The 57,671-nt window shown below is 67.4% G+C and carries 48 protein-coding genes (2 of these 48 only partly in view); 24 read left to right on the top strand and 24 right to left on the bottom strand.

All coding sequences use genetic code 11. The features are described 5' to 3' along the window. Nucleotides 1-1,162: the 3' portion of a penicillin-binding protein 2 gene (locus AC59JP_RS21080; RefSeq protein ID WP_497327783.1), read on the top strand. 524 nt of this gene lie to the left of the window's left edge; 1,162 of the gene's 1,686 nt are visible here — the last part of the coding sequence; its start codon lies beyond the left edge, outside the window; it ends in the stop codon at nucleotides 1,160-1,162. A 13-nt stretch (nucleotides 1,163-1,175) separates the two neighbouring features. Next, entirely contained in the window at nucleotides 1,176-1,913 is a 738-nt protein-coding gene (locus AC59JP_RS21075) for a sulfite exporter TauE/SafE family protein (RefSeq protein ID WP_497327782.1), read from the top strand. On the opposite strand, the gene AC59JP_RS21070 is transcribed toward AC59JP_RS21075, so the two are convergent. Genes AC59JP_RS21070 through AC59JP_RS21060 form a run of 3 tightly spaced genes read right to left on the bottom strand, consistent with a single transcriptional unit; the run spans nucleotide 1,837 to nucleotide 8,178 of the window. Next, the gene (locus AC59JP_RS21070; protein ID WP_497327781.1) at nucleotides 1,837-3,312 is read right to left on the bottom strand and encodes an FAD-binding oxidoreductase; all 1,476 of its coding nucleotides are present in this window, start codon (nucleotides 3,310-3,312) and stop codon (nucleotides 1,837-1,839) included. The genes AC59JP_RS21075 and AC59JP_RS21070 overlap by 77 nt on opposite strands. A 27-nt stretch (nucleotides 3,313-3,339) precedes the next feature. After that, nucleotides 3,340-6,708 (bottom strand): ATP-binding protein, encoded by a 3,369-nt coding sequence (locus tag AC59JP_RS21065; protein WP_497327780.1) that lies wholly within the window; start codon nucleotides 6,706-6,708, stop codon nucleotides 3,340-3,342. Nucleotides 6,709-6,738: 30 nt separating this feature from the next. After that, nucleotides 6,739-8,178, bottom strand: coding sequence for an MFS transporter (locus AC59JP_RS21060; RefSeq protein ID WP_497327779.1), 1,440 nt, complete (start codon nucleotides 8,176-8,178; stop codon nucleotides 6,739-6,741). 149 nt (nucleotides 8,179-8,327) lie between these two features. Here AC59JP_RS21060 and AC59JP_RS21055 point away from each other — a divergent pair, with 149 nt between their 5' ends. Beyond that, nucleotides 8,328-8,483, top strand: a complete 156-nt coding sequence (locus AC59JP_RS21055) for a hypothetical protein (protein WP_497327778.1) — start codon at nucleotides 8,328-8,330, stop codon at nucleotides 8,481-8,483. Here AC59JP_RS21055 and AC59JP_RS21050 read toward each other — a convergent pair. The 4 genes from AC59JP_RS21050 to AC59JP_RS21035 all read right to left on the bottom strand — a co-directional run bounded on the left by AC59JP_RS21050 (nucleotide 8,462) and on the right by AC59JP_RS21035 (nucleotide 12,163). Next, nucleotides 8,462-8,845 (bottom strand): DUF3054 domain-containing protein, encoded by a 384-nt coding sequence (locus AC59JP_RS21050; protein ID WP_497327777.1) that lies wholly within the window; start codon nucleotides 8,843-8,845, stop codon nucleotides 8,462-8,464. The genes AC59JP_RS21055 and AC59JP_RS21050 overlap by 22 nt on opposite strands. A gap of 111 nt (nucleotides 8,846-8,956) precedes the next feature. Beyond that, the gene (locus AC59JP_RS21045; protein WP_497327776.1) at nucleotides 8,957-9,508 is read right to left on the bottom strand and encodes a YceI family protein; all 552 of its coding nucleotides are present in this window, start codon (nucleotides 9,506-9,508) and stop codon (nucleotides 8,957-8,959) included. Nucleotides 9,509-9,578: 70 nt separating this feature from the next. Further along, the gene (locus tag AC59JP_RS21040; RefSeq protein ID WP_497327929.1) at nucleotides 9,579-10,622 is read right to left on the bottom strand and encodes a lysylphosphatidylglycerol synthase transmembrane domain-containing protein; all 1,044 of its coding nucleotides are present in this window, start codon (nucleotides 10,620-10,622) and stop codon (nucleotides 9,579-9,581) included. A gap of 83 nt (nucleotides 10,623-10,705) precedes the next feature. Further along, nucleotides 10,706-12,163, bottom strand: a complete 1,458-nt coding sequence (locus tag AC59JP_RS21035; protein ID WP_497327928.1) for an adenylate/guanylate cyclase domain-containing protein — start codon at nucleotides 12,161-12,163, stop codon at nucleotides 10,706-10,708. A gap of 223 nt (nucleotides 12,164-12,386) precedes the next feature. On the opposite strand from AC59JP_RS21035, the gene AC59JP_RS21030 reads away from it, so the two are divergent. From AC59JP_RS21030 to AC59JP_RS21010, 5 genes are all read left to right on the top strand, one after another. Further along, on the top strand, nucleotides 12,387-13,550 hold the full coding sequence (locus AC59JP_RS21030) for an AI-2E family transporter (RefSeq protein WP_497327927.1): 1,164 nt from the start codon (nucleotides 12,387-12,389) through the stop codon (nucleotides 13,548-13,550). Next, nucleotides 13,534-14,667: a MacS family sensor histidine kinase gene (gene macS / locus AC59JP_RS21025; RefSeq protein ID WP_497327775.1), complete on the top strand. Its 1,134-nt coding sequence runs from the start codon at nucleotides 13,534-13,536 to the stop codon at nucleotides 14,665-14,667. The genes AC59JP_RS21030 and macS overlap by 17 nt, the downstream gene beginning before the upstream one ends. Then, nucleotides 14,634-15,305: a response regulator gene (locus tag AC59JP_RS21020; RefSeq protein ID WP_497327774.1), complete on the top strand. Its 672-nt coding sequence runs from the start codon at nucleotides 14,634-14,636 to the stop codon at nucleotides 15,303-15,305. Before macS ends, AC59JP_RS21020 begins: the two co-directional genes overlap by 34 nt. Before the next feature lie 38 nt (nucleotides 15,306-15,343). Beyond that, nucleotides 15,344-15,937 (top strand): DUF1707 SHOCT-like domain-containing protein, encoded by a 594-nt coding sequence (locus AC59JP_RS21015; RefSeq protein ID WP_497327773.1) that lies wholly within the window; start codon nucleotides 15,344-15,346, stop codon nucleotides 15,935-15,937. Between the two features lie 183 nt (nucleotides 15,938-16,120). Then, the gene (locus tag AC59JP_RS21010; RefSeq protein ID WP_497327772.1) at nucleotides 16,121-17,956 is read left to right on the top strand and encodes a DUF2339 domain-containing protein; all 1,836 of its coding nucleotides are present in this window, start codon (nucleotides 16,121-16,123) and stop codon (nucleotides 17,954-17,956) included. On the opposite strand, the gene AC59JP_RS21005 is transcribed toward AC59JP_RS21010, so the two are convergent. Genes AC59JP_RS21005 through trmB form a run of 3 tightly spaced genes read right to left on the bottom strand, consistent with a single transcriptional unit; the run spans nucleotide 17,922 to nucleotide 22,699 of the window. Next, entirely contained in the window at nucleotides 17,922-21,281 is a 3,360-nt protein-coding gene (locus AC59JP_RS21005) for an MMPL family transporter (protein ID WP_497327771.1), read from the bottom strand. The genes AC59JP_RS21010 and AC59JP_RS21005 overlap by 35 nt on opposite strands. Further along, nucleotides 21,282-21,962: an NYN domain-containing protein gene (locus AC59JP_RS21000; protein WP_497327770.1), complete on the bottom strand. Its 681-nt coding sequence runs from the start codon at nucleotides 21,960-21,962 to the stop codon at nucleotides 21,282-21,284. Further along, nucleotides 21,959-22,699, bottom strand: a complete 741-nt coding sequence (gene trmB, locus AC59JP_RS20995; RefSeq protein ID WP_497327769.1) for a tRNA (guanosine(46)-N7)-methyltransferase TrmB — start codon at nucleotides 22,697-22,699, stop codon at nucleotides 21,959-21,961. Before trmB ends, AC59JP_RS21000 begins: the two co-directional genes overlap by 4 nt. Nucleotides 22,700-22,822: 123 nt before the next feature. Here trmB and AC59JP_RS20990 point away from each other — a divergent pair, with 123 nt between their 5' ends. From AC59JP_RS20990 to AC59JP_RS20975, 4 genes are all read left to right on the top strand, one after another. Continuing rightward, nucleotides 22,823-23,404: a hypothetical protein gene (locus AC59JP_RS20990; RefSeq protein WP_497327768.1), complete on the top strand. Its 582-nt coding sequence runs from the start codon at nucleotides 22,823-22,825 to the stop codon at nucleotides 23,402-23,404. Then, complete coding sequence (locus AC59JP_RS20985; protein ID WP_497327767.1) at nucleotides 23,401-24,903, top strand: hypothetical protein; 1,503 nt, start codon at nucleotides 23,401-23,403, stop codon at nucleotides 24,901-24,903. Before AC59JP_RS20990 ends, AC59JP_RS20985 begins: the two co-directional genes overlap by 4 nt. 24 nt (nucleotides 24,904-24,927) lie before the next feature. Next, on the top strand, nucleotides 24,928-25,227 hold the full coding sequence (locus AC59JP_RS20980) for a DUF6802 family protein (protein WP_497327766.1): 300 nt from the start codon (nucleotides 24,928-24,930) through the stop codon (nucleotides 25,225-25,227). Between the two features lie 213 nt (nucleotides 25,228-25,440). Continuing rightward, a complete protein-coding gene (locus AC59JP_RS20975) occupies nucleotides 25,441-27,267 on the top strand; it encodes a phosphoenolpyruvate carboxykinase (GTP) (RefSeq protein WP_497327765.1) in 1,827 nt (608 codons plus the stop codon). Nucleotides 27,268-27,367: 100 nt separating this feature from the next. On the opposite strand, the gene AC59JP_RS20970 is transcribed toward AC59JP_RS20975, so the two are convergent. Genes AC59JP_RS20970 through AC59JP_RS20955 form a run of 4 tightly spaced genes read right to left on the bottom strand, consistent with a single transcriptional unit; the run spans nucleotide 27,368 to nucleotide 30,811 of the window. Beyond that, nucleotides 27,368-28,276: a cation diffusion facilitator family transporter gene (locus tag AC59JP_RS20970; protein ID WP_497327764.1), complete on the bottom strand. Its 909-nt coding sequence runs from the start codon at nucleotides 28,274-28,276 to the stop codon at nucleotides 27,368-27,370. Then, nucleotides 28,276-29,172, bottom strand: a complete 897-nt coding sequence (locus AC59JP_RS20965; protein WP_497327763.1) for an ROK family protein — start codon at nucleotides 29,170-29,172, stop codon at nucleotides 28,276-28,278. The genes AC59JP_RS20970 and AC59JP_RS20965 overlap by 1 nt, the downstream gene beginning before the upstream one ends. 4 nt (nucleotides 29,173-29,176) lie before the next feature. Continuing rightward, entirely contained in the window at nucleotides 29,177-29,935 is a 759-nt protein-coding gene (locus tag AC59JP_RS20960; RefSeq protein ID WP_497327762.1) for a class I SAM-dependent methyltransferase, read from the bottom strand. Between the two features lie 57 nt (nucleotides 29,936-29,992). Continuing rightward, entirely contained in the window at nucleotides 29,993-30,811 is an 819-nt protein-coding gene (locus AC59JP_RS20955; protein ID WP_497327761.1) for a class I SAM-dependent methyltransferase, read from the bottom strand. A 129-nt stretch (nucleotides 30,812-30,940) separates the two neighbouring features. Between AC59JP_RS20955 and AC59JP_RS20950 the strand changes: the two genes are divergently transcribed. Further along, the gene (locus tag AC59JP_RS20950) at nucleotides 30,941-32,161 is read left to right on the top strand and encodes a glycosyltransferase family 4 protein (RefSeq protein ID WP_497327760.1); all 1,221 of its coding nucleotides are present in this window, start codon (nucleotides 30,941-30,943) and stop codon (nucleotides 32,159-32,161) included. On the opposite strand, the gene AC59JP_RS20945 is transcribed toward AC59JP_RS20950, so the two are convergent. Beyond that, nucleotides 32,087-33,832, bottom strand: a complete 1,746-nt coding sequence (locus AC59JP_RS20945) for an MmpA family trehalose lipid delivery protein (protein WP_497327759.1) — start codon at nucleotides 33,830-33,832, stop codon at nucleotides 32,087-32,089. The two genes, AC59JP_RS20950 and AC59JP_RS20945, sit on opposite strands and share 75 nt — an antisense overlap. Nucleotides 33,833-33,989: 157 nt before the next feature. Here AC59JP_RS20945 and AC59JP_RS20940 point away from each other — a divergent pair, with 157 nt between their 5' ends. After that, on the top strand, nucleotides 33,990-35,123 hold the full coding sequence (locus AC59JP_RS20940; RefSeq protein ID WP_497327926.1) for an MATE family efflux transporter: 1,134 nt from the start codon (nucleotides 33,990-33,992) through the stop codon (nucleotides 35,121-35,123). 105 nt (nucleotides 35,124-35,228) lie between these two features. After that, nucleotides 35,229-36,482, top strand: coding sequence for a dihydrolipoamide acetyltransferase family protein (locus AC59JP_RS20935; protein ID WP_497327758.1), 1,254 nt, complete (start codon nucleotides 35,229-35,231; stop codon nucleotides 36,480-36,482). A gap of 31 nt (nucleotides 36,483-36,513) precedes the next feature. Here AC59JP_RS20935 and AC59JP_RS20930 read toward each other — a convergent pair whose 3' ends face one another. Together AC59JP_RS20930 and pgfA are read right to left on the bottom strand one after the other, a co-directional pair. Further along, nucleotides 36,514-37,497 (bottom strand): alcohol dehydrogenase catalytic domain-containing protein, encoded by a 984-nt coding sequence (locus tag AC59JP_RS20930; protein WP_497327757.1) that lies wholly within the window; start codon nucleotides 37,495-37,497, stop codon nucleotides 36,514-36,516. 20 nt (nucleotides 37,498-37,517) lie between these two features. Further along, nucleotides 37,518-38,651 carry a cell envelope lipid trafficking protein PgfA gene (gene pgfA / locus AC59JP_RS20925; protein WP_497327756.1) on the bottom strand — a complete coding sequence of 378 codons (1,134 nt, stop codon included), beginning with the start codon at nucleotides 38,649-38,651 and terminating at the stop codon, nucleotides 37,518-37,520. Between the two features lie 195 nt (nucleotides 38,652-38,846). Between pgfA and AC59JP_RS20920 the strand changes: the two genes are divergently transcribed. After that, nucleotides 38,847-40,025 carry an acyltransferase family protein gene (locus AC59JP_RS20920; protein ID WP_497327755.1) on the top strand — a complete coding sequence of 393 codons (1,179 nt, stop codon included), beginning with the start codon at nucleotides 38,847-38,849 and terminating at the stop codon, nucleotides 40,023-40,025. Here AC59JP_RS20920 and AC59JP_RS20915 read toward each other — a convergent pair. The 3 genes from AC59JP_RS20915 to AC59JP_RS20905 all read right to left on the bottom strand — a co-directional run bounded on the left by AC59JP_RS20915 (nucleotide 39,911) and on the right by AC59JP_RS20905 (nucleotide 44,943). Beyond that, nucleotides 39,911-44,230 (bottom strand): alpha-(1->3)-arabinofuranosyltransferase domain-containing protein, encoded by a 4,320-nt coding sequence (locus tag AC59JP_RS20915; protein WP_497327925.1) that lies wholly within the window; start codon nucleotides 44,228-44,230, stop codon nucleotides 39,911-39,913. The two genes, AC59JP_RS20920 and AC59JP_RS20915, sit on opposite strands and share 115 nt — an antisense overlap. Beyond that, a complete protein-coding gene (locus AC59JP_RS20910) occupies nucleotides 44,227-44,397 on the bottom strand; it encodes a DUF2613 domain-containing protein (protein ID WP_188543053.1) in 171 nt (56 codons plus the stop codon). The genes AC59JP_RS20915 and AC59JP_RS20910 overlap by 4 nt, the downstream gene beginning before the upstream one ends. 78 nt (nucleotides 44,398-44,475) lie before the next feature. Beyond that, nucleotides 44,476-44,943, bottom strand: coding sequence for a universal stress protein (locus AC59JP_RS20905; RefSeq protein ID WP_497327754.1), 468 nt, complete (start codon nucleotides 44,941-44,943; stop codon nucleotides 44,476-44,478). 70 nt (nucleotides 44,944-45,013) lie between these two features. On the opposite strand from AC59JP_RS20905, the gene AC59JP_RS20900 reads away from it, so the two are divergent. Continuing rightward, nucleotides 45,014-46,204, top strand: coding sequence for a glycoside hydrolase family 3 N-terminal domain-containing protein (locus AC59JP_RS20900; RefSeq protein WP_497327753.1), 1,191 nt, complete (start codon nucleotides 45,014-45,016; stop codon nucleotides 46,202-46,204). 57 nt (nucleotides 46,205-46,261) lie between these two features. Then, a complete protein-coding gene (locus AC59JP_RS20895) occupies nucleotides 46,262-46,846 on the top strand; it encodes a TetR/AcrR family transcriptional regulator (RefSeq protein ID WP_497327752.1) in 585 nt (194 codons plus the stop codon). A gap of 59 nt (nucleotides 46,847-46,905) precedes the next feature. On the opposite strand, the gene AC59JP_RS20890 is transcribed toward AC59JP_RS20895, so the two are convergent. Together AC59JP_RS20890 and AC59JP_RS20885 are read right to left on the bottom strand one after the other, a co-directional pair. Beyond that, a complete protein-coding gene (locus AC59JP_RS20890) occupies nucleotides 46,906-47,790 on the bottom strand; it encodes a MaoC/PaaZ C-terminal domain-containing protein (RefSeq protein WP_497327751.1) in 885 nt (294 codons plus the stop codon). Continuing rightward, nucleotides 47,787-49,130 carry a 3-oxoacyl-ACP reductase gene (locus AC59JP_RS20885; RefSeq protein WP_497327750.1) on the bottom strand — a complete coding sequence of 448 codons (1,344 nt, stop codon included), beginning with the start codon at nucleotides 49,128-49,130 and terminating at the stop codon, nucleotides 47,787-47,789. Before AC59JP_RS20885 ends, AC59JP_RS20890 begins: the two co-directional genes overlap by 4 nt. A gap of 123 nt (nucleotides 49,131-49,253) precedes the next feature. Here AC59JP_RS20885 and AC59JP_RS20880 point away from each other — a divergent pair, with 123 nt between their 5' ends. Both AC59JP_RS20880 and AC59JP_RS20875 read left to right on the top strand, forming a co-directional pair. Next, nucleotides 49,254-50,549: an acetyl-CoA C-acetyltransferase gene (locus AC59JP_RS20880; RefSeq protein ID WP_497327749.1), complete on the top strand. Its 1,296-nt coding sequence runs from the start codon at nucleotides 49,254-49,256 to the stop codon at nucleotides 50,547-50,549. A 233-nt stretch (nucleotides 50,550-50,782) separates the two neighbouring features. Further along, nucleotides 50,783-52,129: a reverse transcriptase family protein gene (locus tag AC59JP_RS20875; RefSeq protein ID WP_497327748.1), complete on the top strand. Its 1,347-nt coding sequence runs from the start codon at nucleotides 50,783-50,785 to the stop codon at nucleotides 52,127-52,129. A gap of 2 nt (nucleotides 52,130-52,131) precedes the next feature. Here the strand turns inward: AC59JP_RS20875 and AC59JP_RS20870 are convergent, their stop codons facing one another. Beyond that, nucleotides 52,132-52,812: a DedA family protein gene (locus AC59JP_RS20870; RefSeq protein ID WP_497327747.1), complete on the bottom strand. Its 681-nt coding sequence runs from the start codon at nucleotides 52,810-52,812 to the stop codon at nucleotides 52,132-52,134. 387 nt (nucleotides 52,813-53,199) lie between these two features. Between AC59JP_RS20870 and AC59JP_RS20865 the strand changes: the two genes are divergently transcribed. Both AC59JP_RS20865 and AC59JP_RS20860 read left to right on the top strand, forming a co-directional pair. After that, the gene (locus AC59JP_RS20865) at nucleotides 53,200-54,951 is read left to right on the top strand and encodes a VanW family protein (RefSeq protein ID WP_497327746.1); all 1,752 of its coding nucleotides are present in this window, start codon (nucleotides 53,200-53,202) and stop codon (nucleotides 54,949-54,951) included. Between the two features lie 5 nt (nucleotides 54,952-54,956). After that, nucleotides 54,957-55,451, top strand: a complete 495-nt coding sequence (locus AC59JP_RS20860) for a flavin reductase family protein (protein WP_497327924.1) — start codon at nucleotides 54,957-54,959, stop codon at nucleotides 55,449-55,451. Nucleotides 55,452-55,462: 11 nt separating this feature from the next. Here the strand turns inward: AC59JP_RS20860 and AC59JP_RS20855 are convergent, their stop codons facing one another. Continuing rightward, a complete protein-coding gene (locus AC59JP_RS20855; RefSeq protein WP_497327744.1) occupies nucleotides 55,463-56,455 on the bottom strand; it encodes a sugar-binding transcriptional regulator in 993 nt (330 codons plus the stop codon). A gap of 146 nt (nucleotides 56,456-56,601) precedes the next feature. On the opposite strand from AC59JP_RS20855, the gene AC59JP_RS20850 reads away from it, so the two are divergent. After that, nucleotides 56,602-57,483 carry an MIP/aquaporin family protein gene (locus tag AC59JP_RS20850; RefSeq protein WP_497327743.1) on the top strand — a complete coding sequence of 294 codons (882 nt, stop codon included), beginning with the start codon at nucleotides 56,602-56,604 and terminating at the stop codon, nucleotides 57,481-57,483. Beyond that, nucleotides 57,480-57,671, top strand: the beginning of a protein-coding gene (glpK, locus tag AC59JP_RS20845) for a glycerol kinase GlpK (RefSeq protein ID WP_497327742.1). It continues 1,320 nt past the right edge of the window; the window shows 192 of its 1,512 coding nt (coding positions 1-192); the start codon lies at nucleotides 57,480-57,482; the stop codon falls past the right edge of the window. The genes AC59JP_RS20850 and glpK overlap by 4 nt, the downstream gene beginning before the upstream one ends.

Raw genomic sequence — 57,671 nt, 5'->3', positions numbered from 1 at the left:
CCCCGCACCCAAGGTGCTCGACGCCTCGGGCGAGCCGATGATGACCGAACAGGCCATCGCACGAGTGGATCTCGATCCCGCGAAGATGCCCGACCCGGCGTCGACGACGCAGCAATTGGCCGACGTGATCGACGTGGTGGCCCCGCTCATCACATCCGAGACCATGCTGGCCGATCTCGCTGCGGCACAGGGTAAATCGATCACGGCGGTGACCCTGCGCGCCGACGACTACGCCGTACTCGAAGACGACCTGCGGGCCATCCCCGGTGTCGCGCTCTACACCGAACCTCGCTTGATCGCCGGCGACCGCCGACTGAACTCCCCGCTGCTCGACTCGCTGCGCTCCGTGTGGCAGCAGAGCCGGGACGACACCGCGGGCTGGGCCGTCGACGTCGCGAGTCCGGACGGAACCTCCTCTCGCAAAGCCGGTTTCCAGGGACCCGGAGCGCCGGACATCGCGTCGACCGTCGACTCCGGAGTGCAACTGGCGGCGGAGACAGCGGTGGTGAGCGTCGGCACTCCGGCGTCGATCGTCGTCATGAAGCCGTCGACGGGCGCCGTCGTCGCAGTCGCGCAGAACAGTTACGCCAACGAGCTCGGTACGCCGGCGCTGAACCACCTGTATCCGGCCGGCACGGTGTCGGAGTTGGTCGACGCCGCGGCGACGATGCAGGGCAGCGACTTCTCCACTGCGGCTCGGCAATTCGGCCTCGGCACGTCCTACTCACTGCCCGGCGCCGACGTGGTGACCGCGAGCCTGCCCGACGGCCGCACACGCAGCGATCAATTCCGTTCCGCCAGTTCGTCGAAGCAGGACGCCATGGCGGTGACGCCGTTCGGTCTCGCGGAGATGGCTGCGGCCATCTCGCGCGGCAGCGCACCGGCGCCGATGATCGTGGGCGGTCGCCCGGCATCGGTCTCCAGCGACGGCGGACCCGTCGACCCTGCAGTGCTCGCCCGGGTGCGATCGTCGATGACGCCGCTGGCCGGACACCCCGACGTGCGCGGACTCGACGGCGGCAACGCCGACGACGACCGCTGGTACGTCGCCACCAAGGGAGACCTCGCGATCTCGGTCCTGGTGGAGAACGCGGGCGACGCCGACCAAGCGGTGCGCATGACCGACCTGCTGCTGCAGGAGATGGCCTCACCGAGCGAGTGAGTACTGTTCTCGGGTGACCGTTTTCGACTTCGCCCTGCTCGTCGCAGCAGGATTCGGAGCCGGGGTGGTCGGTTTCGTGACCGGATTGGCGTCGATCGTGTCCTACCCCGCCCTCCTGGCGGTCGGACTGTCGCCTGTCTCGGCCAACGTCACCAACACGGTCGCCCTGGTTGCCGTCGGTGCGGGATCGGTGACCAATTCCCACGCCGAGCTGGCGAAGGGCGGCCGGTCCCTGATTGCGCAGAGCGCGTTCGCGGCGCTCGGCGGAACCGTCGGAGCGGTGGTGCTGCTCGTCGCGCCGGAGGACTCGTTCGAGGCCATCGTCCCCGTTCTCGTGGTTCTGGCCGCGGTGGCGATGCTGATGCAGCCTCGGTTGCGGGCGCTCGCTGCGCAGCGCAAGTTTCCGAGGCTGTATCCGTTCGGCATTTTCGTCACGTCGATCTACGGCGGCTACTTCGGTGCGGGCGCCGGCGTCATCATCATGGCCTTGATCATGATCTGCACGTCCGAATCCATCTGGCGCGCATCGATTCTGAAGAGCTACCTGCTGGGGCTTGCCAACCTCGTCGCGGCCGTGCTGTTCGCTGTCCTCGGGCCGGTGCACTGGCTCGCCGCGCTGGCGATGGCGCTCGGGTGCTTCGCAGGCGGGTGGCTCGGCCCGCCGATCGTGAAGGTCATTCCGCCGAACCTTCTCCGTATCGCGGTTGCGCTGTGTGCCTTCGGATTGGCGATCTGGCTGTGGGTGTCGTGACCGGCGTCGTCACCGGTGTGATGTCCCGCCTGGCGACCGGCCCGACGCGCAACACACCCGCTGGATCGTGCTCCTCGGCGAGAGCGCTCAGCCAGTGCAGAGTGTCCTCGTCGTAGTTCTGCGCGATGCGAACCGGATCGGCGCCGGCCCCGAAGTTGGGGAGCGAACGTCCAGTGGACCACGGGGCCATCGCCTCCGCGAGGCGGGCGGCATGGTCCAGGGGCTGTGTGCCTCCCTGCCCCGGCACGCCGACCATGAACATCGTGTACGCCGCATCGCGTAAGGAAAACGCGCTGCGGTGACGTTGCTCTCGCGAGAGTGCGCCTCCGAGCAAGCGGAGTTCCACGAGGGTCTGGGGCGAACCGGATTCAGGCCCCGCTACTGCCAACAACTCGTCGAGGGCGGCGTGGGTCAAATCCTTCATCGAGCAGCCGAACTCATGGCTCGGCATGGGATCGACCGGATCGGCGTGCACCGCACCAATCGCCGCGTAGGGCAGCACCCCAACGGTGTCGACGACGGGTGTAGCGACCGCCCTTATCGGTTCCAGGAGTGTCTGCGCGTCGCTCGGGCTCGCCACACTCGCGAACCGGATGGACACCGTGAAGCGCCCGGCCAAGGGCGGGGGGACCTGCGGAAGCGGCGGCAGCTGCAGCAAGGCCATCGAGGTGGAACTGTGCTCGGGCAGATCGGCGCACATGTCCAGCCAGGCGTGGGCGACGGCGGCTGCATCGGAGCCGTCGAAATACAGTGCACCGCCGTAGAAGTGCGAGAGCTGCATCAGGTCGATCTCGACGGCGGTGACGATTCCCAGAGTGGATTTTCCGCCGCGCAGTCCCCAGAAGAGTTCTGCGTGCTGGTCGGGTGTGACACGCAGGATGTCGCCCTCTCCGGTGACCAGTTCGAAGGCTCGGACGTGATCCGAGGACATGCCGACGGTGCGCACCAGGGGTCCGATACCGGCACCCGTGAGGAACCCGGCCACCCCGACAGTCGTGGACGATCCGCACAGCGGAGCCAGGCCGTGCGGCGCGGCCGCGTCCACGACGTCCTGCCAGATCACGCCCGCTCCGAGCCGGGCCGTTCGGGTCTCCGGGTCGACGACGCAGTTGTTCAGTCGTCCGGTGTGGACGAACAGTACGTCGCCCTCGATCGGGACCGCGCCGTGTCCGGTGCGGCCGACGGCCACTCGGAGGCCGCTGCGGGCCGCGTATCGAACGGTGGTGACCACATCTCGTGCGTCGTTCACCGCGATCACGGCGAGCGGCTGCACAGGAACCGAGACGTTCCAGGGCATCGCGAGTTCGTAGCCCGGCTCACCGGGTAACGCGAGCGAGCCGGTCAGTTCGCTGCGGAGCGAGTCCGGATCGGCGTGGATCGTGTGGGAGTGAGCAGTCATGTCGGGGTCCGTTTCTCGTCGAGTTCGTCAACGAGAACGACAATCGCCCACCGCACTTGGAACATTCTTGAACTCGTCGGAGTCGCCCGCTTGGCCCAGCTGGTCACGCAGCATCCGGCACCGACGCAAGGTCGGACGGCCCGAGGTCCGGGTGGCGAGCGCCTCGGCTCGGTCGAGCAGCTCGATGGCGCGGTCTCTGCGGCCCAGCAAGGCGTGTAATCGGGCCGATGCTTCTGCGACCGACCCGATGGATCCGACATGACCGACCGTGGCGATACGGTCGGTGAAGGGCTCCAGAAGGTTCACGAATTGTTCGGCGAACTCGACCAGGGCGAGATCGGCGACGACGCGGGCCAGGAGGGTCGTGTGGCCCAGTGTCGTCCATGTCGCCGGCCGCGGCTCCGCCAGCCAACGCGTGATCGATTGTGCAGCTTCGGCTTTCCGGCCGTTGGCTGCGTCGATGGCGATGCTCCACGACTGCGGTTCGACGATCCCCGGTTCGAAATCCGCCAGATTGCCGCACTCCCACTCCAGGCAGTTGGTCGCCAGCCCGGCGCTGCCCGCGGTGTACAACTCGGTCTGCAGGTGGATCTGTCGGGCGGTGTCGTACTGGCGACGACACTCGTCGAAGTCTCCGTGCCACGCCGCCAATGTGGCTTCCATCCAGCGCAATTGGACGCGGAGAACCGGCAGTCGCAGTAGTTCGCATCCGGTGATTCCGCGTCGAAGGTGCTCGGTGGCCTTATCCACGTCGCCCAGGTTCATCTCGGTCATGCTCGCCACCGCGTGTGCGATGACGTTGTCGAAAGGGGAGTGGCGGTGGGGGAGTGCGAACAACTCGCGGATCAGCTCCTGCGACTCCTCACTGCGATGCGCCACTCCGGAGAACAGCAAGATCCTCGCCACGAGCGCGTCGGCCACGACCTCGGAATCGCCTGTCGCCGATGCTATGTCGACTGCGCGGCGGCTCAGCTCGTCGGGAACGGACGGGTCGGAGTGATAGCAGAATCCCACCGCCGTCGCCCCCAACAGGCGTGCGTGAGCGGCGGCGTCGGTCGCGACGAACTGTTCCATACCCGCGAGTCGGCCGAGAAGCGGGGCGGGGTCGCTTCCGTAGGACACCCACGGCCAAGCGCCGGCGGCGCGAAGGAGGGCGGCCGCCAACCGTCCGACCGTCGAGGTCCGGCCCTCGCGGACGGCGTCGAGCAGACACTCGTCGACGACGTCGAGGACGGTCTGACCGCGGCCGGCCCGGGCGAGGGCTTCGACGCGTGCGACCAGGAGGTCGTCGCGCACGTCCGGCGCCTGTTCCGAAGCGGGAAGAAGATCGAACGCTTGGACCGCACCCTCCCACCATCGTGCGGCTGTTTCCGAACTCCACCGCTCGGTTGCTTCTCGCGCAGCATCGGTGCACGCCGCGAGTGCGCTTCGAGGATCGACGATCGGGAGCGCAGCCATCAGATGCTGGGCGCGTTTGCTCGCTCGGTCGGGATCGTGCGAATCGATCAGCGCCTGCGCCACCGACGCGTGGATGCGTTGCCTGCGCAGCGCCGGAGTTGCCTCGAGCACAGCATCTCTCATCAAGCCGTGGGCGAAGGCGCAGCCGCCGCCCGCCGGGTCGGCCACGATGATGTGTTCGTCGGCGGCGTCGTCGAGGTAGTCGACCAGAGTGTCCACGGTCAGCCCCGTCGCCGACGCGAGCAGGCCGACGTCGAGAGCGTCCCCGATCACCGCGGCAACCCGAAGTATCTGCAGCACAGCCGGTTCCACGGCCTGGAGGCGGCGATCGAGGACCGACCGCACGGCGGAGGGAATTTCCCCGCCCTGTCGATCCTCGCGGGGGAGACGCGCGTATTCGGAGACGAAGAGTGGGTTTCCGCCGGTGCGTTCGGCGAGCAGGCGAGTTTCGTCGCCGCCGAGGTCCTCGCCGGCAACGACCCGCGCCAAGGTGTCGACCTCCGATGGGCCGAGAGGGGAGACCGTGAGGTGCCGATTACCGGCGGTGCGCAGCACGGTTTCCACCAGTTTCCGCACGTCCGGTCCGGTCTCGTTCTCACGTAACGTCAGGATGAACCACACGGGGTGTCGATGCAGCGCCGCGACGACATGCATCAGGCACCGCAGAGAGGTCGCGTCGGCCCATTGAACATCGTCGACGACGAAGGTCGTCACACCCGATCCCGCCAGCGACCCGGCGCTCGTCACCGAGTCCTCGATGGCGGCGGTCACCCGCTCGTAGACGACGAACCTCGCCTCGTCCGGTTCCACCCGAGCAGGCGGGACGAGGATGCCGTCGGCGTCGACACCCAACTGGCGTAACAGTTGTCGAATCGGCCACCACGCTGGGGCGCCGTCGTCCTCGAGGCATCGCGCCCAGATCGGGCGGCCACCGGCAGCCAGGGTGTGGCGGTCGCATTCCTCGGCGAGGCGCGTTTTTCCGATTCCGGCGGGACCGGTCAGGACGAGCCAGCGACTCGCGCCCCCTCGAACCTGCTCGAACATTCCGGCAATCAGTTCCGACTCCGCAGTCCGTCCGATCAGCGTCGACTCCGGCTCCATCGCGGGGACGTCAGGCTTCCCCGGAGACGCCGGAATGGTCAGTTGCTCGGCCCCCGTCCATCCCGGTTGCCGAGGCCACGCGGCCAGACCCGGATCGTGACGCAGAATTGCGGTGTGCAGGGTTGCCAGTTCGGTCCCGACATCGAGCCCGAGTTCTTCGTCCAACCGCGACGCGTGATCGCGGAACACCTGTAGTGCCTCGGTGGAGCGACCGGCGCGGTGCAGCGCCAGCATGCGAAGCCAGCAGGTGCGGTCCCGCAGCGGGTACTCGTGGCACAACGCTGCTGCCTCGACCAGAGCAGGTGCGAGTCGGCCCGTCGCCAAGAGAGCCGTGATGCGGGTTTCGCGGCATTCAGTGCGCACTTCCTCGAATGCCGACGCCTCCACCGCGACCCAGTGCTCGTCGCGGAGGTCCTCGAGAAACGGCCCGCGCACCCTGGCCAGCGCACGATCGGCGACGGTCAGCGCGTGCTCCCATTGCCGTTCCTGAACCCGACGCCGCGCCGATTCCGCATCTTCGAAGAATGCGGCGCGGTCGATCTCGTGCTCGTCGATGTCGAGTACGTAGCCCGGTGGCCGCCGGACTATGACCGGCGCTGCGGCGGGATCGTCGCGAAGTGCCCGCCGGAGATTCGAGATGTAGGCCTGCAGACTCGCCATTGCGCTCGACGGCGCGTTTCCCTGCCACAGAACATCGACGAGCCGATCGGTCGACACCACGCGTCCGCTGTCGGCCAGCAATGCAGCGAGCACGGTCCGTTGCTTACGTGGGCCGAGATCGATCGGGCGGCCGTCGGGGCGTGTCACCTCCAGAGGCCCGAGCAATCGGTAGATCATGCGCGAGGCCTCCCTACTTTTGCTACGGCGTCAGTGTAAATTCTGGTGCTCGGTCTCGGCAGCAGGAACGATCACGCCGCTACTTCTCTTCTGCTGCAAAGTGGTTGCACACACGATCGCTCCGGCCGCTGCGATCAGGGCGGCCACGAACAGGGAAACCTGCACGCCGTCCACCAATTGGGTCGCGGAACCACCGGGCAACATCGACTCCGCGGGGAGGAACGCGCCGAGACCGGCTACACCGACGGCGATTCCGCTCTGCCGGAAGGCGTCGTTGATGCCGGCGGCCAAGCCGGAATGGTGGGCGGTGCCCTCACCCAGAACAAGCCCGCTCATGACGGGATTGAACACCCCGGCACCGATGCAGGCGACCACGAATCCCGGAATCAACGTATAGGGCGACCCGTCTACGTCGACGACCGTCATCATGAGAAGTCCCACTGAGACGAGTATCAGCGAGACCGTCAACGACAACGCCACCGGAATTCGACCGTCCAGTCTTGCGGTGAGTCCCGCCACGACGAACATGGCCACCGTCGCCGGGAGGTATACCAACCCGGCGTCGATCGGGGACAGACCATGCACATTCTGCAGGTAGACGGTGGTGTAAACGAACACGGCGAACAGGGATGCGGAGATTGCGAACGCGGCGACCTGGGCTCCGGCGAACGGGCGGTTCGCGAGCAGATGCGGCGGAAGCATCGCGTCCGGCGTGTTGCGCTCGTGCATGCAGAATGCGACGAGAGTGACCGCCGCGACGCCCAGGGCGAGGAGGGTTGTCGGCTCCGTCCACCCGGCCTCGTTGCCGTGCAGCAGTCCGTAGACCAGGCCCGCCAATCCCGCCGACACGAGCACCTGACCGGGCACATCTGCTCCGCGGGGGCGGGGATCGCGTGATTCGGGAACCCACACGAGGGTGGCGACGAAAGTCAGGAGTCCGATCGGAATGTTGATCAGAAACACTGCGCGCCAATCGAACACCTCGGTGAGCACTCCGCCGACGAGTGGTCCGACTGCGAAGGCGCCGCCGATCGTGGCCCCGTACGCGGCCAGCGCCGTCGCTCGAGCAGGGCCCATCTCGAACACGTCGGCGAGAAGCGCCAGCGAGCACGCGAACAGCAGTGCGCCGCCGACTCCTTGTGCGGCGCGGGCGATGTCGAGGATCACGATGGTCGGTGCGAGCGCACACGACAAGGACGTGACCGTGAATGTCGCTATGCCGATGAGGAACACCCGTTTGCGGCCGCGGCGATCGGCCCACGAGCCGGCGCTGAGTACCACGGTGGCAAGGGCGAGGGTGTACGCGTCGACGACCCACTTCAGAGCACTGACGCCCGAGTTCAGATCGGCCGCGATGGAGGGCAGGGCGGTGTTGACCACCGCGATGTCGAGCATGAGCATGGCCGTCGTCACGCAGACGACAGCGAGAGTTGCGCGCCGTACGGCTGCGCTTTTCGGCGTGATGAGCATGGAGGGTCCTGGTGGTTCGAAGGAACGATGCTCGATCACGATGGGAGTTGGGTCTTGGTCGACTCTTGGATGTCGTCAGGACTCGACGAAAGATCGGAGTCCGCTTTGTCTGGTTGCGGGCAGCCGATGGAGAGTGCACAGTCGTGTCGGTGCCCCTCAGCCTGGTTCTGCAGTCGATCTGCATTCTCGTGCTGATCGGGCTCGCCACCATGCTGATGCTGGTGGGTGCCTACGGATCGGGCGCGGTCTGCGGACTGGCCGGACTCGGGTGGTTCTGGAAGGTCTACCGCGCGGTCGAGGACTGACGCTTCGCCACGAACCGCGCGACCGCTCGCCAGCCGAGCAGGAACAGCGCGGTGAAGACGGACGCAACGATGATGAAGCTGACCTCGGTGCCCTGACCGGACACGACGCGCAGCACCATGCCGACCACCACGGTGGACACCCACACGAGCACGCCCGTCGGAACCAGGGCGAACCCGTCGAACTTGTTGCGGTACAGGGCGATTGTGGCCAGCCATCCGGCGGCCAGTCCGGCGAGGAAGGGCCATGCCGTGCTCGCGATGCCGCCGACGGTCAATCCCTCGGCGTGGCTGCTGCGCCCGATCACGCAGAAGGCGAGGACGACGACGACGTCGACGGCCAGGGCGCGGGCAGTTCTGGTCACCGGGCCAGGATAGCCGGGCGCTAACGAGCGGTGATCACGGCCAAACTGTTCGGAAAATAGCATTTCACCAACAATTCGACCGTGATCACCGCAGAACAACGACGGTGCAGATCAGGCCTGCAGGCCCGCCTCGATCTCGAGGAGCAGGTTGATCTTGTCGCCGACGACCGCGCCGCCGCCTTCGAGGGGCATGTCGATGGAGATGCCGAAGTCCTTGCGGTTGATGGTCGTGGTGGCTTCGAAGCCGGCGACCGGTCCGTTGCCCATTCCGGCGTTGACGCCGAGGAACTCGAGCTTCAGCTCGACCTCGTTGGTGACGCCGTGGAGGGTGAAGTCGCCGGTCAGGACGTAGTCGCTGCCGCTCTCGCGCACGGAGGTGGAGGTGAAGGTGGCCTTCGGGAACTTCTCGATCTCGAAGAAGTCGGCCGACTTGAGGTGGCCGTCACGCTGCGCGTTGTCGGTGGTGATGGAGGCGACGTCGATCTCGGCGGTGACGGAGGGGGTGCCGTCCTCGGCGACGGTGATCGCGCCGGAGAAGTCCTGGAAACGGCCGCGGACCTTGCTGACCATCAGGTGGCGGACGGTGAAGCCGACGGTGGAGTGGACGGGGTCGATCGTCCAGGTTCCGGCTTTCAGGGACGGGAGTGCAACGGCGGTGGTCATGGGGGCTCCTTGGTTCGGGCTCGACTTGAAACTTCAATGTCACCCTACATAACCGGACCCCGGTCCGCATCTATTCCCGGCGCGCCTGTCCGAGTCGAAGTTCCTGCTGTTCCATGGCGAGATCGAAGTGCAGATCTTCGTGCTGATGCTTCCGGAAGAGGACGGCGAACACGATCCACCCGACTATCGCCACCAGGATGAAACTCACCACCCGGTAGACGAGCGCAGCCGCGACGGCCTGGGATGCGCTGATGCTGGCGGCCGTCGTCAGGGCGGCGATCAGCGTCGCGTCGACGAACACCAGTCCGCCCGGCGCCCCGGGGATGGAGCCGACGGCCTTGCCCGCACTGAAGGCGATCAGCAGGCCCGACCAGCGCGGATCGGCGCCGACGGCGTAGCAGGCCAGACCCAGGCAGGCGACGTCGGCCAGGCGGTGCACGGCGGAGAATCCGACGGCCACCAGGGCGTTCCGTTTGCTCAACGAGACCGACTGGATCTGGTCGACGATCTCGTCCACCTTGTCCATTCCTGCGTCGGCAGGCTTGTGGCGCAGGGCGTTCACCTTGCGCACGCCCCACCGGGCGGCGCCGGTGATCGACTGCGGGTGCGCGCGAACGTATCGAGCCAGCGCGATCAGCGCGATCACCGCAGCGATCGGGAGGACCAATGTGTACGCGTTGGTCGTTCCGCCGACCAGCAGCGCGCCGCCGACGCCCAGCGCCGCGAGACCGCAGGCGGCGATGACACCCGAGAAGGCCAACTGCCAGGACGCGACGACGGGGGTGGCGCCCCAGCGCCTCGTCTGGCGATAGGTGAAGGCCGTGGAAAAGACCTGTCCTGCAGGCAGAGTCACCGACATCGCGGTGCTCCCGTACACGACCGACAGCGATTTGCTCTGGCTCACACGGACTCCGCCGGCCAGCAGCAGTCGCTGCTGCACCCGAGCGAAAGCGGAGAGAGAAATCGCCTGCGCCACAACGCAAGCGAGAAGGAAGCCCCACTCGATGTCGGACAGGGCTTTCCAGGACTCGTGCAGACGCGGCCAGAGGTAGACGCCCTCACCGACCAGCAGCGCCACGAGCGCGATCGCGCCGACCCATTTCAGCCACCGCATGCGGTTGGACGGCCCAGCAGTGTCCGCGGGAGGGACTGCTTCCGGCTCGGACACCTGATCAGAGTAACCGGCGCATTCGTCGATCAGGACGGGTAATCGACCGGCCACGCCAGCTGAGTGGACCGCCGGCGCCCCCGGAGCTGCACCTGCTCGCCCAACTCCCAGCAGCCCTGCTCGTGTTCCTCGGCGAAATACAGCGCCGAGGTCGACGCCAACACCCGGCTCGGGCGGAACTTGGCCAGTTCGGTCAGGCGCGACGCTTCGTTGACCGGATCGCCGATCACCGTGTACTCGAATCGTTCGGACGCGCCGATGTTTCCGGCCACCGCCAATCCGGCCGACACCCCGATACCGATGTCCAGTCCGTCGATGTCGGCGAGCGCGAACCGCAGTTCCCGCGCCGCCGACAGGGCCGCGGTGGGAGCGTCCGGCCGGTCGAGCGGCGCACCGAAGATGGCAAGCGCGGCGTCGCCGACGAATTTGTTGACGAATCCGTGATGGCGGTCGACCACGTCGACCACCACGCGGAAGAACTCGTTCAGCAGGTCCACGACCTCCGACGGCGGTCGTTCGGACGCGGCCGCTGTCGATCCGACCATGTCGACGAACAGGACTGCGACGAATCTGGTCTCGCCGCCCAGTTCGGTTCCGAACTGCAATGCCCGCCGCGCCACGTCCTCGCCGACGTGCTGGCCGAACAGCTCCCGCAGCACCCGACGTTCGGACGCGTCTTCCATCATTCGGTTGAACCCGACCTGCAACCGGCCGATCTCGCTGCCGTCGAAGACCTCGACCTGAATTTCGGTCTCACCCCGGGCTACCCGCTCGATGGCTCTGCGGAGCTGCTTGATGGGGTCGGAGATCTGGCTCGCCGTGAGCATGGACAGCGCGAACGCCTGCACGATGGCCATGACGCACAGCAGGATGATCGCGATGGCCAGAGAGTTGGGGGAGAACACCAGGTCGGTGGTCAGCTGTGTCGCGCACAGCAGCACGATGCCGATCACGGGGATGAGCGTGCCGAGTCCCCACGTCATTGCCATGCGGGTACCGACGCCGGGGGTGAAGGTGCGGTCGAATCGCCCCTCGCTGAGTGCCTGCGCCGCCACCGGGCGCAGGATCCGCTCGCCCAGCATGTAGGTGAACCCGAAGGTGATGGCGGCGGCCATGGCCACGGTGACGATCACGGCCACCGCCAGTGAGGGCATCTCCTGGACCGTCAACAGCACGAAGATGATGCCGCCGACGAACCACAGCACCAGATTGACGATCGCCTGGCGCAACGGCGCATGCAGCGCGGCCATCTGTTCGGCTCGCGTGGGCGCGCCGCCGCGCAGTTGCCACGTGATGACGTTCTTGAGCATGTACGCCGCCGTGCCGACGCTCACCGCACCCGCGAACGCGAGATAGATGCCGAAGATGACGATGTTGCGAGTTCGGTCCTCCACCACGGAGGCCTGCTCGGGAATGGGAAGTCCGTACCGGACGAACGCGAAAACCAGAACTGCGCCGAAGAAGTTGGCCAACAACGTGGACCCCAGGTACAGCGGCCACCGACTTCGCAGGGTCATCGACACCGCACGCAGGAGGACGAGCACGTCGATGAACTTACCGGTGAATCCGCGGCCCGGGCGCAAGCTGTGTGCAACTCGATCACACACAATCGAAAACGGTTAGGCTCCGTCGGTGACAGGCAACGGTTCGGCGGACGACGCAAGCGCCGCAAGGGTCTACGCCGAGAGCGGTCGGCATCCCGCCGATTCGGTGCATCCGATCGTCCGTATCGGTGCCGAGTGGACGTGGCGACTGCTCGTCCTGGCGGCTGGTGTGGCTGTTCTCGCCTTCATGGTCGCCAAGCTCGACACCGTCCTCATTCCCATCGGACTGGCGCTGCTCGGCTCGGGTCTGCTCTCGCCCCTCGTCGACTGGATGCACCGGCGGGGAATCCCGCGGGTCATCGCCGTCGTGGTGGCTCTCCTGGGCAGCATCGGCGTCGTCGCGGGCATTCTCACGTTCGTGGTGCAGCAGTTCGTCGAGGGCGTGCCACAGCTCGGAGACCAGTTCACGACGAGTATTCAGTCGGTACAGAACTGGTTGACCGACGGCCCGTTCCACTTCAGCGAAGACCAGATCAGATCTGCGGGCGACTCCGTCGTTCGGGCAATCCAGTCCAACCAGGAAGCGTTGACGAGCGGCGCTCTCACGACCGCCGCCGTGATCGGGGAAATCTTCACGGGCCTGGCGCTCATGCTCTTCACCCTGATCTTCTTCCTGTACGGCGGAAACCAGATCTGGCAGTTCGTCACTCGGCTCGCCCCGACACCGGCGCGTCGCCGGATCCGTATCGCGGGAATCCAGGCCTTCACCTCGCTCGTCGGCTACATTCGCGCCACCGTGGCCGTCGCCGCGGTCGACGCGATCGGCATCGGTGCCGGTCTCGCCATCCTCGGTGTGCCACTGGCCCTTCCGCTCGCATCGTTGGTCTTCATCGGTGCGTTCATCCCCATCGTCGGTGCGTTGCTCACCGGCTTCGTCGCGGTCTTCATCGCCCTTGTCACGAAGGGCCTGATCACCGCCGTCATCGCGCTCGCGGTCGTCGTCGGGGTGATGCAGGTCGAAGGGCACGTGTTGCAGCCGCTCTTCCTCGGACGTGCGGTGCGACTGCACCCCCTGGCCGTGGTCGTCGCCATCGCCACCGGAATCGTGTTGGCGGGCATCATCGGTGGCCTGCTGGCGGTCCCGATCGTGGCGATGGTGAACACCGCGGTCCGGTCGTTGATGGCCGACGATCCGGAAGCCGCGTACGAGGGCATCGACGCGTCGGAACCGATGTTCCCGGCCGACCCCGACAGCCCACACCCGTCGACGGGCATGCTCGAGGCGGGAACGATCACCCCGGCGACGTCCAAAGATGACCCCGTCGACTGACGACCCCGACGCCCCACTGTGGCGGGCCGCGAGCGCTTTTCGGCTCGTGACCGTGATGTACGCCGTGGGATTTCAGCTCGTCGTGGCCGAGAGCTACCGGTCCACCCGGCTGAGCTGGGTGCTGGTCTCGTTGGTCGTCGTGTGGTCCGGTCTCGCGGGCACTCTGTTGCTCAGGCGGTCGAACCGGGTGCCGGTCGTCGTGGCCGATCAAGTGGTGGTGTTGGCCGCCATGGCATCGACCCGGCTGGTCGCCGGCCCGGAGTGGTACTCCGTGCACCAGGTGCTGCCCACCACTCTCTGGGTCACGAACGCCGTCGTGTCCGCGGCGATCCTGTGGGGTCCGGCGGCCGGAATCGGATCCGGCGCACTCATGTCCGTCGGCGTCGCGGTCACCAAAGGTGAACTCAGCGTCGACCTTTGGCGCGACGCGACCGCACCGATCCTGCTCACGGTGGGACTCGCCCTCGGCGTCGCCTCGCGAGCGGCCAAGCGGGGACGCGAACAACTCGAGCGCGCCATCGGACTCGCCGCCGCCACGGCCGAGCGGGAACGACTGGCCCGTGAAGTGCACGACGGGGTTCTGCAGGTGCTGGCGATGGTGAAGCGTCGCGGCTCCGAAATAGGCGGCGACGCACTCGAACTCGCCACGATGGCCGGTCAACAGGAGATCGCGCTCCGCACCCTCATCTCCGAATCCCGCACGCCCGCACGCGAGGACGGACCGCTCGTCGACCTGCGACCCGCCCTGCAGTCCATGGAGTCGGTGACCGTCTCGGTGTCCACGCCCGGAGAACCGGTCCTCGTCGCGCGCGGCGTCGCCGACGAAGTGCAGGCCGCAACCCGCAGTGCCCTCGACAACGTCGACCGACACGCCGGTCCGGGGGCACGCGCCTTCGTGCTGGTCGAGGAGCTGCCGGAGACGATCGTCGTCAGTGTCCGAGACGACGGCGTCGGCATCGCAGCCGGACGGATCGCCGATGCGGAGAGCGAGGGAAGAATGGGTGTGTCCAAGTCGATCATCGGGCGGATCCGGTCGGTGGGAGGCACGGCCGCCGTCGAATCCTGGCCCGGTGACGGCACCGAATGGGAGTTTCGAATTCCGAGGGGGCAGGGATGACGATTCGCGTCATGGTCGTCGACGACCACCCGATGTGGCGTGACGGCGTCGCACGAGACCTCACTGCCCGCGGCTTCGAGGTGGTGGCCACGGCGGACGCGGTGGCGTCGGCCACCCGCCGAGCCGCGGCGACGCGTCCGTCCGTCGTGCTGATGGACATGGAGTTGCCCGACGGCAACGGCGCCCAGGCCACCGCTGCCGTTCTGGAGGTCTCACCGCAGTCGCGGGTGCTGATTCTGTCGGCGTCCGCCGAGCGCGACGACGTGCTCGACGCCGTGAAGGCCGGGGCGACGGGCTATCTCGTGAAAAGTGCGTCCGCGGAGGAACTGGTGGCCGCGGTCGAGGCGACCGACGCCGGGCAAGCGGTGTTCACACCCGGTCTCGCCGGGCTCGTACTCGGGGAATACCGGCGCATCGCCGCCGGGCCGGACGCGGGACCCGCCTCGCCCACTCTCACCGAACGCGAGACCGACGTGCTGCGTCTGGTCGCGAAGGGGTTGAGCGCCAAGCAGATTGCCACACGCCTGACGCTCAGCCACCGCACCGTCGAGAACCATGTGCAGGCGACGCTTCGCAAGCTTCAACTGGCGAACCGCGTCGAGCTCACGAGGTACGCGATAGAACGTGGCATCGAGTAGACCCGTCGGTATTCTGGCAGCGTCGGTATTCTGGAAGCATGGATGCGAAGGATCTGCGCGTCAGCGACGCCGAGCGTGAACACGTCGGCGGTCTCCTCCAGCGAGCCGTCGGGCAGGGCATGCTCTCGCTCGGCGAGTTCACCGAGCGGATGGACACCGCGATGGCCGCCAAGACTCGCGGTGAGCTGAATTCCGTCCTGGTCGATCTCCCCGGTATGCAGATCGCAGACAGTGAACTGCCGCAGCAGGTTTCGCCCACTCCGAGTGCGCCCGTCTCGATCACCGGCACCATGTCGACCACCCACCGCAAAGGTGAATGGCACGTGCCGTCTCATCTGCAGGTGAAGACCAAGATGTCGACCACGACCCTGGACTTCACGGCCGCGCACCTCGACGCGCAGGTCGTGGAAATCGACGTCGACGACTTCTGCAGCACTCTCACGTTGGTGGTGCCGGACGACGCCACCGTCGACATGAACAGCCTCGAAACCGTCGGCGGCACCGCGAGCAACTCGGTGAAGACCGGGCCGCCGCGGGGACGAGTGCACGTCGTGGTGCGCGGGAAGTCGAGGTTCGGGACCGTGAAGGCAAAGCATCCCATCGGGTCGGTGTTCAAAAAGATGGGGTTCTGAGGCTGCAATTGGCGGTGCCCGGCGTTGGGGCACCTCGGATCGTCTCCGGCGCCCGCAATCGGCGCTGCCCGACGCAAATCGGGGTGCCTGAGCTGCGGTAGAGCCCCCGCACGACGAAAACCCCCGGCCCACTCGAGTAGCACTACTCATCCGCCGGCCTTCGGATGAGCCGACGATCGATGCATGACATCACCGCAGATCGACCCCCGCCTCGTCCACGTCCTCTCCAGCGAAGTCGTCGCCCTGCAGCAGCACCTGCACAAGGTGGGCTCCGACCTCGAAACGCTGCGCAATCAGCTGACGTTCGCACCCCCGCGACCCGTGCAACAGCAGATGCCCATGCAGCCCATGCCGATGCAGCCCATGCCGATGCAGCAGATGCCCGCGCAGCCCATGCCCGTCCAGCAGCGACCGCCCTACCGGCCTCCCGCCCCGCCGCCCCCACGCGAGCCGTGGTGGCAGCGCGACGGCATGGTCAGCCGTATCCTCGCGATCGCCGGCACCGCCGTCACCCTCGTGGGCGTCGTGATGCTTCTGGTGCTCGCCATCAACGCCGGCTGGTTCGGGGCGGTGCCTCGCGTGGTCGGCGGTGCGGTCCTGTGTGGTGCGTTGATCGTTGCCGGCCACCGGATGATCTCGCGGCCCGGCGGCAGAGTCGGTGCGATCGCCTTGGCCGCAACAGGTTTCGCCGGTCTGTATCTCGACGTCGCTGCGGTGACCGTGATCTACCAGTGGACGGCACCCATCGTCGGCGCGATCGTCGGGCTCGGCGTCGCGGCGGTCGGCGTCGGCGTCGCGATCGCGTGGAATTCCGAACGTCTCGCTGTGATCGTCACGATCGGCGCGGCCGTTCTGGCTCCCGTCGTCACCGGTGAGCTGTCGCTCACGCTGCTCGTCTTCCTCTTCGTTCTGCAGGTGGCGGCAGCGCCCGTCGACATCGATCGCGACTGGCCGTTGCTCCGCGCTGCGCGCACCGTGCCGGTCGTGGGCGCACTCTTCCTCGCGACGTTCGCTGCGTCGTTCACCAGCGCCGGAACCGCCAAGCGCTTTCAACTGCTCGCTCTCGCCGTGGCCGTTCTCGCCGTCGCGGTGACCTCGTCGGTCGTCGTTCTGCGTCGCCACGCCGACGTCGTGGCGCTTGCCGTCCTGGCCACCGTGTGGCTGCCGGTTCTTGTTATCGCCACGCTGTTCGGACCGCGCATCGCTGCAACGATCGACGTCGCCGTGATCGTCGCTGCCGCCGCCGTCGCCTACGGATCTCGCCGCATCGATGCGCCCGTTCGCACGATCCTCGCCATGATCGCGGGACTCGCTGCGCTGCAGGCATGTTCGCAGATCACGGTCGACAGTGCTCGTACCGTCGCGTTGCTCGCGATCGCGGTCGCTCTGATGGTGGCCGCGCACCGCTCGGCATCGGAGGCGGCGTGGTGGACCGGTGCCGCATTCGGTGTGATCGGTGCCGTCGACCTGTCCTCGTCGACACCGGTGGCAGCGTTGATCGACAGCTCGTTCGCCGACGAGCTGAGCTGGGGCTCGGTGCTCGCCTCGCTGATGCTGGTGGCCTTCTCCCTGGCCGCGACGCTCTCCTCGACCGCACCGGAGTCTCTTCGCCCGTTGCGTGAACACATCGTGATCGCAGGTTCGTTGGTCGGCCTCTACGCGGTGAGCGCGGCCGTGGTCTCGTCCGGCGTCCTTCTCGGCGGAGATACGACCGGTTTCGTTGCCGGACACTGCGTTTCGACGGTGATCTGGATGGCGGGGGCCGCTGGTCTCCTGCTCCGCGGGTTGTCGAGCCGCGACCATGCGCACGCTCTGCTGACCAGCGGCCTACTTCTCGCCGGCGCGGCGACCGCCAAACTGTTCCTCTTCGATCTGGTCGCTCTCGACGGAATTGCCCGCGCGGCAGCGTTCATCGTCGTGGGAGTCATGTTGCTCGCCACGGGAACCCGTTATGCGCGTGCGTTCGCCGAGCGGCAGACGCCCGTCAGGACCGACGCTGACGCGCCAGCAACTCGCTGACGCTGATGGCCTGGCCGGAGCGTCCGCCGTGGCGTCCACTGCCGGTGTCGTCGTCGGAACCCTGCTCGGGTTCCGCACGGCGGCGCCGGCCGCCGGTTTCCCGCGGTGGCGGCGTCTGGGTGAGCGACGGTGCCGAGGTGGGCGGTGGTGTCGGGGTGGGCGGGGGTGTCGGGGTGGGCGGGGGTGTCGGCTCGGGTGCCGGCTCCGGCTCGGGAGCCGGCTGCGGTTCCACGACGGGCCGCGCCTCGGACACGGGACGGCGCTCGGGGCGTGGCTCGGGACGCCGCTCGGGCCGTAGCTCGGGAAGGGGCTCCGGAACCGGATCGGTGAGCGGGTCCGGACGGGCAGGCGTCGTACGTGCCGGTGTGGGTCGCGCTCGAGGCACCGAAGGCGCTTCCGGAACCGAAGGCGCAGGTGTTGGAGGCGCAGGTGGCGGCGCGGGAGCCGAAGGCGCAGAGGGAGTTTCGGACCGATACGTCGGCTGCGCACGACGTCGAGGTGCCGGAGGCTCGGCTGCCGGCTGAGCAGGAGGTGCGTCTACAGGAGCATCTGCCGAACCATTACGGACCTCGTCCGGCGTCCGCGTCGGCGGTCGACGCAGCTCTGCGAACCACTGGTCCATCGAGTTGTTGTCGCGCTCCATCGCAGGCTCGGGCCGTCGCACCGGTCGCGAGGCGGGAACCGGTCGCACGGGAGCACCGTTGCCGGTCCCGTTGCCCGTTCCATTGCCATTGCCGTTGCTGCTGCCATTGCCGTTGCCGTTGCTGGTGCCGTTTTCGACGTCGTTACGACCGACCTCCGGCCGTCGGGGCTCCGCCTCCGGCTTCTTCGCCGTGGGGGAGCGGAGCTCGGCGAGCCAGCTCTCGATCGGCCGCGGTTCCGGTGCGCCCGGGTGATCCGACTGCGGACGGTCGGACTCGGCGCGCACCGCGGGGCGTCGACGGTTCGGCTCGGACGAAACGGGGGTGGGCGCGGGAACCTCGTCACCGGGGGCAACCGCGGGTCGACCGGTCGCGGACCGTCGCGGCTCCTCGACGCGGCTGACCCGCTTGGGTGCACCGGCGCTGGGCCGAACGGCAGCCACGTGGGGTGCGATACGCGGAATCGGGGTCGTGAGCGGTTCGCTCCCGCTTCCCGCGAACATGGGAACGCCGCTTACGGCCAGCTCGGGCACGTCGTCGGGCATCAGTTCGGCCTCGAGGACCGGCTCGCCGAGGCCCATCTTCTCCTGGATGCGCTTCATCCATGCCGGCGCCCACCAGCAGTCGTCGCCGAGCATCTTCATGATCGACGGGACGAGGAACATGCGAATCAGCGTGGCGTCGATGACGAGCGCGGCGATCATGCCGTAGGCGATGTACTTCATCATCACGAGATCGGAGAACGCGAACGCGCCGGTCACGACGATCAGGATGAGCGCCGCCGCAGTGATGATGCGGCCGGTGTGGGAGGTGCCGACGCGGATGGCCTCGGACGTGCTGGCGCCGCGTGCCCGCGCTTCGACCATGCGGGAGAGCAGGAACACCTCGTAGTCCGTGGACAGTCCGAAGATGATGGCGATGATCAACACGAGGATCGGCGCCATGATCGGGCCGGGGCTGAAGTCGAGGAGTCCCGCGCCGTTGCCGTCGATGAAGATCCACGTGAGGATGCCCAACGTCGCGCCCAGGCCCAACGTCGTCATCAAGATGGCCTTGATCGGTAGCACCAGGGAACCGAACGTCAGGAACATCAAGAGCGTGACGATCAGGACCACCAGCACGGCCATCAGCGGTAGCCGATCGACCAGCGCCGCGATGCTGTCCTGTTCCAGCGTCGGGGTACCGCCGACGGACATGGTGACGCCGTCGGGGACGTCGAGCGAGCGGATATACTCGATGGCCGGCTTGGAGTCGTTGCGGTCGACCAGGCCGGCGGACAGGACCGCCACCCCGTTCTGGTTCTGTGTGAGCGCGAACTTGTCGACGAGACCGGGTGCGTTGGACGCCTCGCGGAGCAACGTGCCGATCTGCGGTCCCTGTGCGTTCTGCAGGACGATCTTGAGCGGCTCGGTGCGGTACGACGGGAAGTTCGCGTCGAACTCGTTCTGCGCGACGCGGGTCGGGTTGTCCGGCGGGAGGTACGACTCGTTGATGCCGCCGAACTTGATGTTGCCCACCGGCAGGGTGAGGAGCAGCAGGCCCAGCACGATGGGCACGGCAACCTTGAGCGGGTTGCGCATGACCCAGCGAGTGAGTCGACCCCACGGACCGTTCTCGATCTCCTCGGACGACTTGGTCTTGCGCATGAACTTGAATCCGAGCGCGTCGACGCGGGGGCCGAGGATCGCGAGAATCGCCGGGAGAACCGTGATCGAGGTCAGGGCGGCGAGGGCGACGGTGGCGATGGCGCCGAACGCCACCGACTTGAGGAAGCCCTGCGGAAACAGCAGCAGACCGCCGAGGCTCGCGACGATCATCGTGGCCGAGAAGACGACCGTGCGGCCCGCGGTCATCACCGAGCGGCGAACGGCCTGTTTCGTGGAGTAGCCGTCGCCCAGTTCCTCGCGGAAGCGACTGACGATGAAGAGGCCGTAGTCGATCGCCAGACCGAGGCCGACGAGAGAGACCACGGGCGCGACAAAGGTGTTGACCTCGAAGAAGTTGGTGATGAAGCGAACGACGCCGTTCGCCGCGACGACGGTCAGACCGCCGATGATCAGGGGGAGCGCCGCGGCGACGATGCCGCCGAAGATGAAGAAGAGCAGTACGCCGACCACGGGGATTGCGAGGAGTTCCATGCGGTGGACGTCGCTGGCGAGCGTGTCGTTCAGAGCGCCCGCGATGGGTTGGAGACCGGCCAGCTGCACGTCGACGCCATCGATGGCGAACGCGTTCTTGACGTCGCGGAAGTTCGATGCGAGCTCGGTGTCGTTGTTTCCGACGATCGCGAAGGTGGCGATGGCCTTGGTCTTGTCCGGCGTCGCCAGTGCGGGAAGTTTTCCGGTGAAGTAGCTCGCGTTGATCTTGGCGATCTGGTCCGGATGGTCCGCGACCAGCTTGTTCTGCGCGGCTGCGACCGTGTCGTAGAACGGTTGGCTGTCGACGGTCTGACCGGCAGGGGCGGTATAGAGCGCGACGACGTCACCGTTGGCATCGCGGCCGAAGGTGCCGTCGGCGAGCTTGGCCGCACGAACGGATTCGGACCCCGGATCGTCGAAGCCGCTCTGACTGAGGTGGTCGTTCAGGCTCAACCCGTAGCCGGCGAGGCCCAGCAGGAGAGCAACCATCACACCGATCACCGTGAACCGGAGTCGATAGACGAGGTCTCCCCAGCGTGCGAACACTTACGACACTCCCTGACGCCCGACGAGCAGTGCGGACAGTGGACGGAACGGTTGCAGCCAGGCGCCCTCGTCCGGGAGGGTGTCGAGGCTCACGCGCGGCAGCGGCTCACGGAAGACGCCGGTGATGTCCTCGAGATCGACGAACTCGAGGGTGTCCGACGACACCGCCCAGCTCGCGTGCTCCCGGAATCCGAGAACCTGCACCGGCACACCCGTCGCCGCGATGGCTTCCAGCGGTTCCCGGAACGCCTGTCCGTCGGCGGACGCCACCATGACACCGGCCAGACCGGTGAGCCGGCGCGCCTCGATGTGGGCGAGCATGTCGGAGTCGACGTCGCTGTCCTCGTCGATCTTGGGCTTGGCGAAGACCGCGAAGCCCACGTTCCGCAACGCCTCGACCCACGGCCGGACGACGTCGGCGCTGCCCTGGGCGATGTTGGTGAACACCGTCGCCTCGGGCTCGAGGATTCCGGTGTGCGCCTCGGAGAGTTGCGCTGTCCGCGCAAGCAGCCACCGGCCCAGCGCGTCGAAGCGTGGGCGGTAGGCAGCCGTCGGGCGACCGCCGAGGATCGCGCCGAGGCCCATGTCGAGGTTCGGTGCGTCCCAGACGAGAAGGACTCGTTTGGCCTGCCCGGAGCCGTCGATCTCGCCCGCTCCGACAATGTCCTGCGTGACGGTCATGACTCGATCTTCCCCCACACCCAGTCTCTGACGGTGCTCCCCACCTGCTGAGCTTTCTGCTCGAACTTGGTGACGGGACGTTCGAGGCCGATGGGAGAGCGATGCGCGTCGATCAAGGTCAGTGCGGGCTCGGCGTTTCCGGTCTCGTCGATCCACTCGGCGTAATCGGCGTGATCGGTGGCGACGTGCAGCACGCCACCGGTCTTCAACCGGCTCGCGATCAGCGAGAAGGTGGTGGCGCTGAGCAGTCGGCGCTTGTGGTGACGGGCCTTGGGCCAGGGATCGGGGAAGAAGACGCGCACACCGGTCAGCGACTGCGGCTCGACCATGTTCTCGAGCACGTCCACCGCGTCGCCGCGAAGAACCCGCACGTTGGGGATCGATTCGCGTTCGATCTGTTGCAGCAGCTGGGCCAGACCGGGGCGGTAGACCTCGATGGCCACGAGGTTCGTGTCGGGTTCGGCGAGGGCCATGGCAGCGGTCGCGGTTCCGGTTCCGGAACCGATCTCGAGAACCACGGGAGCGCTGCGGCCGAACCACGCGTCCGGGTTCAGCGGTTCGTCGGCCACGTCGCGTCCCACGGTGGGCCACATGCGGTCCCACGAGGCCTGCTGCGGCTCGGTGAGTGCGCCGCGCCGCGACCGGAAACTCGTCACGCGGGGATGCAGGCGTGACGGAGCCGCGGGACTGCCGGAGATCGCAGAGGCGGGCTCGTTCATCGGTCCATTGTCGCGCATGAGCGCGCCGACGCACACACGAGCCTGAAGTAGTGGTCGAGACTTTGGGGCACGACGGAACACTACTGCACCTGTTTGTGCGGACTATGTGAGAATTTTCGCCGATCGAACGGGGGGTTCGAAATGCGCGAGGCACTGGCCCGGGTGGAGTCCGCGGCCGTCGGGAGGCCCGGTGGGGAACGGGTCCAGCGGTCGATCGCCCGGTGGTCGTCTCCGCCCCGCATCGCCGTCGCGGGGCGACCGGGTGTCGGCAAGTCCGCCGTCGTCGACGCGCTCGGTCCGATCCGTGAGCTCACGCCCATCGAGGTGCACGGCGTGGACTCGCCCGACGTGCCGGATGCGAGGCTCGACGCCGACCTTCTCTTCTACGTGATCGTGAAACTTCCCCACCCGGCCGATCTCGAAGCCCTGGCCGGACGACGGAGCGCCGATACTGTCGTCGTCCTCGCGAAGGCCGACACACTCGCCGACCGAGACGAAGCCGCGGCGCGGGCGAGAGCGGCAACATCGCTGCCGGTGGTCGCGATCGACACGCGCAACGAGGTGGACGCGTCGAGCCTGCGCGCGGTCGGTGATGCCGCCGTCGAGCGTCTTGCCGACGAACGGTCACGGCTTTTGATCGCCGAACTCGAAGCCGCCGCGGCCGCCGAACCGTCCGTGCGCGAAGCGGTCGAAACGTTTCTCCGAGACCGGCCCCGACCGTGACCGCCGTCGTCGGAACCGAGTTCTCCCGCGTCCTGACCCGGTGGAACCCGTCGGGAATCACGCGGTTGCGCGCGGCGCTCGACCACCCGGACCCGCACCCGCGAGTGCGGATCGTCGCCGATCACGGAGTCGACGTCGACGGCGTCCTGACTCGCCTCGGTGACTTCGCCCCCGACTGTGAGGCCCCCGACTGTGAGGCCCCCGACGGTCACTCGGACGCCTCGCCCGCCGGCATCGCCCTCGTGCTTCTCGACGCGTCGGCCCCCATCGGGCGTGCCATGTTGACTCGGCTGCGCCGGCTGCCGGACTCGACGCGGGTGGTGACCGTGCTCGACGGCATCGACCGTCACCATGACTGGGACGTCGTCGCCGCTCGCAACCGGGCGCTGCTCGAACAGCACGTGCCGCGGCTGGCGTCGGTCCCGATGAGGCCCGTCGCGTCGCTCCGGGTCGACCAGCGCTCCGAGATCGTGACCGACCTTGCGTCCGCGACCGCCGGCACGGCAGCCGAGTGGACCTCGCGCAACCTGCTGTGCCTGGTGGACGAGGTGGTCGGCGACGCCCGCCGCTCGCTTGCTGCGCATGCCCGCGCTGCGGAGGGAGAGGCGGATCTTGCCGCAGGGCGAGCGGAGAGAGCCGACCTGATCGCGGAACGTGCACGAGCGGCCGGAGATCGAAACAGCGACGTGCGCAGTCGAATCCAGCGTGTACGGCTGGACGTGCTGCACGACGTCGGCGCGGAGATCAGGGCGCTGTCCACGGCTGCGACCCATGCGATCGACCGCGCCGGGCCCGCGGCCATGCGGACATTCCCGACCGATTTCGCTCGCGAGATCGACTCCGCCGCGGCGCGATTGGATCGGTCGGTGCGAGACAGGCTGGACTCCGTCCGCCACGAGATCGAGGGGCCCGACGCTCCGCCCGCCGTCACCGGGGTCATGGTCGCGCCCACCGACGTCGAGAGCGTCTCCGTCACACGCGCCGGCGGCGCCGACCTGTGGTTGGCCGGTCTTCTCGGCCTGTCCGCGGGCGCAGGACTCGCGCGCGTGCTCGGTGCCGTGTTGTCTCCTGCTGTGCTGTCGTCTGCCGGGTTGTCGCCGACGCCGGCGCTGTCGTGGATTCTGACGGTGGTTCTCGCGCTCACCGTCGCAGGTGCGATCGTCGCCGTGCGGCGCCGAGCGTCCGACCGCGCAGCCTTGCGGCGGTGGGCCACCGAGATCGTCGCGGACGTGCGACCGCGATGGGAGCAGTCCGTTGTGTCGGCACTTCTCGATGCCGAAGCCGCCATCACCGCGTCGACCGCAGCGCAGTCGCGCGAGCGCGTGGCGGAGGTGGATCGCCGGCTGGCCGCCCTCGACGACCGCCTGCGCACCGGCGCCGCCGCGATCGCCGGTCGCAATGCGGCCTACGAGCGTGATCTCGCCGCGCTGGAGCGGGGTGCGGACGCAGTTCGGCGATCGGTGGAACCGCGGGAAGCGCAGCTGCGTCCAATTATGTGAATGCAGTCTCGACGGAGGTAAGCAATGGTGGCCGATTTCTCGGATCCGATGGGTCCCCCGACTCACGTCGACGTGGTCGATCCACACACGGATGCGAACGGCGACGGGGTCCTGGACACGGTGGTCGTGCACGCCGGATCACCGCTGAGCGCGGTGTTGCACGACTTTCTGGACGACCACTCGGTTGCCGTCGTTTCCGACTTCGACGGGGACGGCCGCGCAGATCACCTCACGACGTTCGAGGACGACGGTGGATACGCGTCGTGGCAGCTCACATCGGGTGACGACCCGGCGTGGACATTGACCGACAGAGGGTCGTTGTGACCGTGTGAAGTCTCATAATGTCCTGACAAAGTGCCTGGTAGAGAGGTTTCGCTGAATCGGTTTTGTGACAGATCGGACAGGCCCCGATTGTTTCATAATGTATTCACAGAGTTAATCTGAAATCCCCAAGGGCACGCTGCTCGTGTCCGCCACAGTCGTACGTATGTCCGGTTTGTGGGCGCCGCCCCGTAACTGCAGCATCAGGAGACTTTCATGACCGCGACCATCACAGGTCTCAACGGCACCGACGGCACGCCCCCCACCACACATGCGGGCCTTCTGAGCTGGATCCAGGACGTTGCCGAACTCACCCAGCCCGATCGCATCGTCTTCGCGGACGGATCGGACGAGGAGTGGGACCGCCTCACGAACCAGTTGGTCGACGCGGGCACCTTCACCCGGCTGAACGCCGACAAGAAGCCGAACTCGTTCCTCGGCAACTCCGACCCGTCGGACGTCGCCCGCGTCGAGTCGCGCACGTACATCTGCTCGAAGGAGCAGATCGACGCGGGCCCCACGAACAACTGGATGGACCCGACCGAGATGCGGACCCTGATGTCCGATCTCTACCGCGGCTCGATGCGTGGCCGCACCATGTACGTCGTCCCGTTCTGTATGGGACCGCTCGACGCCGAAGACCCGAAGCTCGGCGTGGAACTGACCGACTCGGAGTACGTCGTCGTCTCGATGCGCGTGATGACCCGCATGGGCTCCGCCGTCCTCGACAAGATGGGCACCGACGGCTTCTTCGTCAAGGCTTTGCATTCGCTCGGAGCACCGCTGGCCGAGGGCGAAGCCGACGTGCCGTGGCCGTGCAACGACACCAAGTACATCACCCACTTCCCCGAGGACCGCGAAATCTGGAGCTACGGTTCCGGATACGGCGGCAACGCCCTGCTGGGCAAGAAGTGCTACTCGCTGCGTATCGCCTCCGCGATGGCGCACGACGAGGGCTGGCTCGCCGAGCACATGCTGATCCTCAAGCTCATCTCTCCCGAGGACAAGGCGTACTACATCGCGGCGGCGTTCCCGTCCGCGTGTGGCAAGACCAACCTCGCCATGATTCAGCCGACCATCCCGGGCTGGCGCGCCGAGACCCTCGGTGACGACATCGCCTGGATGCGCTTCGGTGACGACGGCCGTCTCTACGCGGTCAACCCGGAGTACGGTTTCTTCGGCGTTGCACCCGGCACCAACTGGGACTCGAACCCCAACGCGATGAAGACGATCGATCAGGGCAACTCGGTGTTCACCAACGTCGCGCTGACCGACGACGGCGACGTGTGGTGGGAGGGACTCGAAGGAGACCCGAAGCACCTGATCGACTGGACCGGCGCGGACTGGACTCCGGACTCGGATACCCCTGCGGCACACCCGAACTCGCGATACTGCGTGCCCATGTCCCAGTGCCCGATCATGGCGCCGGAGTGGGAGGACCCGAAGGGTGTCCCGATCTCCGCGATCCTGTTCGGTGGACGACGCAAGACGACCGTCCCGCTGGTGACCGAGGCGCGCGACTGGCAGCACGGCGTGTTCATGGGCGCCACCGTCGGTTCCGAGCAGACGGCCGCCGCCGAAGGTCAGGTGGGCACCATCCGCCGCGACCCGATGGCCATGCTCCCGTTCCTCGGCTACAACGTCGGTGACTACCTGCAGCACTGGATCGAGTTGGGCAAGAGCGCCGACGAGTCCAAGCTTCCGAAGGTGTTCTACGTCAACTGGTTCCGTCGCGGCGAGGACAAGCGCTTCCTGTGGCCCGGATTCGGCGAGAACTCCCGCGTGCTGAAGTGGATCGTCGAGCGCATCGAGAACAAGGCGGCCGGCGTCGAGACCCCGGTCGGTGTCGTTCCCACCGCCGACGCGCTCGACCTCGACGGCTTGGACGTGGCCCTGGCCGATGTTCAGGAAGCGCTGACCGTCGACGTCGACGAGTGGAAGGCCGAGATCCCGAGCATCGAAGAGTGGTTCGACTTCGTCGGCGAGAAGCTCCCGACCGGCATCAAGGACGAGTTCGAGGCGCTCAAGCAGCGCCTGGGCTGAGCCTTACCTTCTGTTCCGACACAGCTGTTTTCCGACACAGGGGCACCTTCACGTCGATGGACCGACCTGAGGGTGCCCCTGAGTCATGTGTGAGGAGTGCTCAGCTCAGCGTCAACATCGCCTGGACGATGTACGGGCTCTCCTCGAGCCGCCGCTCGAGGGAATGCAGAGTCTCCGCGACGCGTGATTCCGCATAGTCGCCCTCCAGATCGACGCGGGCGACCAGGTAGACGAGGCGCGGCCCGACGTACTCCATGCGGAGAAACGACACGCTGCTGACCTCCGCGAACTCGGTGATCGTCGATTCGGCCCCCTTCCGCAGCTGCGGCGACGCCGCCTCTCCCAGCAGGAATCGCCGGTTGCGGTCGATCAGGATCACCGCGACCACCGCGAGCAGGACGCCGACGAGGATGGAACCGATGGCGTCGGGGACGGGTGATCCCGTGATCTGGTGAAGCAGGATGCCGACGAACGCGATGACCAGACCGGCCAACGCCGCGGCATCCTCGGCGAACACGGCCCGCACCGTGGGGTCGGACGTTGCCAGCGCTTGCTCCATCACGTCGCGGTGCGCGCGCTGCGCCTCGTTCTTCAGCTGCTTGTACGCCTGCCGGAACGAAATGCCTTCCAGTACGAACGCGACTGCGAGAACGACGTACGCGATCACGAAGTCGCCCGCCGGGTCGGAGTTCGAAAGTTCCTGAATGCCGTGAGTGATGGACACGCCGGCACCGAGGGCGAAAAGTCCGAGGGCAGCGAACATCGACCAGACGTATGCCTCCCGGCCGTACCCGAACGGGTGAAGGTCGTCCGGTTCGCGTCGGGACCGCGAGTTGGCGATGACCAGCAGCACCTCGTTGCCGGTGTCGGCCCAGGAATGCGCCGCTTCGGCCACCATCGATGCAGATCCGGTGAACAGTGCGGCGCCCGTCTTGGCCACGGCGACAAGTGCGTTCGCGCCGAAAGCCAGGACGACGGTGACCGTGCTCTCGTCGGTTTTCTCGGCCATCAGGCGCTCACGAGAGCCGCGGCGCCGGTGAGCGTCCCGAGGCCACCGAGTTCGGTGGGCAGAACCCGGAACTCGCGCAGAAAGTTCAGTTTCGCGTGCAGTTCCACCGACTGCAGCAGCGGATCCCACAGAGGGGGACCCGCCTCGGAGAACCCACCGCCGACGACGGCCAGCCGGATGTCCAGCAGAGCTGCGGTCGACGCTATCGCCTGGCCGATCGCTGCCCCCGCGCGTTGCAGTGCGGCGGCGGCCGCCGGGTCGCCGTCGGCCGCCGCTCGGGCGAGGGCGATGCCGTCGTCGCCCTCCCAGCCCTGCGACCGAGCCCAGCGCACGGCGTTGGGCCCGCTCGCCACGGTCTCGACGCATCCCACCCCGCCGCACGTGCAGGGTTCGGTCGACCCGGGGACCACGATGTGTCCGATGTGGCCGGCGTTGCCCGATCGGCCGGACACGATCTTTCCGTCGAGAACGATGCCGCCGCCGATGCCGGTCGAGACGGTGATGCCCACAAGGTCTGCGACGCCGCGTCCCGCGCCGAATCGGTGCTCGGCCAACGCCACACACGCGCCGTCCAGAGCCAACGTGACGGTGGCGTCGGGAAAGAGGGAGCGGACGGCGTCGACGATGGGGAAGCCCTCGTACCATTCGGCGATGTTGATGGGAGAGACGACTCCCGCGGTGGTGTCGACCGGGCCCGCCGACGCGATCCCCACGTCGGTGATCTGTGCGGCTTCGACGTTCGCAGAGGCCAACACGTCGTAGAGCAACTGCTTGCACGCGTCCCAGACGTCGGCGGTCGGTGTCGGGGTGACTTTCGGATCGATCGGGCGGCCGTTCGCACCCACCATGGCCGCCGCGAACTTCGTTCCGCCGATGTCGAGTGCGAGCGCCGTCATCCTGTCACCGTATCGCGCGCAGGACGAGAACGAGGTTGCTCACCAAGACCTCTCGCACGACGGGAACGCGGACCAGCCACCACGCCCAGCGGGGATGGTAGCGCGGAAACGCAGTGAGCAGCTCGCCGTTCGGAGTCGTTGTGGCCCAACGTAATCCATCGGATGCACCGACCGCGAACAAGGACCGCCCGTAACGGTTCTTCGGTTCGTGACCGTGTTTACGCACGTACCGACGGGCCGCGCGTTCGCCGCCGAGGAAGTGCCACGGCCCGGTTTCGTGGCCCCCGAACGGGCCCCACCACAGGGTGTACGAGAGCACGACGATGCCGCCGGGCGCGGTCACGCGCAGCATCTCCTCGCCCATCGCCCACGGGTCTCGCACGTGCTCGGCGACGTTGGACGACATGCACACGTCGACGCTCGACGTGCGGAACGGGAGTGCGGTGCCCGACCCGCGCACGCTGCCGTGGACCTCGAGGTCGGCGGCGTGCATCTCGGCCGGGTCCGGTTCGACCGAGAGGTAGCGGGCGCCGGCGCCCGCGAACGCGTCGGCGAAGTAGCCTGGCCCACCGCCGACGTCCAGAATCACCGCACCGTCGAGGGTGCGGCCGGTCGCGCCGGCGTGGACGTCGTCGATCAGCGCGGCGGTGTCGACGGCGAGATTGCCGTAGAACACGGCCGGATCGGTCTGCTCGAATCGGAAGTCGGCGGCAAGTGTCACCGATCGGCGCAGGGTGGCGCGGCGAGCGAGCCGGGCGGTCACCGATCTCTGAAACCTCGCTCCCCCCAGCACGAGGAGAACCTTAACGTGCGGGCGAACCTAGCCCTCGAAGTGCAGCACGGTCGTGCACGGGCGGAGATTGCGGAGGCCGGGAAGGTTGGACAGGACCCGGTTCGTCATGAACTTGGACATCCCGCGTGCCGGCGGAAACAGTCGCTCGGTGGCCGAGGAGACACGGGGAATCTCGCTGTCGAGTCGGCGTGCGCGCGACGTGCTCATCGAGAACGGCATCGCCGGAATGGTGTAGCGATCGCTCATCGCAATACCTTTGATCGTTTTCTTCGACACCCACGAAGGAATGGAGTCGAAAATCATTCCGCCGCCGGGGAAACGCGCCGCGCACTCCCCGATCAGAGCCAGGGCGCTCGCCTCGTCGAAGTACATCAGCAGGCCCTCGGCCGTGACGAACACCTTCTCCTCACGCGGGATGCTGTCCATCCACGCGGTGTCGAACGCGGACTCGGCCAGGTGCACGATGTCGAGTTCGTCGGGCAGCACCCGTCGCCGCAGATCCATCACGGGTTCGAGATCGATCGAGAACCACGGGTTGCGCGGACGCCCGAGCCGCCAGTAGCTCGTCTGCAAACCCTCGCCGAGTGCGACGATGGTTGCCCTCGGGTTCCGTGCCAGGAAGTCGCGGGTGGCGCGGTCGAACGTGCGCGAGCGCAGCGCGGCCGCCGGGTCCGCCTTGCCGAACTTGGACCAGTCGTAGTCGATGCTCTCGAAGATGCGTAGTGCCATAGGATCGTCGACGACGCGTCGGTCGCCACGGGCGAACGACGCGCGGTTGTACAAGGTGTAGAGGGTGGTGGACGACACGCCCTCGAGGGTGTTTCCGTCGATTCGCTGATCGAGCATGATGATCTCCATCGATCTGTCCGACAAACAAACGTTTATCGGGTAATTCGCATGGTCTCACGGCGAGGATGGGTCGGAATATCATTCAGCCGAATGAAATGGGCGACGAGAAGGGTCAGGGGGATCGCAGTGCAGCACGTTCTCCTTCTGTGCTGGCGCGATTCCGGTCATCCGCAGGGCGGAGGCAGTGAGCGCTACCTCGAACACGTCGGCGCGGGCCTCGCGGCCCGTGGCATCGCGGTGACCCTTCGGACCGCGTCCTACCGAGGTGCGCCGAAGGAAGAGTGGCGCGACGGCATGCGCATCACGCGCGGCGGTGGTCGATTCTCGGTCTACCCCCGTGCGCTCGGCGCGATGGCGGCGGCTCGTCTCGGGATCGGTCCGCTCGCCGGCCATACGGTCGACGCCGTCGTCGACACCCAGAACGGCATCCCGTTCTTCGCCCGCCTCGTGACGAAGGCCCCCGTGACCGTGCTCGTCCACCACTGCCACCGAGAGCAGTGGCCGGTGGCCGGTCGGCTGTTCTCGCGCGTGGGGTGGCTCATCGAGTCGCGCATCTCGCCGCGACTGCACCGACGCGATCAGTACCTGACGGTGTCGCTGCCCTCGGCCGACGAGCTGGTCTCCCTGGGCGTCGATCGCGACCGTATTGCGGTGGTACGCAACGGAATCGACGCTGTCCCGGATATCGACCCGGTACCGCGGTCCCGCACGCCGAGGTTGACCGTCCTCTCCCGCCTGGTTCCCCACAAGCAGATCGAGGACGCGATCGACGCTCTCGCCACCCTGCGCCCGAGTGTTCCCGAACTGCACCTCGACGTCATCGGCGGCGGTTGGTGGGAGGAGAACCTGCGCGAGTACAGCCGCGAACGCGGAGTCGACGACGCTGTCACCTTCCACGGGCACGTGTCCGAGGTCGAGAAGCATCGCCTCCTCGCGGCGTCGTGGGTCCACCTGCTTCCGTCGCGCAAGGAGGGCTGGGGCCTCGCCGTCGTGGAGGCGGCTCAACACGGTGTCCCCACGGTCGGCTACCGGCATTCGCGCGGGCTGGCCGACTCCATCGTCGACGGCGTCACCGGCCTGCTGGTCGGCGGCGACACCCGCGCCGACGACGTCGCCACCCTCACCGCTGCGGCCGGCGAGCTGCTGCGCGACGAGGAATTCCGGGAGTTCCTCGGCGAGAAGGCCCGATTGCGCACCCGCGAGTTCTCGTGGGGGCAGTGCGCCGACGGGGTGCGGACGGTTCTGGAACAGCGAGCCGCGGGTGCTCTGGTGTCAGGCCTGGTCAGCTCGCCGCTCGAGACGGACGGCGCGGAGGCGTCGCAGCGCTCGTCCGACGCCCACCGCTGACGCGCCGATCACGACGGCCGCCCACAGCAGGTGTGCACCGATCGTGATCACTCGGTCGCGTGTACTCGCGCGAACGATCGTCGCGTTCGGCACGGCGTAGAGGGCCAAGTCCGCGTTGGAGAACACCGGGTCGAGCGCGTCGAGCGTGCGCGAGGAATCGCCGAGCGGCCCGGGCGTGCCACGTTCGACGAGCACCCATCCGACGCCGAGGTCGGCGAGTTCGGCCGGGCTTCCGCCGGCGAGCAGGACGTTCTCGACGGCAGTGGCGCGCGTTCCTTCACCCCGCACCACCCCACCGGCAACCGGGAGATCGCCGGTCGCGACGACGTCCGCAGGTAGGAAGCGTGGTGCCGGATCCAGGACGGGGGCATCACCGGACCACTCGAACCGTCGGAACGTCCCGGCCGGCAGGACGGCTACGTCGCCTCGGTTCGTGTTTTTGTGCGCTGTGTCTTTGTGCGCTGCGTCGACTTGCTGCGCCACACGGTCCCATGACGACGGATACGTGACCGGCGAGAGAGTCCACGCAAGGTCGGGAAGCGCGACGAGCACGGCGACGACGGCCATGGCTGCGTGGCCTCGCGGCCGCCGGAAGCGTCGGGTACCCGCCGCCGCGGCCAGCGCCAACGCGGGCATCCACAGCGCGACCCACTTCTGCCCGTCGCGCGTGAGTCCGGCCCCGGGGACGGCGCGCGCTGCCCATTCACCGACGCTCAGACCCCACGGCGTGGCAGCGAGGGCGATCACCACGACGGACGTCCCGCCGAGAACGACCACCGCCGCCAGCACGGGATTGCGCCGTCGTCTCCACAGGAAGGACGCTCCGGCCGCTGCCACGAGAAGCAGAAGGAGCGTCCCGACGGCCGCGAAGAGCGTCGTACGGGACGTCGGCACCGCGTCGGCGTTCCAGATGCCGCCGAGTCCGGCGAGGCTGCCGATCGTGCCGAGACCGGGTTCCGCCCGAGCCGCGAACGCGGGCACTCCCGCCGGATCGGACCCGGCCGACCCCGATCCGCCGAGGAGGGTGGCGACGAGCCACGGCACCGAGACGGCGACGGTGAGCGCGAGGGTGCCGAGAAGGCGGCGTGCGCGCCGGACGCCTCCGGGTGCGGCGAGAACCGACAGTGCCAGCACCGCCACGAGCAGAACGCCCGTCGGCGTGATCCCGGCCAGACCCAAGCAGAGGGCCAGGGGCCACCAGCGCCCCGGCCTCCGGCCTGCCCGCAGCTCCACCGCCGCGACCACCGCCCACGGAAGTGCGCCGTACCCGACGAGGAGCGACCAATGTCCCTGGAGCAGGCGTTCTGCGACGTAGGGGTTCCAGACGGCAACGGTGGCGGCCACGACTTCCCCGGCCGGTCCGACGCCGCGAAGCACCCGCCGCGTCATGACGGCCGCACCCCATCCGGCCGCCCACAGTGCGCCGACCAAGAGAACCTTCACCACGATGCCGCCGTCGACGACGCTGGACAGCACGGCGATGGCCGCGTCCTGGGGCACTGCGCGCGGCGCAGCGTCCGACAGGCCGAGCGCGGAGTCGGTGAGGTAGGAGCGCGGCGTGCTGACCGCGTCGCGGAGAAGCAGGTAGCCGTCGCCGAGGAGGGGGCCCACGGCCAGCAGGGCCAGGGCGAGAGACCAGGCGGGCGCGACGATTCGGCCACGCATGCGCATGAGCGACAACTTAGCGGTCCGAGGCGGGTGTCATAGTGTGTGCATGCGCGGGAAGGCGGGCGGGCAGGCCGGAGGCCGGTCGGGATCCTTCGGGCAGGCCGGAGGCCGGTCGGGGTCGGGTTCCTTCGGCGGTCTCGCGTTCGTGACGGCGGGGTCGATGGTGGCGAACATCGCGGCCTACCTTCTGCATCTCCCGGCCAGTCGGTGGCTCGGTCCACTCGGCTACGGCGAATTCGCGACGCTGTTGGCGGCGCAACTGGTGCTGGCCGTGCCCGCGTTGGCGGTGCAGACGGTGATCGCGCGGGAGACCGTGCGGGGCCGGTCCGGGTCGGAGCTGCGGCGGGTCGCGGCGCGGTGCGCGGCGGTGGTCGCTGTGGCGGCGGCGGCTCTCACTCCGATCCTCGCGTACATCCTCGACATTGCGGTGCTCACGACGGCGGCGGCTCTGGTGACGGCGCCGGTTCTGGTGCTTCTCGCTGCGGAACAAGGTTTGCTGCAAGGGAACTCGCGCTTCGGGGCGCTGAGCGCGGTGCTCGCCGCGAGCGGTGTGGCGAAGGTGGTTCCCGCGCTGGTGGTCCTGGCGGTCGGCGGGTCGGCCGGTCCCGCGCTGGCGGCGAGCGCAGTGGGAACTGCGGCGATGGCGGTGATCGCTCGGGCGGTGACCGGGCCGTCGACGACCGGGCCGGTGCCGTCGTCGAGTTGGACGTCCGTGCTCGCGGCGTCGCAGGTGCAACTGGTCATCATCGGCTTGTCCTCGCTCGACCTGGTTCTGGCCCGCGTCGTTCTGACGAAGGAGGACGCCGGGCTCTACGCGCTCGGTGCGGTGGCCACCAAGGCCGCGTTTTGGTTACCGCAGGCGGTGGGCGTGGTGTTCTATCCGGCGATGGCCGACCCGGTCCGCTCGACGTCGGCCGCGCGAACGGTCCTTCTGGTGTTGGTGGCGGTCGGAACGACGCTGGTGGTGGGGGTGGCGGTTTTGTCGCCGTTCGCATCGCTCGTCGTCGGCGACGCGTACACCCCGGTGCAAGGTCTGCTGTGGGTGTTCGCCCTGCAAGGTGCCGCGCTGGCCGTGATGCAGGGGGCGCTGCTGTCGTCGGTGGCGCGCGATCGAACCGGACTCACCGCCGCGGCGTGGATCGCCCTGGCGGTCGAGGCCGTCGTGGTGCTGACGTGGGGCACGTCCGTCGCGCGGGTCGCGGCGATCGCGTCGTCGTGTGCTGTGGCCACCGCTGTGCTCGTGTGGTCGCAGCTGTACCTGGCCGAGCGTTCGGCGCAATCCGCCCGGCAGTAGACCCTCGATACTGTTCTAACTGCGCAGTTTTCGTACCGAGACTTGCGCACTGTGCTCGACATTGGTTGTGTGGTGTAGGACACACGCGCGACGAAGGGTCATTCCATGAGCACAGTCAGCACCTTCCGCCTTCCCGATCTTGGCGAAGGACTCACGGAGGCCGACCTGGTGTCCTGGACGGTTGCGGTGGGCGACACCGTCGAGCTGAACCAGATCATCGCCGAGGTCGAGACAGCCAAGGCGCTCGTCGAACTGCCGTCGCCGTACGCGGGCGTGGTGACCGCACTCAAGGCGCAGCCGGGCGACACCGTCGACGTCGGCGCGGAGATCATCGACATCCGGACGGGGCCTGCGTCCGAGTCCGAGCCGGCAGCCCAGCCCGAGCCTGAAACCGCCCAGCCAGAAGCCGCCGAGCCCGAGCCCGAGCGCGTTCCCGTTCTCGTCGGCTACGGGGTGGCGGGAGACGCGCCGAGCAGGCGTCGGCCGGGTGCGGCCGCGGCCCCGGTTGCTGCTGTGTCCAGCGACCGGCCGCTGGCATCACCGCCTGTTCGCCATGCCGCGCGTATGAACGGCATCGATCTCGCCGGCGTTCCCGCGACAGGTCCACACGGCAACGTGACCGCGGACGATCTGAGCAGTTTCGACCTCGGCCACCGCGACGGCGAAACCCGCACGCCGATCAAGGGCGTTCGCAAGCACACTGCCGACGCCATGGTTCGCAGTGCGTTCACGGCCCCACACGTCACGGAGTTCCTGACCGTCGACGTGACGCCGACACTCGAACTGATCGACACCTTGCGTGCGTCGGCGTACTTCACCGACGTCAGACTCACCCCGCTCGCCCTGGTCGCGAAGGCGCTGCTGCTGTCGCTGCGCACCAATCCGTCGCTCAATTCCACCTGGGACGAGGCAGCGCAGGAAGTGGTGACCAAGTCCTACGTCAACCTGGGAATTGCCGCTGCCACACCTCGCGGACTCATGGTGCCGAACATCAAGGACGCGCACACACTCGGATTACGTGATCTGGCAACGCAATTGCAGTCCCTCACCTCGACGGCGAAAGAGGGCAAGACCGGTCCGGCCGATCTCGCCGACGGCACGATCACCATCACGAACGTCGGCGTCTTCGGTGTCGACGCGGGCACGCCCATCCTCAATCCCGGTGAAGCGGCCATCCTGTGCTTCGGCGCCGTGCGTCGTCAGCCGTGGGAGCACAAGGGCGACATTGCGTTACGGTCGGTGACCACTCTCAGCCTGTCGTTCGACCATCGGTTGGTGGACGGCGAGCAGGGTTCGCGGTTCCTCGCCGACATCGGCCAGTTGCTCGCCGATCCGATCGGACTCACTGCCCTGAGCTGATACAACCCGCGCTGATAGAACCGGCGCTGACTCAACCCGCGGTGAGACCGCCCGGATGCACCATCGTCACGCCCGCTCCGAGTTCGGCGAGCACACCGGGCACATCGTCGAGTGCGACGCTGCGCGCGATCAGGTCCCCCACCTTGTCGACGGGCAAGTCGCGCAACAGTTCCGGATACTCGTGCGCGGCCAGTCCGTGACTGCCGAGCACATCGAGCTCACGCGCGATGACCCGGTCCATCGGAACGTACGCACCCTCCGGTAACAACCCGATCTGCACGTGGCGTCCGCGGGTGCGCAGCGCGCGTATCGCAGTGCCGACGAGTTCGACGCTGCCGGAGCATTCCAGGGTGACATCCGGAATGCTGTGTTCACCGTGTTCCCCGGCGCCCAATGATCGCGCCAGTTCGAGTGCGGCAGAGGACGAGTCGACCGCCGACACGGTCGCACCCGCCGCCACCGCGATGATCACCGCCGACAGGCCGAGGCCGCCGCACCCGTACACGGTGACGTGCTCGCCGGCTCGCACGCGGGCACGGCGGTGCACCGCTCGCCACGCCGTGGCGTAGCGGCAGCCGAGGGTGGCCGCGATGTCGAACGAGATGGTGTCGGGCAGGTGCACGAGATTGTGCTCGGCGTAGCGGATCGCGACGTACTCGGCGAACGAACCGTCGTGCGTGAAGCCGGGCTGTTCCTGGTTCGCGCAGACCTGCTCGTCGCCGCGACGACATTCTGTGCACTGTCCACAGGCGCACACGAACGGGGTCGTGACTCGCTGGCCGATCCACTCTCGGCTCACCGACGAGCCCACGGAGACAACGACACCCGCGAATTCGTGGCCGGGGACGAACGGCAACCTGACGTCGCTGTCGTGACCCTGCCACGCGTGCCAGTCGCTGCGGCACACTCCGGTCGATTCGACGCGAACCACGGCACCGTCCGGCGCCGCATCGGGTCGAGGGATCTCACGGACGGTGCCCGGCGTGCCGAACTCGTCGATGACGACAGCGCGCATGTGGTGCCGGCCTCGACGGTCTACTGCTGAGGCTTGCGCAGATCTGTTCGCGGGATCTCTTCGGTGCGATCCTCGGTCCAGTCACGGTTCTCGCCGCGCTGGGGCTGCGCCGCCGACGGGGGTGCGGTGGACGTACGCGGTCCCGACGCCGGTGCCGGAGTGCCGCGGCCCTTGCGGAAGAACAGCAGGAACAGGCCCACCAGCAGCGAGATCAGACCCACGATGGCCGCGATGATCGGGATGGTCCGGCTGATCATCGAGATCTGATCCATTCCGTCACGAGCCTTGCCGATCTGGAAGTCGACCGTGTTGTCGTCGAAACCGATGGTCGCCTTCAGAACGTCGACCTCGGGCGTCTCGGCGCGACGTGCGTAGTACTGATGCACGTCTTCCTCACCCTTGACGATGACGCCGGTCTTCGGCTCGACGAAGATGTTGCGCGTGTTCTGGTAGAAGCGCGTCATCGTGATCGGTGTCGCGCCGCCGGACACGCCCCAGGTGTCGGCGGGAAGCGCGAGCTTGTTGGTCGGGAGGTTCACGACCTTCGACAGGTCGACCGGCGGAATCGTCTGCGTGTAGTGGTAGACGGGCAGCCCGTTGATCTCGGTCGCCTCGACGAAAGTCATGTCGTACGACTGGCGCGCCACGGTGTCGAAGAACGGGTACGTCTTCTGCTCGGCGTTGAACGGGAACTTGTACTGCAGGCCGGTGTGCGGGACGTCCTCGGCCGGCTTGTCGCCCTGCGCCTGGATGGTGCCCACCGGATCGACCGGCATGGCGGTCTTGCGGTCGGCGGACACGCGGTCGACGAGCGCGGTGAGCAGGCCGGTGTCACCCTGCTTGTCGGTGCGGCGCAGCGTGGAACCCGCCTGCACGGTGATGGTGTCGGCGTTCGACGGCTCCTCGGTGGTGACGAAGCGCTGTGACACGAGGGGAACGTTCTGATCGATCTGCGCGCGACCTGCGGTGAGCGACGCCGAGTTCAGCACGGATCCGGTTCCCGTGGACACGGTGGTGATCTCGAGGTCCAGTGGCGTCTTCTCGAGGCGACCGGTCATGTAGGTGGGCATGAGGATTGCCACGACGAGCAGGAACACGCCCAGCCCTACGAGCACGAGCGGAACGATGGGCCTCGATCCGGACCGATCCGCCATGTCATTCTCCTCTTGAAGGTCGATGCGACGACGGCACGGGGAATGTACGAGCTTCCCCCTGGCCGAACGTCCCTACTCGTTGGTCGGAACAGTAACAGTCGTATGCGACACACAGTGAAGAGTCGTGTGGGGCACACGGTGAAGAGTCGTGTGGGGCACACGGTGAACAGTCGTGTGGGGCACACTGAGCTCAGGATGAGCACCGATTCGACACAGCGCCGGTTCCTGCCCGCGCTGGAGGGCATGCGGGGCCTGGCTGCGCTCGGAGTTCTCCTCACTCACGTCGCCTTCCAGACCGCGACCACCGACGTGCCGGTGATCGGACGGGTGCTCGGTCGTTTCGACCTCGCTGTCGCCCTGTTCTTCGCGCTCTCCGGGTTTCTGCTGTGGCGCCCGCACGCCGCCGCGGCGCGTGGGCTGCGACGGTCCCCGCCTGTCGGCCGGTACCTGCTGTCCCGCGCGGTCCGCATCCTGCCCGCGTACTGGGTGGTCGTGTGGGTGGTTCTCCTGCTGCTTCCGCAGGCGGGGGGCGGACCGCGCGTGTGGTTCGCCAACCTGACGCTCACACAGGTGTTCTTCCCGCTGACCTTGACGCAGGGGATGACGCAGATGTGGTCGCTGTCGGTCGAGGTGGCCTTCTATCTGGTGTTGCCGCTCGGCGCGGCGGCCGTCGCCGGGCTTCGTGGCCCGCGGGTACCGCTGCGGGTTCCCCTCCTCACTGCCGTGGCCGTGCTCTCGCTCGCATGGGCGTTCCTTCCGATCAGCACCGCCGACGCCACCAACATCCAGAACTGGATGCCCGGTTACCTGCCCTGGTTTCTCACGGGCGCCGTGATCGCCGAGCTCGCGTCCTCCTCCGCGGTCGACGGTCCCGGCCGGTTCCAGCGGTGGGGCGCGCGGCGGCCGCTGATGACCGTGATCGCCGCGGTGGCGTTCGCGCTCTCGACGACGGATCTCGCCGGACCGGAGGGACTGGTGACGCCGGCCCCGTGGCAGTACGCCGTCAAGATCGCCCTGGGATCGATCGTCGCCTTCGGTCTCCTGGCCCCGCTGGTGTTCGCCGACGGTCACCGCCGCTACCGCTACCTCGACAGCCCGGTCGGATTGATGCTGGGTCGCTGGTCCTACGGCTTGTTCGTCTGGCATCTTGCGGTGCTCGCGATCGTCTTCCCCGTGTTCGGCATCATCCCGTTCACCGGACACTTCCTTCTGGTCACCGCGGTGACCATCCTGTTGTCGGTGTTGGTGGCGTCGGCGAGCTACGCCTTGGTGGAAGAGCCTGCGCGAGTGGCGTTCGCGCGCTGGGAGGCCCGCCGAAAGTCCGGTAGCGCGGCCGACGCGACGCACAGCACGGCGACGAGCGCGCAGAACTGAATCAACGCCGAGTGGCCGATGTACCCGTCGACCGATCGCCACGGTCCCTTCGACAGCAATGCGGCCGCCCCGGCGAACGACAGTCCCGCCAGCGCAACCAGTGATTTGGCCGCCGCAGCGTGGCCCCATCGTCTGCGCACCACCTCGATCGACGCCAGAAGTGCCACTGCTACACCGACACCGACGAGACCCGATAGTGCCCACGCGCCGCCGAGGGTCATCATCACGCCGACGATTCGGCTGCGCCACGGCCTCGGCGGCTCGTCGTTCGACGTACGTTCGCGCCTGATCGAGGCGAGAAGCAGCAGCGGCAGCAGAAGAACGAGGCCGCCGAAGATGCCGAGGCGGTACCACTTGTCCGCGGGGTAGGTCATCGTGATCTGACCCGACGTGCCCGCAGGGACGATCCATCCCTGCTGCCACCCGCTGACGACGACCGGTGTCAAGCGTGCTCCGGCGGAATCGGTTGCCACCCAACCGGAGTTGGTGCTCTCAGGAACGACCAGGATGCGGTCCGTCGTGGACTCGTCGATCGCAACCCTGCGCTCGTCGGCGGACCACGTCGATGCGGGTGCGGCGATCGGCTGCGGGCCGGGCGCTGCCGCGGCCTTCAACGGTGCGGTGCGCAGATGGACGCTGTCGACGAAGAACGACGGACCCGGGTCGACGGTCACCTCCTGCTCGCCCCGCGGGAGAGGCACCGGATTCGAGACGTCGGCGGCGACGGGCGTATCGCCCGCGCAGATGGTGGCCCGGATGGGCGATCCCGACAGCAACTTCTCCGCGGTCGTGATGATCGCCGTCCGCGTCAGTTGCCCGGCGATGGTGAGCGTGGGCCCGAATCCGCACCCGAGGGTCACGACCCGATTCGGATCGGGCGCGATGGGGGTGGTGACCGAATCGCCGCTGCGCACAGCGACTTCGGCGAGACCGGGCGGTTGCTGTTGCGCGAATCCGAGTGCGGTCTGATCCAGCACCTCGTCCCAGGCCACGATCGACAGCACGATCGTGGAGGTCACCGCGGGCGTCAGCGAGACGGTGGACGTGTCCGGTCCGACTTCTCGAACCTGTGGGCCGGTACCGAGATTGACGGCAACCCTCGTCGGGTGCGCGGGGAGATCGCCGATGCTCTGAGTGATGTCGAGTCCGGTCACCAACGTCGGCGCGGGAAGGGTGATCGTGACGGTCGGTTGCGTGCCGGCGCGTGCCTCGATCGAGTCGGAGGACGCCGTCCACGCGGTGCGGGGATCCCCGTCGGTGAGGGCGTAGGCAGAACCTCGAAGGTCACCGACGGCCGAGTCCCCCTGCACGACAGGTCGGTTGGGTTCGGTCACGAGTGATTGGAGAGACGGGGACTGACGCGGGCGCACCCAGAGCTCGGGTGTCACCGCGGTGCCGTCCGGCACGTTCAGCGTGCGTTCGAACGTGCCCAGTTCCTCCGGCTCAAGCGCGATGCCGTTGGCGCAGCGGACGCGGTCGGGGGTATCGATGCAGCCGGCTCGCCCCGGAAGCTCCTGGGCCAGATCCCATCCCGTCACGTGGGCGCCGCTGGGCGCCGCAGGTAACACCGTGTGGTGGCGAATGACGACGGGGACCGGATTGTCGAAGTTCGAGTAGTCGTCGAGGGAGAGCTCGCTGATGCCGAACTGTGCACCGCCCGAACCGTTCTCGGTCTGCGCCGCCGTGATGCGCACCCAGGGTGTCTCACCGCCGGGCAACGACACCGTGACGGGTTCACCCGGTGCGCCGATGCGCGCGGCGGTGGTTCCGTTCGGGGTACTGATCTCGAGCCACTTCACCGGTGACCCGATGGCCGCCGCGCTGGTGGTCAGGCGGAGCAGACCCGAGGTGATCGGCTTGTCGAGATCGAGCTGAAGCCATTGCCCCACAGCTGCTTCGAGGCCGTTGCTCAGCCAACTCGTCGCGCGGTCCGAGTCGACGGTTGCCGGCGGTCCGCTGCCCGGCGCCGATCCGCCGAGCTGCGTCGCGTCGGACGCGGCACTCGAGACGGTGATGTGGGCTCCCGACCAATTGCCCGACACCAACGGCTCGCGCTCGACGGGATAGTCCGGTACGAGATTCAGGGTGCGCCGCGGATCGTCGGTCGCCCGGATCGACGAGCTGTGGTTGTCGACCTGCCCGTAGTCGGTCTCCCGGTCGACCGGCGTATCGGTGACGAGGACGTCGTCGACGGGCAGTCCGGCGGCCGCGGCGTCGCCGTCGAGCAGAATCGGTCCGGCCGGAACAGGATTGAGGCCTCCGCGTGCCCGCTCCTCGTTGAGTCGCGCCGCCACCTCGGGGCCGCCCCGCACACGTGGGACGGACGACGCGTCGACGGTGTACGGGCCCGTCACGCCGGAGTCGGTGAGGCTGCGGACGGCGTAGATCTCGATGGCCGGGTATCGGGGCCGCAGGTCGGCGTCGGCGACGATCCCATCGATGTGCCGGGGACCCAGCTCGTCGCCGAACTCGGCCACCTTGGTCAAGCCGGGGGAGTTGTCGACGCTCTGATGCACCAGGGCCGGACGCGTCGATCTGCTCACCTCGGCGTCGAGGTCGTTGCGCAGCACCAGGTATCGAACGTTCTGACCCAGAAGGGTGTCGGCGAGACCGTCCGACGGGCGACCGTCGGCGAAGAGGCGTTGCACCGAATCGAGGGCCCGGATCGCTCCGGGTGGGACCAGCGGAACGGCGTCGCGCACCGCCCACGGAGTGGTGGCCAGGGCCTGCAGTGGTTCGTCGCGGGTGAGCCCCCACACCTGGGCAGCCAACGGTGCGCCCGGTACGACCAACGCCCGCGCCTGCTGCGCCGGATCGGCAGACGTGTTCTGCTGCAACCACTGTGCGGCGCTGGTCCAGTAGTCGGGCACGTCCTCGTACGCACCGCGCGGGGCGAGCTTGCCGGTCCAGGCGAGCGACGTCGAGACCAGAAGTGCGACGAGAACCAACGAGGTCAGCGCCACGCGGGGTTCACGCTCGGGGTGGGCGAACGCGCGACGCCACCGTGTGGCCGGGACGGAGCCGGGCATCGGCACGCGCGCGAGCAGGTGCGCCAGCCCGAGAACGAGGGGAATGCGTACCAGCGGTTCGAGTTTGTGCACGTTCCGCAGCGGTGCGCCCGTTCCATCGAGGAACGTCCGGACGCTCTCGCCGACCGGCGACCCGAGCCCGCCGACATAGCCGACGCCCATGCCGACGAGACCGAGAACGAGGACGATCGCCAGACGCCCTCGCGCCGGCATCGCCCGCATGCACAGTCCCGCGAGGCCGGCGGCGGCGATCGCTCCGGTGGCGACCACGGCGGCCGGCTGCGTCACCAGCACGGCGCCGGCGATGCGCTCGGGTGAGACGAACGGGGTCCAGCTACCGGCGCCGCGGAGCACCTCGGTGAGCGAGGTCCACTCCGTTGTCGTCCCCGAGGATTCGATGTAGTCGAGGAACGGCGGACTGACCCCGCCGAGCAGAAGCAGGGGGACGATCCACCACAGGGTCGCCAACAGCAGGCACGGAATCCACCACATCGTGAAGCGTCGCCAACTGGTGTTCGGCCGATACGAGATCCACCAGATCACCGCGACGAGGGTGGCGGCTGCGGTGGCCACGGCGTTGACGGCGCCCATCAGTGCCACCGCGACGGCCGACGACGCCGCCGCGACGCGATAGTTCTGTTTCGTGCCCGAGAACACCCTCACCAGCGGAACGAGCACCCACGGCGCCAGCATCATCGGAAGCGATTCCGAGCTGATCGACCCGAGGGTCGTCAGAACGCGCGGCGCCAGCGCGAACGCCACTCCCGCGACGATTCGGGAACTGCGGCTGCCGACGCCGAGCGCCTCGGCCAGACGGACGATCCCCCAGAATCCCGCGAACAGCAGCAACGCCCACCAGAGACGCTGGGTGACCCAGGCGGGTACCGACAGCAGGTCACCGAGGGCGAAGAACGCCCCGTGCGGGAAGAAGTATCCGTAAGCCTGGTTCTGAACCTGTCCCAGCGTCGCCTGGCTGGTCCACAGGTGAGATGCGCGATCGAGAAAGCCGAGCGGGTTCTGAGTCAGGTCGTACTTGGTGTCGGCGACGACGTAGCCGGGGGTCTGTACGAACGACAGCAGGACGGCGATCAGCGCCGACGCGACGAGCCACCGTCGTCCGAGAGGGTCGGAACGCGGACTCTCGCCGGTGGGCCCGTCGCCGAGCGGGGAGGTCAGCGACTGCCGTACTCGACCTGGTTCAGCAGCGACGAGTCGGCATTACCGGAGCGGTCGATGTCGGGACGGGTGTTGTTCGATGCGGCGGCGGTTGCCCCGAAGATGACGACGGCTCCGAGAACCGCACCGATCACAGCGCTGATGGCGGTGGGAACAGCGAGCTTCATCGCGAACTCCAGACAGGTTTTCTAGGCACCGGGCTACCGGGTATCGACCAGGACTGGAGTCAAACTATCACCGATTCGCTACTTGCCCGGCGGCACGATGAGGACCGGCCGATGACTGTGCTTGAGCACATGATCGGCGACCGAAGATTGAAGGAGGGAACGAAGCCCGGTGCGCCCGCGAGTGCCCGTGACGATGATGTCGGCGTTCACCTCGTCGGCTGCTTCGACGATCGTGGTCCAGATCGCGGACTGCGATTCCTCGCATCGACCGTCGGCGTTCAGCCCGGCTCGCATGGCCAGCTCGAGTCCCTCGGCGTTGGTGACCTGGGCGTCGGCCAGGGCGACGTCCTCGACGGAATCGTCGGGCAGCCACTCCTGGCCCATCACGCCGGACAGGCCGGACATGCGTGCGGCCTGCCGCACCATCGGCTCCCAGGCGGTCAGTACGATCGCTCGCTTGGCCTGCAGAAACCGGCCGGAATATTCGACTGCGCGCCGCGCATTGTCCGATCCGTCGTAGGCGATCAGCATTACGTCACATGCCATGGTGGGCTCTTCTCCACAGTTGAGCACGGGCAGGATGTGCCTGCACTCTAGCCCTGTAGCGTCGATCGTCATGCGGATCCGAAGAATGTCCTCCGTACTCGCCGCAATGCTCGTCCTGACCACAGCCTGCAGCAGCGATGGCGGCTCGGTAGCCCAGAGCCCGGTAGCCCAGAGCCCGGTAGCCCAGAGCTCGGTAGCCGAGAGTCCAGCCGTCAGCACCCCGGCGGCGATCCCCACCACCGAGCCGTCGAACGCGTGCACAACCCTCCTCGCCGGCATGACCCTGCGGCGCAAACTGGCCCAACTGCTGACGGTCGGCGTGACGGGCACGGACGATGCGGTGCAGATCGCCCGGTCGGAAGGCGTCGGCGGAATCTTCGTCGGCAGCTGGACGGATCAATCGATGCTCACGAGCGGCGGCGTCGCACAGGCGCAGGCAGCGTCGACGGTGCCGATGATGGTCACGATCGACGAGGAGGGCGGACGCGTCTCGCGGGTCGCCGATCTACTGGGTGAGGACCCGTCGGCGCGCGTCACGGCGCAGACGATGACGGTGCAGCAGACCTACGACATGGCGCTCGAACGTGGGCGCGGACTGAAGAACTTCGGGATCACCGTGGACTTCGCCCCCGTCGTCGACGTCAGTGCGCAGGACGACGACGAGGTGATCGGCGACCGGTCGTACTCCGACGATCCCGCCGTGGTGACGCAGTACGCCGATGCGTACGCGCGCGGTCTGCGCGACGCGGGAATCTTCCCCGTCATCAAGCACTTCCCCGGCCACGGGTCGAGTTCGGGTGATTCGCACACGGGAGCCGTCAGTGTTCCGCCGCTCGAAGAGCTGAAGACGAAGGACCTGGTGCCGTACCGCACGCTGGTGACGTCGGGCGTCGGTGTCATGGTCGGGCACCTCGACGTCCCCGGACTGACCACCGAGGGTGTTCCGGCCAGCATCAGTCCACAGGCGATGGCGCTGCTGCGTGACGGAACCGGTTACGGCGCACCGCCGTTCACCGGACCGATCTTCACCGACGACCTCAGCGGCATGGCCGCGATCACCAGCCGCCTCGGGATCGACCGTGCCGTCGAAGCAGCCCTGGTTGCGGGCGCCGACGTGGCGCTGTGGCTGACCACCGACGATGTTCCGCAGGTGCTCGATCACCTCGAGCAGGTGGTGGCCTCGGGTGAGCTGACGCAGGACCGTGTGGACGCGGCGGTGCTGACCAACGCACGTGCGAAGGGCGTCGTGCAGGGTTGCTGACATCGATCTTACCGTCGAGTAAGATCGCTGAGGATCGTTGAGTGGGTGGAGGATTCGATGGCGGGTGGTACCAAGCGGCTGCCTCGCGCCGTACGCGAGCAACAGATGCTCGACGCTGCCGTGGACGTGTTCTCCGAGAACGGCTTTCACGACACGTCGATGGACTCGATCGCGTCCCGCGCTCAGATCTCGAAGCCGATGCTCTACCTGTACTACGGCTCCAAGGACGAATTGTTCGCCGCGTGCATCGCGCGTGAAGGAATCAAGTTCGTCGAGGCGATGACGCCTGCGGGCGACCCCACGCTGTCCCCTCGTGAGCAGCTACGCATCGCACTGGCCGGATTTCTGACGTTCGTCGACGAGCACCGGTCGTCGTGGATGGTGTTGTACCGCCAGGCAATCGGCCAGCAGGCCTTTGCCGGTCAGGTGCAGAGCAGCCGCGACCGATTGATCGATCTGACGGCGAGTCTTCTCGAAACCAGCACGAAAGATCCCGGCCCGGACCACAACTTCCCGCTGATGGCCGTGGCCCTGGTCGGTGCCGGCGAGGCTGTCGCCGACCGAGTGGCGGGCGGCGAGATCAAAGTGGACGCGGCGGTGGATCTGCTCGAGAAGCTGGCCTGGAGAGGTCTGCGGGCTTGAACAACCGCTGTGCGCGAATTCCGCCCCCCGAGGGGCGGAATTCGCGCACAGAAGGGTAGTCAGCGCAAGGTCCCCGTCAGGTACGGGTAACCCTTCTTCGGGTGCTTCATGGCCAGGTCCCACGAACCCGGACCTGTCTTGTCGCCGACCCGCTCGGCGTACACGTTGATCTTGGCCGGCAACACGATCGGCTTGCCGAACTTGAGCGTGTACGTGACCGAGTCGGGAATCTTGCCGCTCACCGTGCTGAGAACCGCTGCGCCGCTCCACATCCCGTGAGCGATGGTGCGCGGGAAACCGAACGCCTTGGCGCCGAGCGAGGACACGTGGATCGGATTGCGGTCACCGGACACCGCCGCGTAGCGGCTGATCGTCTTCTGATCGACGGTCATGGTCGAGGTGGGCGGCGGCGGAACCTCGTCGGCCGGAGGAGCTTCGCGAGGACCGCCGGACAGCGACGTCTTCTGCAACGAGAGGAACGTCGACGTCTGACGCCACACGAGTTCCCGACCGACGCTGACCTCGCTGATCACGTCGATCATCAGGCCCTTGCGGTGCTCGCGCAGGTTCTCCGCGTGCACCCGAATATCCAGTGGCTCGGAGAACGAGATGGGCCGCAGCGACTCGATGACGTTCTCCGCGTGCACGGAACCGATTGCTGCGAAGGGGAAGTCGTCCCCCACCATCAGCTTCATCACGGTGGGGAACACCAGCGTGAACGGGTACGTGATGGGCAGAGCGTCGGCGAACCGCAGACCGGTGACCTTGGCGTACGCACCGAGGTTCTCGCGATCGACGCGGACGTCGTTCAGCTCGAGCGTCGTCGTCGGCACGCTCTTGGTTCGCGTTCCGCCGACGATCGGAAGAGCCGCGAGTGCCGCTTTGGCGTAGATGTCGCGGATCTTCGGCGGTTCGCTGAGAGTGACCACTTTGCCCACGGTCATGCGCCGATCAGGCTCTGGCCGCAGACGCGAACGACCTGTCCGGTCACGGCATTGGAGGCCGGGCTCGCGAAGTAGGCGATGGTCTCGGCCACGTCGACGGTCTGACCGCCCTGCAGCAGGGAACTCATCCGCCGACCGCCCTCGCGGGTGACGAACGGGATCGCGGCGGTCATGGCCGTCTCGATGAATCCGGGTGCCACGGCGTTGATCGTGATGCCCTTCTTGGCGAGTACCGGAGCTTCGGCGTGCACGAGACCGATGACACCGGCCTTCGAGGTGCCGTAGTTGGTCTGTCCGCGGTTGCCCGCGATACCGGCGATCGACGAGACGTCGATGACGCGGCCACCTTCACGCAGTGCGCCGGTCTCGACGAGCTTCTCCGTGATGCGCTGCGGCGCAGCAAGGTTGACGTTGATCACCGAATCCCAGCGGCCCTCGTCCATGTTGGCGAGCGTCTTGTCGCGGGTGATGCCGGCGTTGTGGACGATGATGTCGAGTCCGCCGTGACGCTCCTTGACGAAGTTCGACAGTGTCTCCCCGGCGTCGGGGGCCGTGACGTCGAGTGCGAGGGACGTTCCACCGACCTTGTTCGCTGTCTGCGACAACGCTTCTCCGGCGGCGGGGATGTCGGCGCAGATCACGGTGGCGCCGTCACGCGCGAACACCTCGGCGATCGTGGCGCCGATGCCGCGCGCGGCGCCGGTGACGACGGCGACCTTGCCCTCGAGGGGGCGATCCCACGACGCGGGGGCAACCGAGTCGTCGGCGCCGACGGCGATGACCTGACCGTCGACGAAGGCGGACTTGGCCGAGAGCAGGAAGCGCATCGTCGACTCGACGCCCGAGAGGCCGGTCTTGGCCTTGGCGGAGACATAGACGAGCTGCGACGTGGCGCCGTGCTTGATTTCCTTGCCGACGCTGCGGGTGAAGCCTTCGAGTGCGCGCTGAGCGATGTGCTCGTCGACGCTGGAGGTTTCTTCGGGGGTGGTTCCGAGTACGACGACGCGAGCCGACCGTGCAAGGTTGCGAATCACCGGCTGGAAGAACTGGAAGAGCTGGTCGAGCTCGTCCACCTTCGTGATGCCGGTGGCGTCGAAGACCAGTGCGCCGTACTTGTCGTCGTGCGGCTCGGCGACGGGGTAATCCGCGAGCAGCGCGCGCAGCGGCTCGACCAGTCGACCGTGTCCGCCGAAGAGCACCGGTCCTGCCAGGGCCGGCTCGCCGGCCTTGTATCGACGCAGGTCCTCGGGCTTGGGCAACCCGGCCTGCTTGGCGATGAACGCGCCGGGCGCGGACGACAGAAACTGCGAGTAGAGGTCTGGGGCTCCTGAGGCTGCCACTGTTCCTACCTTCGTGTCGGGACGTGTAACCGCTCCACACAAGCGGTGTCGACAAGCAACTTACTCGTGAGTAAGATCAGTGTCCACGAGACCGCCTCGCTAACTACCTTGGAGTGAGCAAAAGTGACCAAGCAGCAACGTCCCGTCGCCATTCTCGGCGGTAACCGCATCCCGTTCGCCCGCTCGGACAAGGCGTATGCGAGTGCCTCCAACCAGGACATGCTGACCGCCGCGGTCGATGGTCTGGTCAGCCGTTTCAACCTGCAGGGTGAGCGTCTCGGGCTCGTCGCCGCGGGCGCGGTGCTCAAGCACAGCCGCGACTTCAACCTGACCCGCGAGGTCGTCCTGGGCAGCGCGCTCAGCCCGTACACCCCCGCCTTCGACCTCGGTCAGGCCTGCGGCACCGGCCTGCAGACCGTCATCGCGGTCGGCGACGGCATCGCGTCCGGCCGGATCGACGTGGGCGTCGGCGGCGGCGTGGACACGACGTCCGACGCACCCATCGGCGTAAACAACGAACTGCGCGAGTTCCTGCTCTCGCTCAACCGCGCGAAGAGCACCCCCGATCGCCTCAAGCTTCTCGCCAACGTGCGGCCTTCGATGCTCGGTATCGAGATCCCGCGCAACGGTGAACCCCGCACGGGCCTGTCGATGGGAGAGCACGCCGCCATCACGTCGAAGGAATTCGGCATCCGCCGTGAGGACCAGGACGAACTGGCCGCCGCCAGCCACAAGAACATGGCTGCCGCCTACGACCGCGGCTTCTTCGACGACCTGGTGACGCCCTTCCTCGGCCTCACCCGCGACGACAACCTCCGTCCCGGATCGACGGTGGAGAAGCTGTCGACGCTCAAGCCGGTGTTCGGCAACAAGCTCGGTGACGCGACGATGACCGCGGGCAACTCGACGCCGCTCACGGACGGCGCGTCCGCGGTGCTGCTGTCGACGGACGAGTGGGCCGACGAGCGCAACCTGCCCGTCCTGGCGCACCTGGTTGACTCCGAGACCGCCGCCGTCGATTACGTCCACGGCAACGCGGCCTTCAAGGACGGGCTGCTCATGGCGCCCACCTACGCCATTCCGCGCCTGCTGGCTCGCAACGGTCTGACGTTGCAGGACTTCGATTACTACGAGATCCACGAGGCGTTCGCGTCCGTTGTGCTCGCGACGCTGCAGGCGTTCGAGAGCGACGAGTACTGCAAGACCCGTCTCGGACTCGACAGCGCGCTGGGATCGATCGATCGCAGCAAGCTGAATGTCAACGGAAGCTCGCTCGCAGCGGGCCACCCATTTGCTGCCACCGGCGGCCGCATCGTCGCATCGCTCGCGAAGATGCTGGCGGAGAAGGGGTCCGGCCGCGGACTCATCTCGATCTGCGCCGCAGGTGGACAGGGCGTCACGGCGATCATCGAACGCTAGGACGCGCACGGAGTTGGGGCGACCGGTCGGCGGATCCGTCTTGTACGAGGGGTACGGATCTGCCGATCGTCCCGACCCGACTCCGGTCTGTTTTGTCCGATAACTCGTTCGCTCCGGTAACCTTGGCCCGTGCAGCGGATGCGGGTCGAGAGCGGGTCTGCCGTCATCGAGGCCCATCTCGGGGGTAACCCCCGGGGCGAACACCTTCGTCGATCACTGCGTCCGAAGCAGTTGTGCACGCTCCGCGTGCTGCGCTGCTCCGCGGACGGAAGAAGCTGGTCGACCCGCTCCGCTGTCCCATCGTGATCGTCCCGTGGTGGAACGCGTACGCGCCGAGGATCGCTCGGCTTCTCGTCGACGCGCAGTGGAGCCGGCCCGGTCTCGAAGAAGCCCTGGAATCGTTCTCACACCGCTACGACGTCGACGCGCTGGTCAGCCGGCTCCTCGACCTCATGCCGTCGGCTCCTCTCGACACCGCAAGCGCGCAGTCCTTGCTGCGGGGCATGCCCGTCCTCCCTGGCCGGGAGTGGAGCCTGCGGAACGACCAGGAAGCACCGCTGCCCCCACGACCGCGCCCGCCGTCGTGGAATTTCGAGGTCCCGCGGTACTCCACCAACGTCGAACTCGCTCGGTCCCTCGACGTGACCCCGTGGGAACTCGAGTGGTTCGCCGACCTCGGCGGCTGGCTGCGGACCAAGCCGTATCCGTTGCAGCACTACCGAACTCGAACCATCGACAAACGTGACGGGTACCGGTTGCTGGAGGTGCCCAAACCACGACTGCGAGAGATGCAGCGACGGGTGCTCACCCGCGTGCTGAACCGCATCCCTCCGCACGACGCCGCGCACGGTTTCGTGAGCGGCCGCAGCGCTGTCACCTTCGCCCGTCCGCACGAGCGGTCCGACGTCGTGGTGCGCATGGATCTGGCCGACTTCTTCACCTCCGTCGGCCGCGCCCGAGTGGTGGCACTGTTCGCCGCAGCGGGCTATCCGCGCGCGGTGGCACGCACACTGGCCGGCATCTGCACCACCGAGACTCCCGCGGCGCGATTGGTCGGGCTGCCACACGACCGAGCCGCAGCTCTGCGGGCGCCGCACCTGCCGCAGGGCGCTCCCACCTCGCCTGCACTGGCCAATCTCGTTGCGCGCAGGCTCGATCGGCGCCTTGCCGGGTTTGCGCGCAAGAACGGCCTCGTCTACACCCGGTACGCGGACGATCTCGCCTTCTCGGGCTCCGCGGACACCCGAGTCGACCGGTTGATCACCGTCGTGGCGACAATCGTTCGCGCCGAGGGGTTTTCGGTCAACGACGCCAAGACGACGATTCGCCGCTCCCATCGGCGCCAGGTGCTGGCCGGGCTCGTCGTCAACGAGAGTGCCGCCGTGCCTCGCGCCAGATACGACGATCTGCGTGCGCTCCTACACAACGCCCGGACCACCGGGGCTGCCGCACAGAACCGAGAGGGCTTGGCGGACTTCCGTGCTCACGTCTACGGAATGATCGCGTGGATCGGTGAGTCCAGTGACGTTCGTCGACGCAAACTCGTCGAGATGGCCGAGCGTGTGGACTGGGACGCCTGAGCTCAGGCGCTGTCGCCCTGCCGCGCTCGCCGCCTGATCAGCAGGGCGGCGACGCCGACGACGACCAGTCCGATCACGACGTACTGGAACGTCGACGCGTATTGCTCGACGTAGTGCCAGTTCTCGCCGAGGAAGTAACCCGCGAGAACGAAGATCGAATTCCACAAGAGACTGCCGAGGGTCGTGTAGAGCGCGAATTGCGAAAGCGGCATGCGTGATACACCGGCCGGAACCGAGATACCGGATCGGACCACGGGGATCATCCGCCCGAAGAAGACCGCGGAGCGGCCGTGATCGAGGAACCACGCTTCCGCCTTGTTCAGCCACTCGGTGCCCACGAACGGAATTCGGTCGATCAGCGCATACGTACGGTCCCGACCGAACTTGTAGCCGAGCCAATACAACACCAGCGCGCCGAACACGGATCCGGCCGTGGTCCAGAACAGAGCGCTCAGAAGAGTCATCCCGCCCTGTGACGCGGTGAAGCCGGCGAGAGGCAGGATGATCTCGCTCGGGATCGGCGGGAACACGTTCTCCACCGCGACGGCGATCCCCGCGCCGGGGCCCCCGATCCGCTCCATCATGTCGACGGCCCAACCCGCGACACCGCCCAGTTCGCCGGGGGTGGGGGAAGCCAGAAGCTGATCGGTCGGACCGACGGCGGCTCGGAATGCGTCGCTCATCCTTCAACTGTACGAATCGGACATCGGGCTGTGTGCCCGATCGAAGGTGAAATGGATCGCAGGACACCCGGTCCTGCCGGCACAAATGGCCGCATATCAGCTTTTCTTCGACACCGGAGAGTGGATACGCAGCTGTTCGGTCTGCACCTTTTGTCGAGTTGTTCATTCAATCGAATGAACAACTCCGTTTACTTCGGCAGAAGTTGTAACGGCTACCAATGGCACGCGATACTTCCAGTGGCTCCGCACTTCTGCCTGACCCCCGACCCGGCAGAGGTGCGGAGCCTTTGTGCGTACGTATTCGGCGAGAAGGCCGTACGTACCCGCGCGAGCGGAGCGTTCGGCGCCGAACCGATAGTCTGGGTTCATGGAGTGGGGACGGGTCGCGTGAGCGAGACGAACGAGGATGCTGCCTCGATCGCCGAGCAGGACACGCAGGCGATCCCCACGCCGCCCCCGGAAACTTCGAAGCTGTCGGGGCGGCGCAAGATCGCCCTGGGCGTCGGTGCGGTGTTCGTCGTCTGCGCCGCCGCGTACACCGTCGACTGGGTGACCTCCTTCGATCGCGTTCCCCGCGGTGTCACCGTCGCCGGCGTCCAGGTCGGCGGCAAGAGCTTCACCGACGCCGAATCCGAGCTGCGCGCGGCGGTCGGACCCCGAGTGGACCAGCTCGTCACCGTCGTTGCCGCCGGCGCCACCGGTGAGATCGTTCCGGCGGCGGCAGGTCTGCAGATCGACTGGACCGCGACGCTCGATCGCGCTGGCGCGCAGCCTGTTTCGCCGTTCACCCGCATCGCATCTCTGTTCACGCATCGTGAGATCGGTGTCGTGTCCACCGTCGACGACGCAGCGCTCACCGCCGCGGTCGAAGGGCTGCGACCGGTCACCGATCGCGAACCGGTCGAAGGCGCGATCGTGTTCGACGGTGCGTCGCCGAGAGCGGTCGACCCACAGGCAGGTCGAGTGCTCGACGCCCCCGGAGCCAAGGGCGCGCTGACCCGCGACTGGGCGTCGGGCAGCCCCGTCGACCTTCCGGTCTCGACTACTGCGGTGACGGTGACGAACGACGGAATCGAGTCGGCCCTTCGAGACGTCGCCGAACCTGCTGTCTCGGCGCCGATCACGATCACCGGCGAGAACGGTTCGACCGCCACGCTCGCCCCCGATCAGGTGGGCGCCCTCCTGTCCTTCGCCCCGGACGGCGAGGGCGGCCTCACGCCGTCGTACAACACCGACGCCGCGACGGCCATCCTCGCTCCGCAGCTGGCCCCGACCGAACGTCGACCCGTCGACGCCCGGTTCTCGCTCGAGACGGGCCGACCGACCGTCGTTCCCAGCGTCGACGGGTACACGGTGCAGTGGCCGGCGACACTCGAGGCGCTGCCCGATCTACTGACGACCGACAACCGGTCGGCTCCCGCGCAGTACGGTGCGACGCCTCCCGCGCTCACCACCGACGCGGCCGAGGGCTTGGGCGTCAACGAGGTGATTGGCGAATTCACCACGGGCGGTTTCGAATACGCGTCGGGTGTGAACATTCGGTTGGCCGCTGAGTTGATCAACGGTGCGCTCGTGCTGCCGGGGGCCACGTTCTCGTTCAACGACTACACCGGTCCGCGCGGTACCGACCGCGGCTTCGTCGAGTCGGGGATCATCGACGACGGCCGGCCGCAGCGTGCGGTGGGCGGCGGCATCTCTCAGCTCGCGACCACGCTGTACAACGCGGGGTACTTCGCGGGTATGGACGACGTCGAACACACCGAACACAGCTATTACATTTCGCGCTATCCCGAAGCGCGCGAGGCGACGATCTTCGAAGGCGCCATCGACCTGAAGTTCCGAAACCCGGCAACCACCGGAGTGCTGATCGATGCCGTCGCGACGTCGTCGGACGTCACGGTGCGGTTGTGGGGAACCAAGACCGTGGACGTCGAATCGATCACCGGCCCCCGAACGAAACCGACCACCCCGGAGACCATTCGGTTGCCCCGCGGCGATCAGTGCGTCGCATCGAGTGGGTCGAACGGCTTCACCGCCAGCGACACTCGGATCGTCCGCGACGCGGCATCCGGGGCCGAACTGTCCAGAAACACCCGCACCGTGAAGTACGACCCGGTGCCGATCGTGAGGTGCGAGTGACTCCCATGCCGTCCATCAACGCCGATCTGGACCCGGCTTCGCTGCGTCAGGCCTACGGAACGTTCCCGACGGGTGTCGTCGCGATCGCCGCCCTGATCGACGGGGTGCCCGTGGGCCTTGCGGCCAGCAGCTTCGTCCCGGTGTCCATCGATCCGCCGCTGGTGGCGTTCTGCGTTCAGAACACCTCCACCACGTGGCCGAAGTTCGCGTCCGCCGGCAACATCGGGGTGAGCGTGCTCGGGGAATCCCACGACGTCGCCGTGCGCACCCTCGCCTCCAAGACCGGCGATCGGTTCGAAGGTCTCACCACCGAGACGACCGAAGAGGGAGCGATCTTCATCGGAGGAGCCGGCGCGTGGCTCGACACCACCGTGACCCAAGAGGTGCCCGCCGGCGACCACGCCATCGTGCTGTTGCGGATCAACGCGCTGTCGGTGTCGACGGACATCGATCCGATCGTCTTCCACGCCAGCAAGTTCCGCCGGCTGCTCGAGGACTAGGTTTTAGAGGACTAGGTCTGTGAGAGAAGCGTTGCCGCACTGAGGTCGTCCATCACGAGGTCGGTGATCAGGCCGCCGGCGAGGGCGCCGCGCAACGCACCGATCTTGTTCTCTCCCGTCACGATGCACACTCTGCGCGGCACGGCCTTGAGTCGGTCCAGGCTCGGTCCGCTCGATCGCTCGTTCAGAGAGATGCCTCGGTAGCTTCCGTCGGCGCGGAAGAAGACGGTGGCGATGTCTCCGATGACACCGTCGCGGGCCAACTCGTCGAGGTCGCTGCGCTCGAGGTACCCGGCGCTGTGCACGTGACTGGGCACCGGCCCGCCGTGAGCGCCGATGCCGAACACGGCGAGATCCATCCGATCCTGAAGATCGAGAACGCGTTTGATGCTGCGTTCACGCCACAGCATCCGTCGCGTCTCGGGGTAGTCGAAGAAGGCGGGTACCGGAAAGCCCTGTGGTAGAGCGCCGTACGCATCGGCGACGGCGCGCACGATGTCCGTCGCGTAGGACACTCCCGTCGTGCGGGTGTTCGCGGCTCCGTTCAGCTGCACCACATGCGAGTTGTGCGTTCGCTTCGGGGCCAGCTGCCTGCTCATCGCGCTGATCGTCGTTCCCCAGGCCACGCCCATCACCATGTTCGATCCGAAGAAGGTGGTGAGGAGCCGGCCGGCGAACATGGTGACGCGATCGAGCCGCTCGATGTCGCTGACGGTCTCGGCGACCGGGACCACGTGTGCGCGGACTCCGTACCGGTCCGCGAAGGCTCGCTCGATTCCCGGCGCCTGACCGAGTGCCGTGCTGATCTTGATTTCGACGAGACCGGATGTGCGCGCGAAGCTGATCAATCGCGACACGGTCGATCGGGAGACGCCGAGTTCTCGTCCGATCGCAGCCATCGTCAGGTCCTGGAAAAAGTAGAGCCTGGACGCTCGAAGTGCATCTGCCGTGCGCGGATCGCCGGCGTTCGGAGGGTCGTGCTCGAGTAGTGCCACCTCGGTCACGCTAGAGCACACCTCGACACACATTCCATTGGAGTCCGTCACATTCTGCACATACGTGCACGGGCTTTGTGACGAAGTGCAAGCCGTCTACCGTGGATTTCGGGCCTGGCTATGGCCTGGATCACATGTCTAGGGAAGAGGGAGATATGGCGACGAAGGTCGCGAAATGGGGCCTGCCGGCGGAGATGGCAGCCGAGTTCGCAGGAACGATGATCTTGATTCTGTTCGGTGCCGGCGTCGTGGCGCAGGTCGTCTCGGGCGGTGAGGCCGGCAGCCTCGGCGGGCACGATTCCATCGCCTGGGCGTGGGGCCTCGGCGTCATGTTCGGCGTCTACGTGGCCGGCCGCGCCACCGGGGCGCATCTGAATCCGGCGGTCACACTCTCGCTCGCGTTGTTCCGCGGGTTCTCGTGGTCGAAGGTCGCGCCGTACGTCGTGGCGCAGTTCGTGGGCGCGTTCGTCGCCGCGCTGATCGTGCGGTGGAACTACAACGACATGATCAACGCCATCGATCCCGGACACACCACCGCGACGCAGACCATCTTCTCGACGCTCCCCGGCAACGGCACCTTGCCCGTCAGCCTCCAATCGGCCCTCATCGACCAGATCATCGGCACGGCAATCCTGCTGTTCCTGATCGTGGCGGTCACCGACACCCGCAACAGCCCGCCGCTGGCGAACATGGCGCCGCTGATCATCGGACTGATCGTCGTGGCGATCGGCTTCGCATGGGGCACCAACGCCGGCTACGCCATCAACCCGGCGCGTGACCTCGGACCTCGGCTCGCCTCCTACATCACGGGATACGGTGGGGCATGGCGCGATCAGTACGGCAGCCTCTACTTCTGGGTTCCCATCGTCGGACCCCTGATCGGCGGGCCCATCGGCGTACTGCTCTATGACAACCTCGTGGGCCGTTTCCTGCCGCCCGAGGACGATTCGGACGAAGATCGAGAACCAGGCCGCCTCCCGGCCGACGACAGCGCAGCCAACGACAACGCAGCCAACGACAAGGGGACACACCGATGAGCGAAACTCGTTACGTCGCAGCGATCGACCAGGGCACCACCTCGACGCGATGCATGATCTTCGACCACGGTGGCACCGTCGTGTCGGTCGATCAGAAGGAACACAAGCAGATCTTCCCGCAGGCCGGTTGGGTCGAGCACGACGCCGAAGAAATATGGGAGAACGTCCGTAGCGTCACCGCTGCCGCT

The organism is Rhodococcus sp. 320_ES, assembly GCF_059691855.1.
Note: the sequence above shows the minus strand (reverse complement) of the source record. Positions and strands in the feature narration are given on the sequence as shown.

Coding starts and splice junctions, on each gene's coding strand:
- AC59JP_RS20860 (WP_497327924.1), top strand. CDS start 54,957: ATGCCGTCCATCAACGCCGATCTGGACCCGGCTTCGCTGCGTCAGGCC.
- AC59JP_RS20900 (WP_497327753.1), top strand. CDS start 45,014: ATGCGGATCCGAAGAATGTCCTCCGTACTCGCCGCAATGCTCGTCCTG.
- AC59JP_RS20965 (WP_497327763.1), bottom strand. CDS start 29,172: ATGACGGCGCTCGCACTCGACATCGGCGGAACGAAGTTCGCGGCGGCC.
- AC59JP_RS20930 (WP_497327757.1), bottom strand. CDS start 37,497: ATGCGCGCTGTCGTCATCGACGAGTTCGGCACGCCGGGCACCGTCCGT.
- AC59JP_RS20890 (WP_497327751.1), bottom strand. CDS start 47,790: ATGACCGTGGGCAAAGTGGTCACTCTCAGCGAACCGCCGAAGATCCGC.
- AC59JP_RS21020 (WP_497327774.1), top strand. CDS start 14,634: ATGGGAGTTTCGAATTCCGAGGGGGCAGGGATGACGATTCGCGTCATG.
- AC59JP_RS20895 (WP_497327752.1), top strand. CDS start 46,262: ATGGCGGGTGGTACCAAGCGGCTGCCTCGCGCCGTACGCGAGCAACAG.
- AC59JP_RS20920 (WP_497327755.1), top strand. CDS start 38,847: ATGAGCACCGATTCGACACAGCGCCGGTTCCTGCCCGCGCTGGAGGGC.
- AC59JP_RS20980 (WP_497327766.1), top strand. CDS start 24,928: ATGGTGGCCGATTTCTCGGATCCGATGGGTCCCCCGACTCACGTCGAC.
- AC59JP_RS20945 (WP_497327759.1), bottom strand. CDS start 33,832: ATGCGCATGCGTGGCCGAATCGTCGCGCCCGCCTGGTCTCTCGCCCTG.
- trmB (WP_497327769.1), bottom strand. CDS start 22,699: ATGCGCGACAATGGACCGATGAACGAGCCCGCCTCTGCGATCTCCGGC.
- AC59JP_RS20850 (WP_497327743.1), top strand. CDS start 56,602: ATGGCGACGAAGGTCGCGAAATGGGGCCTGCCGGCGGAGATGGCAGCC.
- macS (WP_497327775.1), top strand. CDS start 13,534: ATGACCCCGTCGACTGACGACCCCGACGCCCCACTGTGGCGGGCCGCG.
- AC59JP_RS20905 (WP_497327754.1), bottom strand. CDS start 44,943: ATGGCATGTGACGTAATGCTGATCGCCTACGACGGATCGGACAATGCG.
- pgfA (WP_497327756.1), bottom strand. CDS start 38,651: ATGGCGGATCGGTCCGGATCGAGGCCCATCGTTCCGCTCGTGCTCGTA.
- AC59JP_RS20975 (WP_497327765.1), top strand. CDS start 25,441: ATGACCGCGACCATCACAGGTCTCAACGGCACCGACGGCACGCCCCCC.
- AC59JP_RS20935 (WP_497327758.1), top strand. CDS start 35,229: ATGAGCACAGTCAGCACCTTCCGCCTTCCCGATCTTGGCGAAGGACTC.
- AC59JP_RS20990 (WP_497327768.1), top strand. CDS start 22,823: ATGCGCGAGGCACTGGCCCGGGTGGAGTCCGCGGCCGTCGGGAGGCCC.
- AC59JP_RS21040 (WP_497327929.1), bottom strand. CDS start 10,622: ATGCGGTGGCTGAAATGGGTCGGCGCGATCGCGCTCGTGGCGCTGCTG.
- AC59JP_RS21065 (WP_497327780.1), bottom strand. CDS start 6,708: ATGATCTACCGATTGCTCGGGCCTCTGGAGGTGACACGCCCCGACGGC.
- AC59JP_RS21060 (WP_497327779.1), bottom strand. CDS start 8,178: ATGCTCATCACGCCGAAAAGCGCAGCCGTACGGCGCGCAACTCTCGCT.
- AC59JP_RS20940 (WP_497327926.1), top strand. CDS start 33,990: ATGGTGGCGAACATCGCGGCCTACCTTCTGCATCTCCCGGCCAGTCGG.
- AC59JP_RS21070 (WP_497327781.1), bottom strand. CDS start 3,312: ATGACTGCTCACTCCCACACGATCCACGCCGATCCGGACTCGCTCCGC.
- AC59JP_RS20910 (WP_188543053.1), bottom strand. CDS start 44,397: ATGAAGCTCGCTGTTCCCACCGCCATCAGCGCTGTGATCGGTGCGGTT.
- AC59JP_RS20955 (WP_497327761.1), bottom strand. CDS start 30,811: ATGCTCGATCAGCGAATCGACGGAAACACCCTCGAGGGCGTGTCGTCC.
- AC59JP_RS21015 (WP_497327773.1), top strand. CDS start 15,344: ATGGATGCGAAGGATCTGCGCGTCAGCGACGCCGAGCGTGAACACGTC.
- AC59JP_RS20870 (WP_497327747.1), bottom strand. CDS start 52,812: ATGAGCGACGCATTCCGAGCCGCCGTCGGTCCGACCGATCAGCTTCTG.
- AC59JP_RS20970 (WP_497327764.1), bottom strand. CDS start 28,276: ATGGCCGAGAAAACCGACGAGAGCACGGTCACCGTCGTCCTGGCTTTC.
- AC59JP_RS21045 (WP_497327776.1), bottom strand. CDS start 9,508: ATGACCACCGCCGTTGCACTCCCGTCCCTGAAAGCCGGAACCTGGACG.
- AC59JP_RS21010 (WP_497327772.1), top strand. CDS start 16,121: ATGACATCACCGCAGATCGACCCCCGCCTCGTCCACGTCCTCTCCAGC.
- AC59JP_RS21000 (WP_497327770.1), bottom strand. CDS start 21,962: ATGACCGTCACGCAGGACATTGTCGGAGCGGGCGAGATCGACGGCTCC.